We start from the raw sequence: 56566 nt of genomic DNA, 5'->3' as shown, positions 1-56566 counted from the left end.
ACGCGGAACCAGCCGTCGGCGCTGCCGGTGACGATGCGCAGGCGCCGTTCGGGCAGATCCTCCGCCGACATCGCCTCGATGGCGTTCATCACCAGATTGAGGACCAGCTGCTGCAACTGCACCCGGTCGCCATGGACCCAGGGCGGTTCGGCCTGCAGGTCGGTTTCCACGGTGACCCGGGCGCGGCGCAGCTCCGCCCGCACCAGCTCCAGCGTGTCGGCGACCAGCGCGCTGATGTCGACCCAGCCGGGATCGGCCGGAGTGCGGCGGGCCAGCGCGCGGATGCTGCGGACGACGTCGCCGGCCCGCTGGGCGTCGCGCACGATCCGTTCCACCACCACGCGGGTCTTGTCGAGGTCGGGCTGCGGTTGCGACAGGTGCTGCAGACAGGTGCCGGCATTGGTGACGATGGCCATCAGCGGTTGGTTGACCTCATGCGCCACCGCGGCGGCCAGCTCGCCCATCATGGTGAGCCGGCCGATATGGGCAAGGTCGGCCTGGGCCGTCCGCAGCGCCTCGGCGATCCGGCGGCGCTGCGTCAGGTCGCGGAACACCAGGATCGAGCCGACCGGTTCGTTGCGGTCGTCGATGATGGCGGAACATCGCTCCTCGACGACGATTCCGGCCGGCTCCCCGCCGCCGCGGGGAAGCAGCCTGGACTGGCGTTCCGGCGGGGCGAAATCGCCGCTGCGCAGGACGACGGCGGAGAAATCCTCCAGCGGCTCCAGCGTTTCCTCGTCCACCGCGACGAAGACGGCGGACAGCGGCTGCCCGGCGGCTTCCGCGGCGGTCCAGCCGGTCATCGTCTCCGCCGCCCGGTTCATGAAATCGACAAGGCCGTCGCGGTTGCTCAGGATGACGCCGTCGCGGATGCTGGCGAGCGTGGCGGCATAGCGCCGCTCGCTGAGCCGCAGCTTGGTGTCGCTGGCATGCTTGTACAGCGCCATCTGGATGACGGTGCGCATCTGCGGCTCTTCGAAGGGCTTCAGCAGATAGCCGAAGGGCTCCGTCAGGCTGGCGCGATGCACCACCTCGTCATTGGCGTAGGCGGTCAGGAAGACGATGGGTATCCGGTGGGCATCGCGGATCCGGCGCGCCGCCTCGATCCCGTCCATCTCCCCTTCCAGCCGGATGTCCATCAGGACAAGGTCGGGCTGCTGGCTGCACGCCTGCCGGACGGCATCCTCGCCGCTGGCCGACATGCCGACCACCACATGACCCATGCGGGAGAGTTGATGCTGAATATCGCGTGCAACGATGCGGTCGTCTTCGACGATCAGGATGCGTGCCGCGATCATTCACTTCCCCGATTGCGCCCCTTCAAAGGAAAGGTGACGATGAATTCCGCGCCTGTGTTGGAGCTGTATTTCAGAGTTCCGTGCAACTGACTGCTCAAGTCCGATACAAGCTGGAAGCCCACCGAGTCCATCCTATCGGGATCGCAACCTTCGGGCAAGCCCACGCCGTCGTCCCGAACGGATAGCCGGCAGTCCCGGCCGTCCGTCGTCAGCACCACGCGCAGCACCCCGCCCCGCCCGCCCGGATAGGCATGCTTCAGCGCGTTGGAGACCAACTCGTTGACGATCAGCCCGCAGGGCACCGCGCGGTCGAGGTCCAGCTTCAGGTCGTCCATCTCGGTTTCCAGCCGCACCGCCCCGGCCTGGCGGGAATAGGCGCGCAGCAGATGGGCGCAGACCGACTCCAGATGTTCGCGCATCGGCACGCGGGCGAAGTTGCCGAGGCGATAGAGGCTTTCATGGACCAGCGCCATCGACCGCACGCGGTCGCGGCTGTCGGCGAACAGGGCGGCCACCGCCTTGTCCTCGATCCGGCGCGACTGGAGGTTCAGCAGGCTGGTGACGAGCTGCAGGTTGTTCTTCACCCGGTGGTGGATTTCCTTCAGCAGCGCGTCCTTCTCCTCCAGCGTCGCCGTCTCCAGCGACGCCGCCGCCTGGGCGCCCAGCAGGGTCAGCACATTGACCCGCTGCGGGGTGAAGGCATAGGTCGCCAGCGCATTCTCCAGATGCAGCAGCCCGACCACCCGGCGGCGGCGGACCAGCGGCAGGCACAGGATCGACCGCGCCTCCGTCTCGTGGAAATAGGGGTCGGCGGACAACGGGCCGGCGGCGCGGGTGTCGTCGACGATCACCGCCTCCTGGTCGCGGATGGCGCCGTGGATGATGGCATGGGGCAGCGGGAAGCGGTCGGCGTCCTCCTGCACCAGCCGGACCGACACGCCGTAAAGCCCGGTGGTCGCCTCCGCCTCCACCCGCAGGCGCTCGCCGCGGGCGAGGATCAGCAGGCCGCGGCTGGCGCCGGCATGTTCCAGCACCAGGGTCAGCAGGGTGGTGGTCAGCTGCTCCACCCCCGACTGGTCGGAGACGGCGCGCAGCGTCTCCAGCAGGGAGGCCAGATCGACGCCGTCGAAGCCGCGCGGCGCCTCCGGCACCGCCGCCTCGCCCGGCTCCAGGGCAAGCGACGGATAGCGCTGGGCAAGCTGCCGCACCTTGGCCGTCGCCCCCCAGCGGCCATAGCGGTCCGCCGCCTCGCGGATGCAGGCCAGCTCCAGCGTCGGCAACCCCATGCGGCGGTAGAAAGCCGCGGCGCATTCCTGGGCCAGCGCCTCCACATGCGGCAGCGCGGTGCGGCGGGCGGCCTGGACCGCAAGGTCATATCCGCGCATGGCGTCCTCGGTGCGCCCCTGGGTGCGGGCCGCCTCCGCCACCACCAATGCCAGGCGCGCGTCGAAGCTGTCGGGGCTGTGGCCGGCCCATTCGCGCAGCTGGCCCAGATGGCGGGACAGCGCGACGTTGTGACGGGCGCGCTCCTCCGGTTCCGCCCCATCCATTGCGCCTGCCCTGGCGAGGGCGGCATGGAAATGGAACTCCGCCATCTCCCAATGGCCGGACGTGGTCCACAGCAGCCCTTCGGCCCGCTCGGCCGCTACGACCGCCGCCGCCATCTCGCCGGCGATGCAGCGGAGCTGCAGCGTGCGGATCCAGTGCCAGCAGGTGGCGATGTCCAGGCTGGGGTTGGCCAGAAGCCGCGCCTCGAAGGCGGCGTTGTCGAAGCCCGTCCCGTCGAAGGAACCCAATGCGTCCGTCCGCCCGCGCAGGGCGCGCACGAATTGCAGCTGCGTGGTCAGGATGTCGGTGCACAGCCCGAACTTCACCTGCCGCACATAGGCGAGCCGCGCCTCCGCCGTGCGCTGCACCGTCGCCAGCGGATCGCCCGACGCCAGCATGCTGGTGACCAGCGTCACGCTGGTGAAGCCGCCATAGGTGACGTCGCCGGACTCCCGCGCCTCCTCGAACGCGCGCAGAAGCAGGGGGCGCTCGCTGCGGATGTCGCGGGTCCAGGGCACGACATGATAGGCGAAGGTCATCAGCACCCGCGCCCGGTAGCGGTTCCGCCCCTGCCGCTCCGCCAGATCGTAGCCGAGCCGGCCGAACGCGTAGCCGGCGGCGTAATCACCGAAGTAGGGCCCGGCCATCATGCCGAGATAGGCGAATCCCAGGGCGGAGGCGTCGCTGCGCCCGTGCCGGAGCGTCAGGTTCGCCATCCGGCACAGGATCAGGCAGACTAGGTTGCGGTCGCTGAAGAAGGCGGGCGGCAGCGCCGCGGCCAGCACGTCCATGGTCGCCCGGCTGTCCGGGTCGCTCACCGCCGGTAGCCCCGCCAGCGAGGCGACGGGCCGCCCGCCGATGGCCGCGCGCAGGGCCGCATATTCCTCCTGCGCCAGGGCTGCCGGCGGATGGGCCGGCCAGTCGATCCCGGCGCCGCGCAGATAGGCGAGGCAGGCGTCGATGGCGCGGTCGCTGCGGTCGATGGCGGTGTAGACGGTGACCAGCAGCGCGGTGATGGCGGCGCGGTCGACCGGACATTCGGCCCGCCCGACCAGACCCTGAAGCCGCAGCTCCGCCCGCCGCAGGTCGCCGCTCAGGAACTCGCACTCGGCCTGGAGATGCTCCAGCGCGAAGGCCAGCCGGTTCCGCCGCTCCCACTGGCCGCCCTCCAGCAGGCGCAACCCCGCCAGGGCATAGGCCAGCGCGGAGCCGTGGGCGCTGGCCGCCTTGGCCTGATGCCCGGCGGCGAGGTGCAGCGTCGCCACCTCCTCCCGCTCGCGCCCGTCCTGGATCAGGGAGAGGCAGCGGTCATACTGGCCGACCAGGGCGAACAGCCGCTCCCCCGACAGGTCGGCTTTGAATCCGCGGTGCAGGGCGCGGGCGATGTCGAGATGCAGCCTGCCGCGCCCCTCCGCCGGCACCAGGGCATAGGCCCCCTCCTGCACCCGGTCATGGAGGAAGCGATAGCCGTCGTCGGTCCTCAGGATCAGCCCTTCGGCCAAAACCGGCTCCAGGTCCCGTCCGGTCTCCGCCTCCGTCAGGCCGGCGGCCAGCGCCAGGGTGGCCAGCGGCGCGCCGGCGCCGAGTGCGGCGAGCCGGGCCAGCAGGTCGCGCGCCGGGGCGGGAAAGGCGCCCAGCCGCTCGGTCATCAGCGTGGCGATGCCGGCGCCCGACCGTGCCGTCTCCACCGCCGCCGGGTCCCAGTCCCAGCGCCGGGCCTCGCGGTCGAACCACAGCCGGCCGGAGCGCTCCAGCGCGGTCAGCAGCTGGACGGCGAAGAAGGCGTTGCCGCCGGTCCGCTCCTCCAGCAATGCGGCCAGACCCGTCACCTCCTCCGGCTTGCGGTCCAGGCTGTCGGCGACCATCCGGCGCAGATCGTCGGAGGACAGCGGCCCCAGCGCGATCTCGCAAAAGTCGATTTCCGCACCTGCCGGTTCGGACGCCGAGCCCCTGATCCGCTCCAGCAGGGCGCTCAGCGGATGGTCGGCCCCCACCTCGTCGCTGCGGTAGGCGCCGACCAGCAGCAGATGGCCGATGCCGCCGTCGGCGACCAGCCGGTTCAGCAGGTCCAGCGTCGCCCGGTCCAGCCATTGCAGATCGTCGAGGAACAGCACCAGCGGATGGTCGGCGCGGGCGAACAGCTGGAGCACCCGGCGGAACAGCAGGTCGAAGCGGTTCTGCGCCTCCTGCGGCGGCAGCGGCGGCACCGCCGGCTGTTCGCCGACCAGCAGGGCGAGGTTGGGGATCAGCGCGGTCATCAGCGCGCCGCCGTCGCCCACCGCCTCCGCCAGTCCGCGGCACCACTGGTCGCGGTGGGGGACCGGCAGCGCCAGGATGCGGGTGACCAGCCCGCGAAAGGCTTCCGCAAGGCTGGCATAGGGCAGGTCGCGGCGGCCCTGGTCGAACTTGCCGGCGGCGAACAGGCCGCGCGGCGGCACCAGCTGCTCCTCCAGCGCATGGACGACCGCCGACTTCCCCACGCCCGACCGGCCGGAAATCAGGACGATCCCCATCCGGCCGCGGCCGGCGACGCGGTCGAAGGCGGCCTGGAGGGCGGCGACCGGCTCCTCCCGCCCATAGAGCGACGGCGGCGGCTCCAGCCCCTCCGGCAGGTCGCGCCGGCCGGGCGCGAAGGCGGGAATGCCGCCTTGCGCGTCCCACAGCCGAAGGGCATCGGCGAGGTCGCGGCCGAGGCCGTCGGCGCTCTGGTAGCGCTCCTCCGCCGTCTTGGCGAGAAGCCGCAACAGGATGTCGCCGATGGCCGGCGGCAGGTCGGGGGCGTGGCTGGCCGGCGGGATCGGCGCGCGGGCGAGATGGCTGTGCACCCACTCGATCGGGTCGCGGGCGGTGAAGGGCAGCTCCCCGGTGAACAGCTCGTAGAGCGTGACGCCCAGCGCATAGAGGTCGCTGCGGCGGTCGACCGGCCGGTTCATCCGCCCCGACTGTTCCGGCGCCATATAGGGCAGCAGCGCCGCCGGCCGCTCGATCTCCTGGCGCTGCGGGTCCGACAGGTCGGCGGCGCGGCCGAAACCGGTCAGGCGCACCGCTCCGTCCTCCGCCACCAGCAGGTTGAAGGGGCGCAGATCGCCGTGCAGAAGCCCGCGGCGGTGCAGCTGCGCCACCGCCCCGGCGATGCGGATCGCCAGGGCCAGCCGCTGGCGGAAGGTTTCGGCGGACAGCGACGGCGTTGAGACCGCCAGCGCCGACAGCGGCTGCCCGCCGGGATCGGCAAGCGTCAGCACCGGCACGGCGCCGTGGCGCAGCAGGTCGAGCGGCTTGACCGCCCAGGCCGGGTCGAGCCGCCGCGACAGCTCATGCTCCCGCCGGAACCGGGCGAGCACCGCATCGGCCGGCGCAGCGGCATCGGCCATCCGCGCCAGGATGGGAAAGGGTTGCCCCGGCCGCGTCACCCGCAGCAGCCGCGTCTCTCCGTCGCCGCCCAGCGCGTGGGTCCCGGATCCCGCCTCCGTCAGATGGTCCAGACTGGACTCCATGAACCGGCCTTTCCCCAGCGCAGCATCGGTAACATCCCCCTCTCCCGCCCCGGGAGAGGGCGTTTATCACAATGTGCGATAACCCGCCTCCAGGGGGAGAGGGAATCATTTCGCTTCAAAGGGAAAGTTCGGCCGGCGCACAGGGCGATCCGCCCACCGGCATCGGCCTGTCGGCCCCCACGTTGCGCCGCCGCCAGCTGCGCGGCGAAATGCCGACCAGCCGGCTGAAGGTGCGGGTGAAATGGCTCTGGTCGGCGAAACCGCAGGCCAGCGCCACGTCGGCCAGCGTCTGCGACCCGTCGCGCATCAGCGTCTTGGCATGGTCGATCCGCTGGTGCAGCAACCACTGGTAGGGCGTGGTGTTGGCGGTGCGGCGGAAGGCGCGGACGAAATGCCCCACCGACAGCCGGCATTCGGCGGCAAGGTCGGCCAGCCGGATGTCGCCGTCCAGATTGGCGGCGATCATCTCCTTCACCCGCCGTTCCTGCCAGGGCGCCAGCGTGCCTCCCGGCTTGGGTTCGCTGACCCGGCCATAGGCGGTGACGATGTGGGTCGCCAGCGCCGAGCAGACATGGTCCACATACAGCAGGCTGATCCGCTCCGGAAACTCCAGCGTCGGCAGGATGGCCGATGCCAGCGCCCGCACCGTCGGATCGTTCATCGGCGTGCTGGGCGGGATCGACAGGTCGGCCAGCCGACCGCCGCGGGAGTCGGAACAGGCGGCCTCCAGCGCCGCGCGGGGCAGATGGAAGGTCAGCGTGTCGAAGGCCGTGTGCATGTGACAGTCGATCTTGCGGCGGTAATCGTGGATCGAGGTCAGCCCGGTGATGTCGGCGGGCTTGTCCACCAGCCGGCCGTCGACCCAGACGTCGGACTGGAAGTTGGAGAGGTGATGGCTGACCAGGAACGCGTCTTCCGATGCCGGACTGAAATGGCCGACGCCGGCGGACGCGCAGCGGATGCGCGAAACCCCGACCATGCCGCCGCCCGATCCGACGACCAGCACCTCCGGCTCGTCCGGCGTCGGAACATAGTGCAGATGCAGATTGGTCTGATGGGCCGAGGCCATGTCCGTCTCCCCTGGGTTCGCTTGCGGCCCGCCGCCTCCGTCTTCCGGAAGACCGCCCGCCCGACTTGCCCACACAGGGTAAACGCGACCATATGCCGCGAACCACTAGACGCAGATTAAACCTGCCAGTGTTTAGGTCGAACCACCCTAGACCTTGGTTTAGGTTCTGAATGTTCGACGTAAGATTTCTGTAACGCGATCACTAAATTAGCAAATTCAGGAGAGATGGCGGGCAAGCGCGGCGATCACCGTATCGGGAGCCGACAGGTGGGGCAGATGGCCCGACGCGTCGAGGATCTCCAGCACGCTGCCCGCCAGATGGTCGCGCAGAAACTCCGCCGCCTCCAGGGTCACCGCGGCATCCTCACGGGACTGCAGGATGACGGCAGGTACCGTGACACCGCCCAGGCGATTGCGCAGATCGCTGCGCAGCACGGTCAGCAGCAGCGACAGCGCCATGTCCGGACGCATCGCCCGCATGCTGGCGACGAATTCCCGCACCGTCGGATCCTCCGCCGGGCGGGAGACGACCATCTGCCCGAACCGGGCCGTCCACTGCATGTAGTCCTGGGTCGCGCTGTCGATCAGTCCGTCGATGTCGACGCCGTCGAACCCGCCGCGATAGTCGCCGACATTGGCGTAGCAGGCCGACGCCCCCAGCAGGATGAGCTTGCGGAACTGGTAAGGCGACCTGATCGCGGCCAGCGCCGCCACCATCCCCGCCACCGAATGGCCGACGCACACGCAATGCTCGATTCTGAGCGCGTCGAGGACGGACGTCAGGTCGCGGGCATAGGCGTCCAGCGAGCCATAGCGGACATGATCGAAGTGGGACTGGTTTCCGGGCCCGATGCCGGCCAGATCCAGCAGCACGATGCGATGATCGCCCCGGAACGCCTGCACCACATGGCGCCAGGCCGACTGTTCGGTGGCGAAGCCGGGGATCAGGACCAGCGTCTCCGCCCCCGACCCGACCACGCGGACATTGTGGCGTTCCAGAACCGAAGAGCCGCTTTCGATCATTTCAGGCTCCCTATGATGCACACTGGTTGACGCAACCATAGTGTGCAGTGCGGTCGCAAGCGGGATCGGCCGGCCCGAAGGCGGAAATGCAGTGCGCCCGCCCGGAGGGACCGGACGGGCGCGGGTGTCGGTTCAGACTGGGAAACCGGAGAAGCCGGCCTTCACTCGCCGCGCTGCTTTTCGGCAAAGCGCTCCAGCGAGCGGCGGGCGGCGTCGAAGGCGTCGCGGATGGCGGCATCGGCGCTCTCATGGGCATGGCTGCCGGACTTGTCGCTGTGCACGACCAACTCGTCTCCGGGAACGGTCAGCGCGACCTGGACGGTGAAATGCTTGCCCTGATGCTGGTGGCGGTGCGGCACCTCGAAGACCACGCGCTTGGCCATGATGCCGCCGAAGAAGCGGTCGAGCTTGTCGGCATGTTCGCGGATCAGATGCTCCAGGGCGGGAGAGGGGTCGATGTTGCGGAAGGCGATCTGCACCGGTTGACGCATGACCATACTCCTTGTTCTGCGCGGGGGAGTGCGGCACCTGCAAGGCGCCTCCCCCCGCGGGGCCCGCCCCGCTGCCCGGCCGGTTGGTTTGGGGGCCGGCAGGAGGGGTTGGTGATCTCAGGATCGCACAGCGGCGGAATTCCGCATTAATCTGTATCAATGCGCTCCCTGGTTGCCGGATGTAGACTCCCGCCCGTTTTGGAGCCGGACCGGCATCAGGCCAGCCCGATCAGCCGGATCAGCGTCAGGCTGATGGCGCCCAGCACCAGCAGGGAGAGGATCACCGCCGCCGTGACCCGGCCGCCGGCACGCGCCACCGTCCGCACATCGACCCCCAGCCCCAGCGCCGCCATCGACACCACCGTCAGCAGGGTCGCCGCATGCTCCATCGCCGGCAGGGCGGCATGGGGAATGACTCCCAGCGAACGCAGGACGATCATCGCCAGGAAGCCCTGGATGAACCACGGCACCAGATGGTGGACCGGCGGATAGGCCCGGCGCGGACGCTCCGCCATGTCGGCGCCGGCGCCGGCCCCCTCGCCGCCCAGCCGGGGCGCCAGCAGCGACAGCAGCAGGCAGACCGGCCCCAGCATCAGCACCCGCACCAGCTTCACCAGCGTGCCGACCTGCACCGCCGTGGCGCCCAGCGGCGCGGCGGCGGCGATCACCTGCGGCACGGCATAGACGGTCAGCCCGGCCAGCGCGCCATACTGCACGCCGCTCAATTGCAGCCCGATGCCCAGCAGCGGCAGGCCGAGCACGACGGCGACGCCCAGCACGGCGGTGAAGGCGATGGAGGCGGCGACGTCGTCGCTGTGCGCGTCGATCACCGGCGCCACCGCGGCGATGGCCGAGTTGCCGCAGATGGCGTTGCCGCAGGCCACCAGCACCGCCATGCGCACCGGCAGGCCGAGCAGCCGCCCGATGCCGAAGCCGGCCAGCAGCGCCATCGCCACCACCGCCGCGATGCCCAGCAGCAGAGCCGGCCCCGCCGACAGGATGGTGGCGGCGCTGACCGACGCGCCGAGCAGGACGACCGCCACCTCCAGCAGGATCTTGGCGGAAAAGCCGATGCCGGGATGCCAGCGCGCGGACGGCGTCCAGGCGGTGCGGATCACGGTGCCGATCAGGATCGCCAGGACCAGCGCCTCGATCCAGGCCTGACCGAACAGCGCCGCCTCGGCCGATGCCGCAGCGAAGGCCAGAGCGGTGACGGCAACGCACAGGGCAAGGCCGGGCAGAAGGCCGCCGACGCGGGAAAGCACGGGGCGTCCCCGCATCGCTCTGGCCGGCACCGCCTTAGCCGGTGCCGCAGTGTTATGAACCATTGGATGGATCTCCGGAAGCGGTCTGGAGCGGAAAATACCGTCTCGACACGTAAAATATGGCCGCCGCGTTCGATCACATCCAACGCAAAGAAGTGATGCGTTCGATAAACTGGATTTATTGGTTCAGGCCGGCAGGCAGTCGTCGAACTCGGGAACCTGCCACGGCCCGCCGAGATCGGCGTTGCGCAGCAGAAGCACCAGCTCCTCGCGCGAGCGGGTGACGGCGGTGTAGAGCCAGCGCCAGCGGTGCTCGCGGAAGGCGGCCGAATCGTCGACCACGGTGACCGACGGAAATTCCGACCCCTGCGAGGCGTGGCAGGTGATCAGCCACGCCCAATCGTAAAGCTGGATGTCCTTGCCCACCCGCGGCTGCACCATCCCGTCGGTGTAATGGGCCTGGAACATCCATGGATGGACGATCAGCCTGCCGCGCGACCGCACCTCGTCCTCCATCTGCACGCCCAGCGACCACAGGCCGGCCTCGCGGCCCTGCCCTTCGGCGGCCGGGCGGGTCAGCGCGCCGATCATGCCGTTGTACAGCCCCTCGTCCTTCTGGTTGCGCCGGCAGATGACCCGCTCCCCCGCCTGCGGCATCACGGAGTCGTGGCCCAGCAGCTTGCGCATCCGCTTGGTGTAGGTGGTGCGGACGCGGTGGGTGCCGCAGATCGCCTGCGCCGAGGTCCGCATCACCAGCGACTGGGTGCGGTGTTCCAGCGGCAGCACATGCACCTTGCCGACCGATCCGAAGCGGCGCGGCATCTCCTGCCGCCGCAGCAGGTGGGCCAGCCGGATCACCGGGCTTTCGCGGGCGGTGCGGTGCGGCTCGGTCAGGCGGAAATCCGGTTCGCCGCTGGTGAACAGCCCCTGGCCGGAGACCGGCGGCAGCTGGTAATCGTCGGCGATGACCAGGATCTTCTTGCCCGTCCGCATCAGGTCGCGCGCCAGATCGTCGCCGATCATCGACCCCTCGTCGCAGACGATCAGGTCGGCGTCGGCCACCGGCCCGTCGCTGCGGCGGGCGAAGAACAGCTCGCCGGTGTCGCCGTCCTTGCGCGGGGCGTAGAGCAGCGAATGCAGCGTCGCCGCCCCCTCGATCCCCTTCTGGCGCAGCACCTGGGCCGCCTTGCCGGTGGGGGCGCCGACCACGTATTCGGTCAGCCGGCGGCGTTCCAGCAGATGCTCCAGCGCGAAGGCGGTGGTCTTGGTCTTGCCGGTCCCGGCCTCCCCGGCCAGCCAGAAGACCTGCTGGGCGGCATCGTCCTTGTACCAGGCGTCGATCGCCTGGATGGCGCGATGCTGCTCGTCGGTCGGGGTGTCGGACTGCATTGGATCGAACCGGGATCAAACCATGAATGAAGACGGTACAGTAGCGCGAGCACACATCGCCGGTCCATAGAACTTCGCCGCGGCGATACCATCTCCTCCGGGACCATGGACACAAAGGATCCGATGCGCATGCGTAATCCCTATTGGCAGGGTCCCGCCACGTCGAATTTCGACGGGCTGCGCTTCTTCAATCCGGGCGAGCCGGAGACCGACCGCAGCCTGCGCCAGCTTCTCCGCTGGCAATGGGGGCGGAAGGCGGCGAAATGGCCGCGGCAGGTGCCGGTGGCGCCGGTGATGCCGGCCCGCTACGTCGATGGGCTGCGCGTGACGGTGGTCGGCCATGTGACCACCCTGATCCAGGCCGCCGGCTTGAACGTCCTGACCGATCCGGTCTGGTCCGACCGCGCCAGCCCGGTCCGCTTCGCCGGGCCGAGGCGGGTGACGGCGCCGGCCATCCGTTTCCACGACCTGCCGAAGATCGACGCGGTTCTGCTGTCGCACAACCATTACGACCATCTGGATGTGGCGACCCTGAAACGCCTGCACCGGCGCGACGCGCCGCTGATGGTCACGCCGCTCGGCAACGACACCATCCTGCGCAAGCATATCCCGGATGTGCGGACGGCGGCGGGCGACTGGTGGAGCCGGTTCGATCTGGGTGGGCAAGCGGAGGTCCACATCGTGCCGGCCAACCACTGGTCGTCGCGCACCGGGCGTGACCGCCGGATGGCGCTGTGGGGCGGCTTCGTCCTGCGCACTCCGGCCGGTTCGGTCTATTTCGCCGGCGACACCGGCTATGGCACCGGCGCCGCCTTCCGCGCCATCGGCGAGCGCCTGGGGGCCTGCGACCTGGCGCTGATCCCCATCGGCGCCTACGATCCGCGCTGGTTCATGTCCGCCCAGCATTGCGACCCGGAGGAGGCGGTGCGGATCATGCTGGACGTCGGGGCGAAGAAGGCCGTCGGCATCCATTGGGGCACCTTCTCCCTGACCGACGAGGCGCGGGAGGAGCCGCCGCAGCGGCTGCACACGGCGCTGGCCGCCCACGGCATCGCCCCCGCCCGTTTCGAAGCCGGCCATCCCGGAACCGTGGTGGAGGGCTGAGGCTCCTTAAGCCGGCGTCGGCGCCTGTTCCGGCAGGACGCCGGACGCCTTCAGCTCCCGCCAGAAATCGCCGGGGATCGGCTGGCCCATCAGTTCCACATTCTCCCGCACCCGCGCCGGATTCTTGGTGCCGGGAATGACCGAGGCGACGACCGGATGCGCGGCGCAGAACTGCAGGGCGGCGGCGCGCAGATCGACGCCGTGGCGCTTGGCGATCTCCGCCAGCCGGTCGCGCGCCGCCACCTTGTCGGATGGGGCCTCCTGATACTCGAAGGTCTTGCCCCCGGCGATCAGGCCGGAATTGTAGGGGCCGCCGACCACCACATGCACGCCGCGCTCGCCGCAGCGCGGGAACAGTTCGTCCAGCGCCGGCTGGTTCAGCAGGCTGTAGCGCCCGGCCAGCAGGAAGACGTCCGGGTCCGCCCGCTCCAGCGCCATCACGCAGGGCTCCACCCGGTTGACGCCCAGGCCCCAGGCGCGGATCACCCCTTCCTCGCGCAGCTGGGTCAGGGCGACGGCGGCGCCCTTCATTGCGGTGTCGAACACCTCCAGCCAGCGGTCGCCATGCGCATCCTCGGCGCAATCGTGGATATAGGCGATGTCGATGCGGGCCATGCCCAGCCGCTGCAGACTGTCCTCGATGGACCGCCGCACGCCGTCGGCGGTGTAGTCGTAATCGACGCGGAAGGGCAGTCCCTTGACGAAGGGGCCATGCTGGCCGCCCTTGCTGGAATCGGCGCGCAGCAGGCGGCCGACCTTGGTCGACAGCACGAACTCGTCGCGCGGACGGTTGCGCAGGACATGGCCGAAGCGATGCTCCGAAATGCCGGGGCCATATTCGGGTGCCGTGTCGAAATAGCGGATGCCGGCGTCCCAGGCGGCGTCGAGCGTCGCCTCGGCCTTCTCGTCCGACACCTCCTCGAACATGTTGCCAAGCGGCGCGCCGCCGAAGCCGAGCGGGCCGGGCGGGGCGAAATGCTTATTGTTGGACATGGGAATACCTTTCAGTCTCTGACGCCTGATCGTTGCACCCGGTCAACACCGTGCTTCGCCGGGCCGTTCCGGTTCCATACGGCCAGTGCCGACCGTCCAGCCGGCGCTTGATTGCCATTCCGGCCATGCCCAGCTTGCTACGCGAAACGGACGGGGACCAGGGCGCGGATGGCGATGGGAGCGGCGATGGGAGCGGATGACAGCACGGAAATCCTCGGCGAGGCCCGCCGCATCCTCGCCGCCGGGGACCAAAGCGCGCTGGCGCCCCCGGCAATGCTGGCCGATCTGGAAGCGCTGCTCGCCGATACCTTCGACGAGAGCTACACCGCCGAACGGGTCCTCGCCCTGCTGACGCCCGCCCGCCGCCGTGCCCTGAAAAGCCGCTTTGCAGCCGCCAACGACAGCGACGGCGCCGAAATCTGGCTGCCCACCGACATTCTCGACCGGCTGCGCAGCGTCGCCGACACGCCGCTCGACGCCATCCGCGCCCTGCTGGACAGCGGCCGCGGCCTGCCGGAACCCGGCAGCGAGGAGCATTGCCGCAAGCGCCGCTGCGACCCCCATCTGCTGCTGTCCGACCCCGGCGCCTGGCAGTGCCGGACCTGCGGCCTCGCCGGGCGGGCCGATTTGCCGCCGAACCCCATCGTCGCCGCCTATCTGGTCGAGCAGCGCAGCCGTGTCGCCGAGTTGCACGCCCTGGCCGCCGCCATCTACGAGGGCTGGGCGGCCGGCGACCGCTTCACCGTCGCCGACGCCGCGGCCAACCGCCAGCCCGGCATCCCCGCCGACCGCGACCGGCTTAAAACCCTGCTGGCCGACCTCCTGCGCGAGGGCCTGCTGGAAGAGGCCCCCGGCCCACGCGGCGGCGCCGGCTTCCGCGTGCTGGAGGAGCCGCCGGACTGGATCGCCGACGCCATGGCCGACCGCCGCCGCCAGCGCGAGGCGGAAGCACGCATCCGCGAAGAGCGGGCCGCAACCTTGCGCCAAGTCCTGGAAGACGGCCTGACCCACACCACCGCCGCCGGGGAGGTGGTGGAGATCGCCCAAAGCGACCGCGGCCTGGAACTCCGCTTCGCGTCCATCCCGTCCTGGGAGTTGCGGGATGAGATGAAGCGGCAGGGCCGTTGCCGCTGGGACGGCCGCCGCCGCCGCTGGTGCCGCACCTCCCCCGTCACCAGCGTCGAACCCTGGCTGGCCACAGCCCTCGACGCCGGCGCCACGGTCGCCCCGCTGGGCACCGCCGACCCCGATGCCGAGGATTGGGGCTACGAGGACTGGCCGGACTGAACCGCGCCTGCCACCCTACAGGTCCACCTCCAGCGTCACCTTCACCGGGTCGAGCACCACCATGGTCTGGAAGGACTGCACCAGCTCGTTGTCGGCGAACAGGCGGCGCGACAGCACTTCATAGCTCGCCATGTCCGGGACCAGCAGGATCAGGACGAAGCTGGCCTTGCCGGTGATGAAATAGCATTGCTGCACTTCCGCCGCCTCGCGGAACAGGCGCTTGGCGGCGGCGATGGTGGGCGAGCGGTCGTTGACGGTCTGGACCTCCACCACCACCGTCACCCCCTGCCCGACCGCGGCCGGATCGACCACCGCCACGTTGCGGCGGATGATGCCGGCCGCCTCCATCCGGGCGATGCGGCGCTGTACCGCCGGGGCGGAGAGGTGGACCGCCTCGCCGATCTCCCGCTGCGAGGTCTTGTTGTCGCGCTGCAGGATGCGCAGGATCGCGCGGTCCTGGTCGTCGAGTTGATCCGGCAGGCGAGCGATCGTTGAGCGCATGGCGGCTTTCGCGAAAGAACGGTGCGTCGAACTCCCGAAACTTAAGCGCCCGGCGCCCCTTCGTCACAGTATCTTTTCGCCTGACCATTCCTGCCGGGAGCCGGGCGCGTGGCGAACGCATCCATCGAATCCGCAACCGCCGCAAAGACGGAGGCGGCGGCCCTGCCGCTGCTGATCCTGCTGGCGTCGCTGCTGTCGCAATATGTCGGGGCGGCCTCGGCGAAGTCGCTGTTCCCGCTGGTGGGCGCGGAGGGGGTGACCGGCCTGCGCGTCGGGCTGTCGGCGCTGATGCTGCTGGCGCTCCTGCGGCCCTGGCGCCGCCTGCCGGGGCGGGCGGACCTGGGCAACCTGCTGGTCTACGGCGCCACGCTGGGGGCGATGAACCTGTCGATCTACCGGGCGATGGAGCTGATCCCGATCGGCATCGCCATCGCCATCGAGGTGACCGGGCCGCTGGCGGTGGCGCTGCTCGGTTCCCGCCGCCTGAAGGATTTCCTGTGGATCGCCTGCGCCGCCGTCGGCCTTGCCCTGCTGCTGCCGCTGCGGGAGGCGTCGAGCGCGCTGAACCCCGTCGGCATCGCCTATGCCGCGGCGGCGGCCTTCTGCTGGGCGCTCTACATCGTCTTCGGCAAGCGCGCCTCGGCGCTGCCGGGCGGGCAGGCGGTGGCCTGGGGGATGCTGGTGGCGGCCAGCTTCACCGTGCCGCTCGGGATCGCCCATGCCGGCGCCGGTCTGCTGGTCCCGGCGGTGCTGCTCACCGGCCTTGCCGTGGCGGTGCTGTCCAGCATGGTGCCCTACCTGCTGGAGATGATGGCGCTGCGCCGCCTGCCCAGCCACGTCTTCGGCCTCGCCGTCAGCGCCTCCCCCGCCGTGGCGGCGCTGATCGGCTTCCTGATGCTGGGCGAGCGGCTCAGCGCCGTGCAGTGGGCCGCCATCGCCTGCATCATGTGCGCCTCGGCCGGCAGCGCGCTTGGTAACGGTGCGCTGGCCAAGGGCCGGCGCTGACCGGGCGTGACGCCCCTCCACCGTCACACTGGGCGGTCAGGGATGTCGAGGTCGAGCAGCGCCGACGCCAGGCATTTGCCATGGGCGTCGAGCGCCAGCGACCGCGTCACGCCGCCGCCCAGCGCATTGCGCATCACGAAGTTCAGCGCGCCGATGCTGGGGATTTCATACCGCACCACCTCGCCATGGACGGTCTCGCGGAAGAGCGCCTTCACCCGCTCGGCGGTGACATGCGCCTCGATCAGCGGGTAGTCCGCCTCGTCGAAGGCGATGACGGAGATGTTGGAGATGTCGCCCTTGTCGCCGGTGCGGGAATGGGCGATGTCGCGGAGTTTCATCTCAGGCCTCCATGAACGCGATGGCGGGCTTGGCCAGCTCGCGGGGCAGCAGGGCCGACAGCATCGCGACGATGTCTTTCGCCGATTTGGTCGCGCCGCCGCCGCTGGCCGGGCCGTTGGTGTAGAGGGTTTCGACCTCGTTGCCGATGCGCTGCGCCTCCTTCAGGCTGCCGGTGCGCCCGACGACGCGAACCCGCACTTCATAAGGCTCCCGCCCGCCGGCGGTGGACAGCGCGTCGCCATGGATGGAATCGACACCGATCAGGTCGAAGCGCAGCTCGGTCGCCTCGACGCCGGTCAGCGCCAGCCGTTCGCGCACGATCTCCAGCGCCAGCCGGCCGCGCGCGACGGCGCCGGGACCGGCATAGGAGATCTGCCCCTCGCCGATGAAGCTGTCGACATAGCCGACCGAGACCTTCAGCGTTTCCGGGCGCCGACGCCCGGTGGCGCCGGACACCCGCACGCGGTCCGGCCCCTCCTGCACGAACCGCACCTGCGAGAAATCGGCCACCACGTCCGGCGTCAGGTAGGCGGCGGGGTCGTGGATCTCGTAGAGCAGCTGTTCCTTGCAGGTGGCGGTGGTCACCGCGCCGCCCGATCCCGCCACCTTGGTGATGACGGCGCCGCCGTCCTCGGTCACTTCGGCGATGGGGAAGCCGAGCCGGGCCAGCCCGGCCACGTCCTTCACGCTGGGATCGGCGAAATAGCCGCCGGTGATCTGGCCCGCGCATTCCAGCAGATGCCCGACCACCGTCCCCTTGCCCAGACGGTCCCAATCCTCCATCGACCAGCCGAACTCGAAGATCTGCGGGGCGAGGAACAGGGCGGGGTCGGCGACGCGGCCGGTGATGACGATGTCGGCCCCGGCCTTCAGCGCCTCGACGATGGGCGCCGCGCCGAGATAGGCGTTGGCTGAGACCAGCCGGTCGGCCATCGCCGCGACCGGCGCGCCGGTCTCCTCGATCCGGTGGTCGCCGGACCTCAGCGTCTCCAGCACGTCGTCGCCCGACAGCGCGGCGATCTTCAGCCCGCCGAGCCCGAGCGAGCGGGCGATCTCCCGCACCCTGGCCGCCGCGGCGGCCGGGTTGGCCGCCCCCATGTTGGTGATGATGCGGATGCCTTTCTCATGGCAGGGCCGCAGCACCGCCAGCATGCGCTCGGCCAGCAGCGGATCGTAGCCCTGCGCCGGGTCCTTCAGCCTGGCGCCCTGGGCGATGGCGATGGTGCGCTCCGCCAGGCATTCGAAAACGAGGTACTGGATGTCACCCTTTTCGGCCAGTTCCACGGCCGGCTCGATGCGGTCGCCCGAATAGCCGGCGCCCGATCCGATGCGGATGGTTTTCATGACGTGCTCCTGTCTGCGGCTCCATTTTGAACCGCGTCAGAACGGAATGACCCCCAGGACGGCCGCGGCGATGGTCATGACCACCGAAGCGGCGAACAGGTAGGGGATCGAGAATTTCTGGTGCTCGCCCAGCCCGATGCCGCACAGCCCGACGACGAGGAAGGTGGCCGGGGTCAGCGGACTGACCGGGAAGCCGACGGTCATCTGGCCAAGGACGGAGGCCTGGGCGATCTGGATCGGATCGCCGCCCAGCGTCTTATAGACCTCGGCGATCACCGGCATCATGCCGAAATAATAGGAGTCCGGATCGAACAGCAGGCTCAGCGGCATCGACAGGATGCCCAGCGCGAAGGGCACATGCTGCGCCATGTCGGGCGGGACGAAGGCGACGGCGGACTGCGCCATGGCGCTCAGCATCTTGGTGCCGCTCATGATGCCGGTGAAGACGCCGGCCGCCAGCAGGATGCTCGCCATCATCAGCGCCGCCTTGGCATGGGCGTCGACGCGGTCCTTCTGCATCTTGACGTCGGGGTAGTTGATCATCAGCGCCAGCACGGTGCCGACCATGAACATCACCACCGGATCGACCGCCCCCTCGATCATCACCGCCATGATCGACAGCGTCAGGATCAGATTGACCCAGAACAGCTTCGGCCGGCGGATCTTGATCTGCTCCGGCGTCAGCACGCGCGGCGCCGGGCCGGCTGCAACGCCTCCGTCCACGCCCATGGCGCCGACCGACCGCGCCTCTCCGGCGGCGAGCCGTCCGGACGACAGGCCGAGACGCCGCTCCTCGCGCTTGCCCAGCAGGAAGGCGACGGTGAAGATGAACAGCAGGCCGACGCCCTGCACCGCGATCAGCGGGTTGAAGATGTCGGTCACCGGCACCTTCAGCGCGGCGGCCGAGCGGATCATCGGACCCGTCCAGGGCAGGAAGTTGACCCCCGCCGCCATCGACACGCACAGCGCCAGGATGCGCTTGTCCATGCCCAGCCGCTCATAGAGCGGCAGCATCGCCGGAATCGTGATGAGGAAGCAGACCGCGCCCGACCCGTCGAGATGGATCAGCAGCGCCAGCAGCGTGGTGCCGACGGTGATGCGCGCCGGCCGCGTGCCGACGAGGCGCAGGATGCGGTCGATGATCGGGTCCATCATGCCGGCATCGGTGACGACGCCGAAGAAGATGATGGCGAACACGAACATGCCGGCGGTCGGCGCGATGGAGCGGATGCCGGCGATGATGAACTTGCTGGTCTCGAATCCGAAGCCGCCCGCCAGCGCCGCGACGATCGGCACGGCGATCAGCGCGACCAGGGGCGACATCCGGTTCGTCATGATCGCCGTCAGCAGAACGACGATGGTGGCCAAGCCGAGTAGCGCGAGCATGTGACCTCCTCCAAGACCGTAGTTATTGTTGTTCGATTGCGTCTTCGTGACCCTTCTGCCGCGCGCGAAGCACCAGACCGGCCAACCAAGGGCAGCCGGCGCCGATCTCCGAGTAACACCGCGGAGGGGATTTCCTTAAAACTTGCTCTTTTCGCCCGCCGGCCGGCGGCATGGCATAGTCAACGCCCCGCCTTTTTGACGGATCGTGCCGGCCCGGCTTCCTTGATTGACACTGTACGGACCCTCAATCAGATTAGAGAAATGAATTTGTTGTATCACCGCAATCCGATTTGGTTATAAGAGGCGCGCCATGCTCCAGGGCGTCAGACACATCAAGGCCTTCGTCGCCGTCGCCCGCCTCGGCAGCTTCACGAAGGCGGCGGCCGAGGTCAACGTGTCGCAACCGGCGCTGACCGTGCAGATCCGCCAGCTTGAAGAAAGCCTGGGCGTGCGGCTGTTCGACCGCAACAAGCGCCACGTGGTGCTGACCCAGGCCGGGCGGGACCTGCTGCCGGCCCTGCAGCGGGTGCTCGCCGAACTGGATGCGGTGATGAGCGTCAGCCACGATCTGGCCGGGCTGCGGCGCGGATCGGTGTCGGTCGCCACCCTGCCGTCGGTGGCCGCAGGTCTGCTGCCGATCGCCATCCGCCGCTTCGCCGCCGATCACCCCAACATCGACGTGAAGGTCAGCGACGTCGTCGCCGAGCGGATCATCCAGCTGGTCAAGGCGGAGGAGGTCGATTTCGGCATCGGCAGCCGGGTCGGCCCGGATCGCGACGTCGAGGTGATCGATTTCCTCTGCGACCGGATGTGCGCCTTCTTCCCCGCCGACCACCCGCTGAACGGCCGGCGTCCGCTGCTGCTGAAGGACATCGTCGCCTATCCGCTGATCCTGACGGCGCGCGGCACCAGCGTCCGCTCGCTGGTCGAACGCGCGCTGGAAAAGGAGGGGCTGGAGATCAGCCTGTCCTGCGAAGCCAACTACATGTCGACCGCGGTCGGCATGGTGCGGGCCGGGCTGGGCGTCTCGGTGCTGCCGGAATCCGCCGTCGACGCCGCCTCCTGCGAGGGCATCGTCGTCGAACCGATCCGCGCCGCCGGTCTGGTGCGGCGGATCGGCTTCATCCGCAAGGCCGGCCGCTCGCTGTCGCCGGCGGCGGAACGCTTCGCCGCACTGCTGCGGGAGGTCGCCGGTCCGACCCTCGCCCACTTCTCCAGCATGGAGACCGCCGCCACAAAGAAGTAATCCAGGCGGAAGATTTTTTTAATCCTATGGGGTTATTTTATTACTGAAATCAGCCATTCCGATTTCAGCTACCCCCTCTTTCGTAGTATATCAGTTGCCGCCCCCGATGCGCGCGACACGAAGGTCCCCTATGAAAATCCTGGAAAATCTGACGATCCGAGCAAAGCTGACCACCCTGGTCGCCTTGTCGATCCTGGCCCCGGCCGTCGTGATCGCCATCAGCAGCAGCTTCACCCACCAGCGCATGGTCGACGACCGCATCGACACCATCCGCTCCGCGGTGGAACTGGCGGTCGGCATGGCGAAGGGACTGAATGCCGAGGTCGAAGCCGGAACCCTGCCGCGCGAGGAGGCCCTGGCGCGCTTCCGCAACGCCGTGCATGCGATGTCCTACCATGACGGCGCCGACTATCTCTTCGCCTACGACCTCAACGGCATCGCCGTCGCCAACCCCTCCAACCACAAGGCGGTCGGCACCGACCGCATCGGGCTGCAGGACAAGGCCGGCAAGTTCTTCGTCCGCGAGATCGTCGACACGCTGCGCCGCCAGGACAACGCCATCATCCAATATGCCTGGCCGAAGCTGGGGTCGGACGTCCCGCTGCTGAAGACCAACTATGTGAAGCGGTACCAGCCGCTGGGGCTGATCGTCGGCTCCGGCGTCTATACCGACGACATCGACGCCGCCTACTACGACTTCCTGCGCCGGACCGGCACCGCCACCGCCGCGCTGATCGTCGCGCTGGTGCTGATCGGCTTCCTGGTCAACCGCGACATCGTGGGTTCGCTGCACCGGCTGCGGGACAAGATGACTGCGCTCGCCGCCGGCGACCTCGCCGTCACCTTCCCGGAGGCCGCCCGCCGCAACGAGATCGGCGGCATGGCGCAGGCGCTTCAGGTGTTCAAGGAGAACGCGCTCGCCAAGGCCAGCCTGGAGGCGAGCCAGGCCGAACAGGCGGAGCGGGCCGCGGCCGAGAAGCGGGAGGCGATGACGGCGCTCGCCAGCCATTTCGAGCAGACCGTCGGCAACCTGATCCACGACGTCGCCAGCGAGGCCGACGGCATCGAACGGCGCGCCCAGGACATGACGCGTGCCGCCGACGAGACCGGCACGCTGGCCGGCGCCGTCGCCACGGCGACCGAACAGACCTCCGCCAACGTCCAGACCGTCGCCGCGGCGACGGAGGAACTGACCAGCTCGATCAACGAGATCAGCCGGCAGGTCGGCGAGTCGGCGGAGATCGCCCGCGAAGCGGTCGAAAGCGCCGAGCGCGCCAACGGCAAGGTCGAGGGGCTGGCCGGCGCGGTTGAGCGGATCGGCGCGGTGGTCGAACTCATCAACTCGATCGCCAGCCAGACCAACCTGCTGGCGCTGAACGCCACCATCGAGGCCGCCCGCGCCGGAGAGGCCGGCAAGGGCTTCGCCGTGGTGGCGCAGGAGGTCAAGGCGCTCGCCACCCAGACCGCCAGGGCGACCGAGGAAATCGCCGCCCAGGTCTCCGGCATCCAGGCCGAGACCGGCCGGGCGGTTCAGGAGATCAAGGGCGTGGCGCAGGTCATCGGCCGGGTCAACGACGTCGCCACCTCCATCGCCTCGGCGGTCGAACAGCAGGGGGCGGCGACCCGCGAGATCAGCCGCAACATCCAGCAGGCCGCCCGGGGAAGCCACGAGGTATCCTCCAGCATCGGCGGCGTGAACAGTGCCGCCGGCCGCAGCGGCAAGGTCGCCTACGAGGTGCTGGAAAACGTCCGCCAGCTGTCCGTGCAGACCGACAGCCTGCGCGACGAGGTCACCCGCTTCCTGACCCAGGTGCGGGCCGGCTGACCGGCCGGCGGGACGGGACGGGGGCAGGCGGGAGGCGCGTCACCCCCCTGCCCTGCCGTTCCATCGCCGCCCGCAGCAGGGCGGCGAAGCGGAAGGGCGCGTGCAGGAATTTGCTGTAGGGCAGCGTCGCGAACCAGCCGAGGACGAGCCCCAGATGGACCAGCAGCATCGCCCCCATCGCCGCCGTCCCACGCAATGCGAGCAGCCCGAGGCCGCTGGCCGCCACCAGGAACAGCAGCCCCAGCAACGCGCCATCGGCACCGCTCAGGCTCCGCGCCACCGGTCCCGGATCGGCCCGCCGCTTCAACAGTGCCAGCCCCGTGGTGCCGACCACCATCCCGACTCCCCCCAGTCCGCCCAGCAGCACCGGCAGGCTCAGCAACGGATAGGGCGCCTGCCAGCCCAGCCCATGGTCGTAGACGGTCGCCACCCCGGTGGCGGCGAAGCAAAGCGCCACCCCATAGAACAGCGCGTGGTGGAACCGCCGCCGCGCCTGGGAGAAGCGTTCGTCCCGGTCGTTGCAGCCGGCCCCGCCGCCGCCGAGATTGCGCAAGGTCGCCGCATCGCGGAACGCCACGCACAGTGCCGGCCACAGCGCCGCCCCGGCCGGCGCCGGCCCCATGCCGCGCCAGAAGGACGCGACGCTGAAACCAATGGCGAGCAGCGACCACAGCATCACCGCCCCGGCCACCCCGGCAATGGCCCCCCACGGCACCAGCCGGTAGAAGGCGCCCGGCCCGTCGTGCCGCCCGAACAGCAGCTCCGCCGGAAGGCTCAGAACCGCCGGCAGCGCCACCAGCGCCATCGCGGCCAGGGTGACGGCGGCGACGAAGGACCACCCCGCGCCGGGCAGCCGCCCCCTCGCCGCCGGTGGCCAGACATGGTCGCGATAGGTCTGCTGCCGGACCAGACTGAGGCTTTTCGGCAGGTTCAGGTCGAACTCATGCGGCGGCGCGTACTGGCAGGCATGGTAGCAGGACCGGCAGTTGTGGCAGAGGTTGGACAGGAAGGTCAGGTCCGCCGCCGAGACCAGCCTTCGCGATTTCAGCGCGGCGAACACCGCGCAATAGCCGTCGCAGAACTGGCAGGCGTTGCAGATCTCCAGCACCCGCCGCGCATCCGCCGCGATCCGTTCCTGATCGTCAGCGCAGGGCATAAGCCGCGGCCTCCCGTCCGGCGATGCGGCCGAACACGGCGCCCACCGTCATGGCGCTCCCCGCCAGATAACCGCAGCCGAGGATGTTGGGCGCCATGACGACCCCCGCGGCATGGACCCCGTCCAAGGCCGTCCCGTCCCGCCGCAGCACCCGCGCCCGCCCGTCGACCCGCACCCCCAGGCAGGTGGAGGTGACGCCGGCCCGCACCGGATAGGCGCCGAAGGGCGGGACCAGGATCGGCTCGGCAAGCCGCGTCTTCGGCGGATCGCCCCCCGCCGTGCCGCCTCCGCCGGTGATCGCGGCATTGAATCCGGCCACCGTGGCTTCCAGGGCCGGCGGAGAAATTCCCAGCGCCGCCGCCAGTTCGCCGATGCCGTCCGCCCGGATCGCCGGAAAGATGGAAGGCCGGAACCGCGTCTTGATGGCCGCATCGAAGACCGAGAAGGCGACGGCGCCGGGGCAACGGGCCACCATCTCGCCCCAAGCCGTGTAACGCGACGGCCCGACGACCGCGCCCTCGTCGGCGAAGCGGCGGCCGTCGCGGTCCACGACGATGCCGTGGGCGATGCCGTCCAGCCGCGTGACGATTCCGCCGTCGACCCTTGGTGCGCGGCCATCCACCGCGACCATGTGGCAGCGGTCCGCCGCCCCAACCGGCTCCGCCCCCTCCGCCAGCAGCGCCTTCAGCGGAACGCCGGTCGCATGCGGGGTGCCGCGGATCGAGAAGCGGTCGGCGGCCTCGCCCCACTCCCGCCGCAGCCAGCCGGCATCGGCCTGGAACCCGCCGGAGGCGACGACGAGCGCCCGCGCCCGCACCGTGACGCCCGGTTCCCCCACGGTGACGGCGGGCGGCCCGTCGCGCAGGTGCAGCGCCCGCACGTCACTGTCGTACCGGATGGCGACGCCCAGCCGTTCGGCGGTGGCATAGAGCGCATTCACCAGCGCTTTCCCGCCGCCGAGAAAGAAAGCCGTCTTGCGGGAATAGGGCAGAACCTCATCCGCACAGCTCTGGAACCGCACGCCATTGCCGGCCAGCCAATCGACGATGTCGGCGCTGGCGTCGACGAACAGCCGCGCCACCGCGTGATCCGTATCCCCGGCCACACGCCGCAGGTCGGCCAGATAATCGTCGGCCGGATAGCGCCCCCGCACCCACGGGGTCGGTGCGTCGTGCATGACCCGCATGTTGCGGGAATGGCGGGCGTTGCCGCCGCGCAGCGCCTTGGGCGCCGCCTCCAGCAGCAGGACCGCCGCACCGGCCCTGCGGGCGGCGATGGCGGCGCAGAGCGCGGCGTTCCCACCACCCACCACCAGAACGTCGCAGTCGCACGGGTCCCCTGTCATCGCCATGGCTTTAGCCCCGCTCTGCCCGCGCTGGGAAGGGCCATGCCCTGCGACACAAGGCAGCGCCCCCGGCTTTTGCACAAAACTCTCCAGCGCAGGATCGAATTCCCATACCCTCTCCGCAAAGTCCCACCCGCTCGCGGAGCAAAGCCATGCCGCTCGACAGCCGCACCCTGAATGACGACCGTTTCCCCTGCTGGGCGGAGGAGCCGCCGGTGCCGTCCGTAGGCTCGCTGGTCCCCGGATCACAGTTTCATGAAGAGCAATGGATCATGGCCGCCGGCATGCTGGCCCGCGGCAGCAGCTTCCTCCATGTGTCCCGCGCCATGGGCTGCAGCCGCACCACCCTGTGGCGCGCCTATTACGGATCTCAGGACTTCCGTCACAGGGTTTGGTGGGAGCGTCAGGCACTCAACCGCGAGGCCGAGCTGCGCCTGTCCTCTCTCCGCATCCTGGTCGCCGAGCAGATCGAGCGGCTGGTCTCCTCCGGCGATCCGGCGACGGTGCGCTGGCTGGCCGAACGCCTCGGCCTCTTCGCCGGTCTCGACGCCCCGGCCCCCAGGCAGGCTGTCCCGGTCGCCAAACCACCGACCCAGCCGCACCCCCCGCACCCCGAAGCTCCTCCCGCCGTCACCGCCCCCGAACCGGACGACGCCCTCCCCGGCGCCGCGGACGAGCGCATCCCTCCCACCCCCGCCCCGGTGAACCGCCGCGCCGCTGCCCCCGTCTCCAGCCGCCGTCCGATGGAACATCCGCCGGAAACTGTTCCACGCCGTTCCATCCCCGCCCGATGCGATCACCCCCATCAGACACATATCGTCAGTTGACATACTGATGTTTCATGCATCCCATATGGGGTGTCGCTGACCGCGATCCGCACCCGCACTTGCGCCGCCGGTCGACGAAGCGTCGCAATGCAGGAGCCGGCACCCATGACGACCATGGAGTGTGGAGCAGGGCCGCGTGGAGCAGAGATGCCCGATCCGACGATACTGCCCGCCGCGGCACCCGACGCCATGCCCGGCCTCCTGGCCGCCCTCGTCGCCGAACAGGACCGGGAGGCCGCAGCCTGGCTCGAGACGGCCGTGGCCACCCCGCCCCTGCCCGGCACGGCGGAGTTCATGCGGCTGTTCGCGATTGCCGGCCGCAAGCCGGCGGGCACCGCGCCGCCGGGCTGGCCGCCCGCCCGCCTCGCCCGCGCCGCCCTGCTCGCCGCCTCGGTCCATGCCGCGGGCGACGAAGCGCCGGCCCGGCTGGCGACCGCCTTCCGCCGGTCGGACAGCGCGGAGCGGGCGGCGATCCTCCAGTCGCTGATGCTGCTGCCCGACCCCGCCCGCTTCGCCGATCTCGCCGCCGACGCCTGCCGCTCCAGCGTGCAGCCGGTGTTCGAGGCCATCGCCTGCGACAACCGCTATCCCGCCGCCCATTTCGCCGAGCCGGTCTTCAACCAGATGGTGCTGAAGGCGGTGATCACCGGCGCACCGCTGGCCCGCGTGGTCGGGCTGGCGGAACGGACGACCGCCCAGCTGCGCCGCATGGCCGCCGATTTCCGCGACGAACGGCGGGCATCCAACCGGCCGGTGCCGGCGGACCTGGAATTCCTCCTCGAATTGGGAAACTGACGTGATGAAGCTGTTCGATCCGCACATCCACATGACGTCGCGCACCACCGACGATTACGCCGCCATGCGCCGGGCCGGCATCGTCGCGGTGACCGAGCCGGCCTTCTGGCTGGGCCAGCCGCGCACCCATGCCGGCAGTTTCGAGGATTACTTCCTGTCGCTGATCGGCTGGGAACGCTTCCGCGCCAGCCAGTTCGGCATCCGCCACTTCTGCACGCTGGGCCTCAATCCGAAGGAGGCCAACAACCCCGACATCGTCGACGGCGTGCTGGAGCTGGTGGACCTCTATCTGGAGAAGGAGGGCGTCGTCGCGGTGGGCGAGATCGGCTATGACGACATGAGCCCGGCGGAGGACGACATCCTCGCCCGGCAGGTCGAAATGGCCAAGAACCACGGCCTGCCGGTGATGATCCACACGCCCCACCGCGACAAGAAGGCCGGCACCCGCCGCACGCTGGACCTGCTGCGCGAGGCCGGGATGCCGCCGCACCTCACGCTGATCGATCACAACAACGAACTGACGCTGGAGATGGTGCTGGAAAGCGGCTGCTGGGCCGGCCACACCATCTATCCCGGCAGCAAGATGGACGAGCCGCGCATGGTCTCGCTGGTGCAGGCCTTCGGGCCGGAGCGGATCATGGTCAACAGCTCCGCCGACTGGGGGATCAGCGACCCGCTGAAGGTGCCGAAGACCGCGCAGGCCATGCGCGACGCCGGCATCCCTGACGAGGCCATCGAGACCATCGTCTGGCGCAACCCCATCGCTTTCTACGCCCAGAGCGGCCGGCTCGACCCGGCGGAACTGGAAATCCCGCTGCCGGTCGACCAGCGCCTGCTGTTCGAAGGCAACACCGTCCTGCGGGGCCAAACTCCGACGGTGGACTCGCCGCTGACCGCCGAAGCGGACGTCTGACGGCGATGAGGCGCACGCTGGTCCTGAACGTCGTCGGGCTGACCGCCGACCTCCTGCCCCACGCCCCGGCCATCTCCCGGCTGGCGGCGCGGGGGATGCGTCCGCTGGTGCCGGTGCTGCCGGCGGTCACCTGCTCGGTGCAGGCCAGCATGCTGACCGGGCTTCCCCCCGCCGGCCATGGCTGCGTCGCCAACGGCTGGTACGACCGCGACCTGTCGGAAATCCTGTTCTGGAAGCAGAGCAACCGGCTGGTCACCGGCGAGACGCTGTGGGAGGAGGCGCGGCGGCGCGACCCGGCCTTCGTCGGGGCGAAGCTGTTCTGGTGGTACAACATGTATTCCGGCGCCGACATCAGCGTCACGCCGCGCCCGATCTATGCCGCCGACGGCCGCAAGCTGCCGGACATCTACACCCACCCCGACACCCTGCGCGGGGAGCTGACTGAGGCGCTGGGACCGTTCCCGCTGTTCCGCTTCTGGGGACCGGCCGCCGATCTGGTGTCCAGCCGCTGGATCGCGGACTGCGCGGCGGAGGTGGAGCGGCGCTTCCGCCCGACCCTGTCGCTCGTTTATCTGCCGCATCTCGATTACGACCTGCAACGGCTCGGCCCCGACGACCCACGCATTGCCGCCCAGGTCGCCGCCGTCGATGACCTGGCATCCCCGCTGATCGAGGCGGCGGAGCGCGAGGGGACGCGGGTCGTCGTGCTGTCGGAATACGGCATCACCGGCGTCGCCGGCCCCATCGCCATCAACCGCGCCCTGCGCTGGGCCGGGCTGGTCGCGGTGCGGGAGGAACAGGGCGGCGAACTGCTCGACCCCGGCGCCTCCGCCGCCTTCGCCGTCGCCGACCACCAGCTGGCCCATGTCTATGTCCGGAACCCCGAACAGGTGGCGGCGGTGCGCGACCTGCTGCTGGGGCTCGACGGGGTGGAGCGGGTGCTGGACGCCGACGCGCAACAGGCCGCCGGCATCCGCCACCCACGCGCCGGCGAGTTGGTCGCGGTTGCCCGCGCCGACCGCTGGTTCAGCTATCCCTACTGGCTGGACGACGACCGGGCGCCGGACTTCGCCCGCACCGTGGAGATCCACCGCAAGCCCGGCTACGACCCGGCGGAGCTGTTCCTCGACCCCGCCCTGCGCTTTCCCAAGGCGTCCATCGGCTGGCGGCTGGCGAAGAAAGCCCTGGGTTTCCGCACGCTGATGGACGTGATCCCGCTCGACGCCGGGCTGGTGAAGGGATCGCACGGCCGCCCGACCGACCGGCCTGAGGCCGGGCCGCTGCTGATCTCCTCCGACCCCGGCCTGCTGCCCGACGGCCCGGTGCCGGCGGAGGCGGTCAAGTCCCTGCTGCTCGCCCATGTCTTCGATTGAGGTGACCGCCCGATGACCAGCACGCCCTCCCTGGATGTCCGCTCCCCCATCGTCCGCCAGCGCTTCGCCGTCACCTTCGACTACGCCGTCGCCTTCACCCGCGACGCCTTCGATCCGGCCAATCCCACGCTGGCCGAGGCCATAGGAACCGCCGGGGCCGATCCGCGCCCGCGCTGCCTCGCCTTCGTCGACATCGGCGTGCTGGTCGGACACCCGGCCCTGCCGCAGGCCATCGCCGCCCATTTCGCCGCCCGCGACGACCTGCCGACCCTGGTGGCGCCGCCACGCCTGCTGCCGGGTGGGGAGGCGGTGAAGAACGACCCGGCCCTGATCGGGCAGATGCACGACGCCATCCTCGGCCACGGCATCGACCGCCATTCCTATGTGCTGGCGGTCGGCGGCGGCGCCTTCCTCGACGCGGTCGGGCTCGCCGCCTCCACCGCGCACCGCGGCGTGCGGCTGGTGCGCATGCCGACCACGGTGCTGGCGCAGAACGATTCCGGCGTCGGGGTGAAGAGCGCCATCAACCTGAACGGCGCCAAGAACCAGATCGGCACCTTCGCCCCGCCCTGGGCGGTGGTCAACGACGCCGCCTTCCTCGACAGCCTGCCGCAACGCGACCGCATCGCCGGCATGGCGGAGGCGGTGAAGGTGGCGCTGATCCGCGATGGCGCCTTCTTCGAATGGCTGGAGCGCTCGGCCGACGCCCTGACCCTGTTCGAGCCCGACGCAGTGGCCCACCTGATCCGCCGCTGCGCCGAGCTGCACATGTGCCAGATCGCCGAGGGCGGCGACCCGTTCGAGCAGGGCAGCGCCCGCCCGCTCGATTTCGGCCATTGGGCCGCCCACAAGCTGGAAACGCTGAGCCGCAACCATCTGCGCCATGGCGAGGCGGTGGCCATCGGCATCGCGCTCGACACCCGCTATTCGGTGCTGGCCGGTCTGCTGCCGGAGGGCGAGGACCTGCGCGTCGCCGTCCTGCTGGAGCATCTGGGCTTCCGCCTGTGGCACCCGGCGCTGGCCCGCCGCGATGCCGCCGGCCGGCCGCAGGTGCTGGCCGGGCTGGAGGAGTTCCGCGAGCATCTCGGCGGCCGGCTGACCATCACCCTGCTGGCCGGCATCGGCCGGGGGATCGAGGTCAACGCCATGGATTCCGCCCTGGTCGAAAGCGCCATCGGCTGGCTGTCGGGGCGGGAGGCCGCCTGATGCGCCTGTCCGGCGGCGGCACGCTCGGCTACTGCCTGAACGTCCATCCGACCCAGAGCTTCGCCGAGGTGCGGGCGGCCCTGCTGGGACCGGTGCGGGAGATCAAGCGCCGGCTCTGCCCCGACCGCCCCTTCGGCGTCGGGCTGCGCCTGTCCGCCGAGGCGGCGGCGGAAGCGGGCGTGGCGGCGGAACTGGCGGCGATCTTCGACGGCGAAGGGTTCGCGGCCTTCACCATGAACGGCTTCCCCTATGGCCGCTTCCACGGCGCACCGGTCAAGGAAGCCGTCTACGAGCCGGACTGGACGACGGCGGAGCGGGTGGCCTACAGCCTCTCCCTCGCTGAATCCATGGCCGCTCTGGTCCCACCGGGCGGCTTCGCGACGATCAGCACCGTGCCCGGCGGCTACGCCCCACGCGTGACCGGGCGAGAAGCGGCGGTGGCCGACGGGCTGTTGCAGGCGGTGGCCGGGCTGGTCCGGCTGGAGCAAAGCACCGGCCGCACCGTGGCGCTGGCGCTGGAGCCGGAACCCTGGTGCCTGCTGAACAGCACCGCCGACGCCGTCGCCTTCTTCCGGGCGCACCTGTTCACCGATGCGGCGGCGCGGCGTCTCGGCACCCTCGCCGGGCTGACGGCGCACAAGGCGGCGGCGGCACTGCCGCGCCATCTCGGCCTTTGCCTCGATGTCTGCCACATGGCGGTGAATTTCGAGGAGCCGGAGGAGACGCTGGCCGCTCTCGCCGCCGCCGGCATCCCGATCCACAAGGTCCAGCTCAGCGCCGCCCTGCGGATCGCGCGGGCGGATGCAGTCGCGCGCCAGCGCTTGAACGCCTTCCGCGACGCCGTCTATCTCCACCAGACCGTCGCCCGCGCAGCGGACGGCACGGCAAACGGAACGGTGCGGCGCTTCCTCGACCTGCCGCAGGCGCTGGAAAGCCCCGGCGGCGAGGACGAGGAATGGCGGGTCCATTTCCACGTCCCGGTCTTCGCCGAACCCGAACCGCCGCTCGGCTCCACCAGCGGCTCGCTGGACCGGTTGCTGGCGATCCACCGCCACCGGCCGGTGGCGCCGCATCTGGAGGTCGAAACCTACACCTGGGATGTCCTGCCCGCCGAAGCCTGCGGCGCGGGCGCCATCAGCGTCGTCGACGGAATTGAAAGGGAATTGCGATGGGTGTTGGAACGGCTGTCCTGATCCGCCCGCGCGCGGCCCTGATCCTCGGCCGGGTCTCCAACCTGCCGACGGTGCTGAGCAACGCCATGGCCGGGATCGCGCTCGCCGGGATCGGGACATTGGACGGCATGGCGGGCGGCGATGTCGTCGGAGGCGTGGCCCGCGCCGCCATCGTGCTGGCGCTGTTCTATGTCGGCGGCATGTACCTGAACGACGCCTTCGATGCAAAGATCGACGCGCGCGAACGGCCGGGCCGCCCCATCCCCAAGGGCGACGCCTCCCTCGGCGCGGTGTTCGCCGCCGGCCTCATACTGATCGCGCTCGGCATCGCGCTGGCGTCCCTGTCGGGTCTGGAAGCCGGGCTGTGCGGCGGGCTGCTGGCGGGCGCGATCCTGTTCTACGACGCCCTGCACAAGCGCACGGCGGCGGCCCCGGCGATCATGGGGCTGTGCCGGCTGCTGTCCTACGTCACCGCGGCGGCAATCGCCGGCGGCGGCGGCGCGCTGGCGCCCTGGATGCTGCTGGGGGCGGGCGGGCTGTTCTGCCATGTGGTCGGGCTGACCTTCGCCGCCCGGCAGGAGGCCTACGACCGGCTGGACACCGCATGGCCGCTGGGCGTTCTCGCGGTGCCGCTTGCCGGCGCGCTATGGGTCGCGCTCGGCAACCCGGCGGCACTCGTCCTGTGGGCAGCACTGGCGGCGGCGACCGGCTGGGCACTGCATCGCCTGTTCCGCCGCGCGGCGGGCGACGTTCCGCGCGCGGTGGCGGTCCTGATCGCCGCCATCGCGCTCTACGACGCCGTGCTGATCGCCGCCGCCGGGTCGGGCGCCGCCGCCCCGCTCGCCCTTGCCGCCGCGCTGTGCTTCCCGCTGACCCTGGCGCTCCAGAAGGTCATCCCCGGGACATGAGCCGGTCCTTCCGACCCGGTTCTCGACATCATCAGGAACCCGGTGCCCCGTGCCGAGTTGACGCCCGGGGCCGGACGACATCGTGCAGCCCCGCCCACAGTGACGCGGAGGGTGTTTCGATGGTTCCCAGCTGGCTGCATGTGTTGTCCATCGCCGCCCTGGTCTTCGGCGGGCTGTGCGCACTGATCGTGCTGGTCGACGTGCTGCGCCATCCCCAGCACATGTGGATCATGAACGTCGTCTGGCCGGTGACCGCCCTCTTCGGCACGGTCCTCACCCTCTGGGGCTATTTCACCTATGGCCGGCTGGCGACCCACGAGATGATGCGGCAGGCGAAGGAGCGCGGCGAGGAGATGCCGAGCAAGCGCGACACGCCCTTCCCGATGATGGTTGCCAAGGGGGCGGCCCATTGCGGCAGCGGCTGCACGCTGGGCGACATCATCGCAGAATGGCTGGTGGTGTTCGTGCCGACGGTGGCGGTCTGGTTCGGCTGGCGCAGCCTGTTCGCCGAGAAGATGTTCGCGGTGTGGATCGTCGATTTCATCTTCGCCTTCGCCTTCGGCGTCGCCTTTCAATATTTCACCATCAAGCCGATGCGCAACCTGTCCCCCGGCGAAGGGCTGGTGCAGGCGGTGAAGGCCGATGCGGCCTCGCTGACGGCATGGCAGATCGGCATGTACGGCTTCATGGCCTTCGCCAGCTTCCACCTGTTCGGCACCGTGCTGGGCGCAAGGCTGGAACCGGCCTCGGCGGAATTCTGGTTCATGATGCAGATCGCCATGCTCTGCGGCTTCGTCACGTCCTACCCGGTCAACTGGTGGCTGATCTCGACCGGCGTGAAGGAGAGGATGTAGGCTGGAGCCAACCCCTTTTGCCCTGATCTTCCCCGATTTTTCCGTTGTGCCGCGGGACGCCACCTCCGAACTCTGGAGGCATGCTGATGAGTGGAGCGGCTCTGGCCATCGCGCTGGCCTATTTCGGGTTCCTGTTCGCCATCGCCTCCTGGGGGGACCGCCGGGCGCGCCGCCACGGGACGCAATCCGGGACGCAGTCGGGGGCGGGATCGGGCCCGCTGGTCTATGCGCTGTCGCTGGCCGTCTACTGCACCGGCTGGACCTTCTACGGCAGCGTCGGCATGGCGTCGACCGGCGGTTACGCCTTCCTGCCGATCTATATCGGGCCGATCCTGGTCTTCACGCTGGGATGGCCTTTGCTGCACAAGATCCTGCGGATCGCCAAGGCGCAGAACATCACCTCCGTTGCCGATTTCCTCGCCGCGCGCTACGGCAAGAGCCAGGCGGTCGCGGCCATCGTCACGCTGGGCGCCGTCGTCGGCACCGTGCCCTACATGGCGTTGCAGCTGAAGGCCGTCTCGTCCAGCTTCGCCGTCCTGCTGCGCTATCCAGAGATCGTGATGCTGGAACAGCCGGCGGCAGCGCCGGTCTGGGCCGACAGCGCACTGGTCGCCGCCATCATGTTCGCCCTGTTCGCCATCCTCTTCGGCACGCGCCACGTCGACGCCACCGAACGCAACGAGGGCATGATGCTGGCCATCGCGGTGGAGGCGGTGATGAAGCTGGCCGCCTTCCTCGCCGTCGGCGCCTATGCGACCTGGGGACTGTTCGACGGGCCGGCCGACCTGCTGCGGCTGGCATCGGCCGAACCGGACCTGAGGCACCAGTTCGCCAGCGGCGTCGACGGGGCCAGCTGGCTCACCATGACAGTTCTGGCCGGCCTGTCGGTGCTGTGCCTGCCGCGCATGTTCCACGTCACCGTCATCGAGAACCGGGACGAGGAACATATCCGGCTGGCGACATGGCTTTTCCCGGCCTATCTCGCGGCCATCGCCATCTTCGTCGTTCCCATCGCCGCGGCCGGCCTGCTGCTGTTTCCGGAAGGCACGGTGGTCCGCGACATGACGGTTCTGGCCCTGCCGATGTCCGGCCGGCAGGAAATCCTGACGACCATCGCCTTCGTCGGCGGCCTGTCCGCCGCTACCGGCATGGTGATCGTCTCCTCCGTCGCCATCGCCAACATGGTCAGCAACGATCTGGTGGTGCCCATCCTGCTGCGCCGCCGCGGCAACGGCATCGACCGGTTGGACATGCGCCGGCTGATCCTGGGCACCCGCCGGGCGACGATCCTGGTGCTGATGCTGCTGTCCTACGTCTATTACCGGATGGTCGGGACCGGCTTCCCGCTAGCCTCCATCGGACTCGTCAGCCTCGCGGCGGTGGCGCAGTTCGCGCCGGCCCTGATCGGCGGCATGATCTGGCGGGGGGCCACCGGGACCGGCGCCTTCTGGGGCGTCTTCGCCGGCTTCCTGGTGTGGGGCTACACGCTGCTGCTGCCGGCGGTCATCGAGGCCGGCTGGCTGTCCGCCGGCATCCTGACCACGGGCCCGTTCGGAACCGGCCTGCTGGCGCCCCAGCGGCTGCTCGGCCTCCATCTCGACCCCTTCGTCCATGGCGTGACCTGGAGCCTGCTCGCCAATGCCATGGTCTACATCGCCGTGTCATTGCGGACAGTGCCGCGGCCGATCGAGCGGCTGCAGGCCGGCGCCTTCACCGACACCGACCTCCAGTGGAGTCATGTCGGGTCCGAACCGCGCACCGGCTCCGTCACGGCGGAGGAATTGCGGGCGGTCGCCAGCCGCTATCTCGGTGCCGAACGGGCGGCGTACGGCTTCGCCGGCCTCTCCGGTTCCGGCACGGGAGAGGCCGACCTGCGCCTGATCCGGCAGACGGAGAAGCTGCTGGCGAGCGCCATCGGCGCCGCCTCCGCCCGGCTGGTGATGGCGCTGACGCTGGAACGGCACAGCGTCGGCAAGGGCAACGCGCTGAGGCTGCTCGACGACGCGACGGCGGCGATCCAGTACAACCGCGACGTCCTGCAGACGACCATGGAGAATGTCGCGCAAGGGATCGCCGTCTTCGACAAGGACCTGCGGCTGGTCAGCTGGAACCGCCGCTTCCGCCGGCTGCTCGCCATCCCGGCGGATATGGAGCCGGCCGGAATCGCCCTGCCGGAAATCCTGCGCTTCGCCACCCTGCATGGGCTCTACGGCCAGGGCGATCCCGCCGCCCTGGTTGCCCGGCAGCTCGACGTCTTCCTCGCCAGCATCGCCAACCCGGTCGAGCAGCACCGGCCGGACGGCAGCGTCCTGGAGATGCACACCTGCCGGATGCCCGGCGGCGGCTATGTCACGACCTTTTCCGACATGACGGAGCGTGTCCGCGCCGCCGCAGCGCTGGCCGAAGCCAAGGACCGGCTGGAGCAGCGCGTCCGCCAGCGCACCGCCGAACTGGCCCGTGCCAAGGCCGCGGCGGAGGAAGCCAGCCAGGACAAGACGCGCTTCCTCGCCGCGGCGAGCCACGACCTGTTGCAGCCGCTGAACGCCGCGCGGCTCTATGCCTCCAGCCTGGGCGACCGGATGCCGGGGGACGCGCTGGTCCGCAAGCTGGACGGCGCGCTCGCCTCGGTGGAGGAACTGCTGGGGGAACTGCTGGACATCTCCCGCCTCGATGCCGGCGCGGTCAAACCGGAGCGGCAGAGCTTCCCGCTCTCCCGGCTCTTCGCCACGCTGGCGGTGGAGTTCACGCCGCTGGCCGAACGGCGGGGGCTGCAGTTGCGCATCCTGCCCTGCAGTCTCGCCGTCGACAGCGACTGGCGCCTGCTGCACCGGCTGCTGCAGAATCTGCTGGCGAATGCCATCCGCTACACGCCGCAAGGCCGGGTGCTGCTGGGCGCGCGGCGGATCGCCGGTCATGTCGTGGTTCAGGTCTGCGACACCGGCATCGGCATCCCCGAGGACAAGCAGTCCCTGGTCTTCGGCGAGTTCCGGCGCTTCGCCGAGGCGCCGGGCGTGGAGCACGGGCTGGGGCTGGGGCTGTCCATCGTCGAGCGTATCGGCCGCGTGCTCGACCATCCGGTCACGCTGCGCTCCGTCCCCGGGCGGGGAACGGTCTTCGCCGTCCGCATCCCGAGCGGCGTGTCCCAGCCGGATGCGCAGGCAGCGGGCAAGCCGGCGGATGCGCAGGCCGAACCGCACGAGCGGACGAACATCCTGTGCATCGACAACGATCCCACGATCCTGGACGGGATGCGAACGATGCTGGGCGGCTGGGGCTGTCAGGTGCGGACCGCCACCGGCCTTGCCGCCGCCCTGGCCGAAGCGGAGAGCGGACCGCCCGACCTCATCCTCGCCGACGTCCACCTGAACGAGGGAGAGGACGGCTTCGCCTGCGTCCAGGCGGTGCGGCAGCAGCTGCGCCAGCCGGTCCCCGCGGCCCTGATCACCGCCGACCGCTCCGCCGGCGTCAAGGAGCGGGCGGAGAGCCTCGGTCTTCCGGTGCTGAACAAGCCGATCCGCCCGGCCGCCCTGCGCACGCTGATGCGCCGCCTGACCGGCGCGCGGCCGGCGGCCGAATGAGGCTCCCTCAGCCGGCCTGCCGCTCTTCCGCCGCGCGGCGGATCAGCTCCTGCGGGGCGTCGGCGTCTTCGGCCAACTGGCGGACCAGGATCACCGCTTGGGTCCGGCTGGTGACGCCGAGCTTCTGCAGGATCGCCGAGACATGCGCCTTCACCGTGCCTTCGGACACGCCCAACTCATAGGCGATCTGCTTGTTCACCAACCCGTCGTTCAGCATCATCAGGACCCGGACCTGCTGCGGCGTCAGGCTGGCGATGCGGGCAGCCGCATCCTCTTCCCTGCCGGCACAGTCCGGCTCCTGCAGCGCCGGCCGCCACAATTCACCCGCCAGCAGGGCCTGCAGCGCTTCGCCCAGCATGTCGGAAGGGGCGGATTTCGGGATGTAGCCGCAGGCGCCGGCCCCCAACGCGCGGCGGATCACCCGCGGCTCCTCGTTGGCGGAGATCACCGCGATGGGCAGGGCGGGAAAGCGGCTGCACAGATAGACCAGACCGGCGAAGCCCTGCATCCCCGGCATGTTCAGGTCGAGAAGGAGAAGATCGGCGTCCGGACTTCCCTCCAGCGCCGCCGCCGCCGCATCCAGCGTCCCGGCCTCGACGATCTCGGCCTCTGGCAGCGCGCGGGCGATGGCGAGACGCATGGCATCGCGGAACATGGGATGATCGTCGGCGACGACGATATGGGTGGGCATGATCGGGTCCTGTCTGCTTCGCCGCTAAACCAAAGTCACATGGAAGTCACGAGGGGGAGGGCATAGCTTTCTGAACGAGTGAGAAACACTTCGCGCCGCCGGAAACCGCACAGCGCCGATGGGCTAATGCGGAGGACCAGTCCTCGGGCGGTGTCGACAGAGACGGAAGCAGGACCGATGAAGCGGCGCAACCTCCTGACGGCTATGGGCCTCGGGCTGGGCGGAGCCGTGCTCGCCACCCCGGCGATCGCACAAGGGCCGCCTCAGATCCGATGGCCGCTGGCCGCGACCTTTCCGAGGGAGCTGGACATCCTGAACGGCGGGGTGGAGGTCCTCGTCCGCCGGATCGCCGGGCTGACCGGAAACCGGTTCGTCATCGACCGTGACCCCTCTTTGCGGCCGAAGACGGACCAGCCGATGCTCGACTTCGTCGGCAGCGGCGGCGCGCCGATCGGACTGGGCGCCAGCTATCAGGCGATGGACCGCGAACCGGCGCTGGTCTTCGACACCTCGGTCCCCTTCGGATTGAACGCACGGCAGCAGAATGCCTGGATGTACCAGGGCGGCGGACTGGCGCTGATGCGCGAGCTGCTGGCCGACCACGATGTGATCCCTTTCCCGGTCGGCAATACCGGTTCGCAGTTGGGAGGCTGGTTCCGCCGGGAAATCCGCGCCGCACAGGATCTGAACGGGCTGAGGTTCCGCGTGTCCGGCATGGCCGCCGACGTGCTTCGCCGCCTGGGCGCCCAGCCGCAGCGGACCGGCTATACCGGGCTGCGCACCGCACTGGAGGACAAGACGCTCGACGCCGCGGCCTGGGCCGGCCCGCATGACGATCTGCGTCTCGGCCTGCACAAGGCGGCACCCTATTGCTACTATCCCGGCTTCCTGGAGGGGAATGCGCAGCTGTCCTGCTACGTCAATCGCCAGGCCTGGGACCGGCTACCGCCGGAGTACCGGGAGGCGGTGGAGGTCGCCTGCGCCGAAGCGAACCTCTGGATCACCGCAAGGTACGACGCCCTCAACCCCGCCGCCCTGAAGCAGCTGACGGCCGAAGGGGCGATCCTTCGTCCCTTTCCGCTGGAAATCTTGCGAGCCGCTCACCGGGCCACCGAGGAGCAGCTGGAAGCATTGGCCTCTGCGAGCAGCCGCTTCCGCAAAATCTACGCCTCATGGAAGCCGTTCTGCGACGCCCAGCATCTGTGGTTCCGCATCGCCGAGAACAGCTTCGACCGATCCGCCTCCCTGCAGCCGCCGGAAACCTCCCGGAACTAGGGGCGAAATCAGGGAGACCACCCCCCCTGCGCCAACCCAAAAGGAGCGCATGATGACCTATGACTTCCACCGGGACCTGATCCGGTCCATGCCAGCGATGGAGCGCTTCGCGCGCAGCCTGACCCGCAACCCCGCCGAGGCCGACGACCTCGTCCAGGACTGCATGGAACGTGCGCTCCGCCACCGCGAAAAGTTCGAGCAGGGCACGAAACTGGAAGCCTGGCTCTGCACCATCCTGAAGAACGTCCATTACAGCAAATGGACCCGCAAACGCCGCTTTAGCGAAGTGGAGGTGCTGGATGGCGAAATGGCCAGCGGACCATCGCAGGATCATCAGGTGCTGCTGCGGGAGGTGGCGGCGGCCATCGACGGGCTTTCGGAAGAGCATCAGCGGCTGATCCGCATCGTCGCCGTCGATGGCGACAGCTATCTCGAAGCCGCCGACGAGCTGGGGGTATCGGTCGGCACCGTCCGGTCCCGCCTGTCCCGCGCCCGCAACCGGCTGCGGACCGACTGCGAGACGCCGCGCCGTCCACCCCTGGCCCGGCACACCGGACTGCCGATGTCCGCCCGTTCGGCCGGCTATTCCGAGATAGCCCGGCGAACGGCCGGTTAGACTGGTTCCGGGCCGAGACCCTTCAGACGGCGGTCCGGTCCGACAGGCTGTCCCGCGCGCTGCGGCAGCGGAAGCGCAACGCCTCGCGGTCACGATCGAGGAAGTCGCTCCGCTCGCCCGCGGCCTCGATCAGGGCGATCTGCGCCAGCAGCGGCTGCCGGCGCGGCTCATCAATCACATAGGGCGCCAGCGCCTCAAGGGCTTCCGCCACGCGGATAAGGACGCCCGGCATGGTGGCACCCGCCTGCCGGATCTGATCGAAGGCCGCCCGCACCAGCCCGTCATGGTCCGTCACATTGCGGACCACCCGCAAATCGCCCTTGCCATCGCAAAGCACCGGCACCTGCAGCGGCCGTTCGAAGATGCGGGACAGCGCCGAGGACAGCATGTCGATGACGGTCAGCGCGGTGTAGACATCGTTGATCCCCGGCGACAGCGCCCGCAATGCCATTTCCACCAGCTGCCGGATGCCGTATTCGAGATCCTGGGTCGGAGTCCGCTCGGTCCCAACGATGAAGGCCTCCCGGATGGAGCGGCGGAACGCCTCGTCACAGACCTCCGGCGGATGCACGGCAAGGTGACGGCCACGGACAAGGGCGAAATGCCCAGGCCGGAGGTCGAGCCACAGAACCGCGTCGGCCTTGCAGGCCTTGTGCACGAGAACGTCGAAGTCGACCGCCTGGACGTAGCCGTCCTCGCCCAGCCCGAACCACGCCGCATCCTCCGGCACCGGCGGCGGCGTTTTTCCCGCGTCCGCATCCTCCGGCAGCAGCAGATCGATAGAAGCGCGCAATTGGCGCGACACGTCGCGCACGGCGTTGTCGTACATGATCGACCGCGCCAGCTTGTGCACGAAGAACAGCAGCACGAACAGGCATAAGGCCGAAAGCGCGGTGCCGACGGTGATCGCGAAATGAGGTATCGCGTTGTCCGACGGAGCGCCGATGCTGCGGAAGACCACCAGCAGATAGAGAATCGTCGCGACGAACAGCCCCAGCACCGACTGGGTCTGCGGATCGCTGATGAAGTTGCGCACCAGACGGGGACCGAGCTGCCCGGCGGCCAGTGTCAGAACCACGACCGTGATGGAGACCACCAGCGAGGTCATCGTGATGATGCCCGACAACAGGGCGCCCATCAGTTGGCGGGCGCTTTCGGGATCGCCGCTGTAGACCAGCCACAGCTCGGCCGCTCCGTCGGGCAGCACCGGCCCACTGATGACGAGAAGAACCGCCAGTGCCACCGCCGCGATGCTCATCAGCAGCGGCACGAACCACAGGCTCTCGCGCAGAAACATCCAGTAAAGACGCAGGCGGCCCTTCAATCCAATCACCCCAGCGGAAGCGGAACGAACAGCGACTGGCCATCCCGCCGCCGCAGAAGGATAACATGGTCCTTCCCCGACTTGCGGGCCTGATCGACGACATTTGCCACGTCACCGGGATTACCCACTGTCTGCTGCCCCGCCCGGATAATGACGTCGACCGGCTCGAAATCGGCCTTTGCCGCCGGACTGTCCGGAGAAACCTCCACCACCGTGGCACCACTCACGTCGCTGTCGAGCGAAAACTCCTTGCGCAGTTCGGGCGTGATTGGCGCCAGCGTCACCGGCTTGCCGTCGCGCTGGACGACGCGGGCGATATCGCCGGGCTTGGTCTGCGCCATCATCCGCGTCAGCTTATGCGGGCCGGCGACCTGCTTGCCGTACTGATCCTAAATTCGAGCGCGGCGGCGATATCCGGCGTGACCTCATTGCTGCGGACATGTGGATGGGGCGGGGAGACGCCTGTCCCCCCGCGGTTCACGGCAAAGCGGACGGCGCCTTACTGCTTGGTGGCGCCGCTGCCGGTGCTGGTGCTGCCCGTGCTGCTGTTGCCCGAACCGGTATTGCCGGTGGTGGAGGTTCCGGACTGGCCGCCGGTCGTCGCACTGCCGGAGCTGGACGACGAGCTGCCGGACATCTGCGACGGCGGATTGATGGTCATGAACACCTGATTGCCGTCCTGGGTCTGCGCCTGGACCAGATAGGCGGCGTCGATGATCGTCACGTTCTTGAAGCCGGCCTGCTCCAGCTGCTTGCGGAGCTTGTCCTGGGTCATCGCCTGGATCTGCGAATGGGTCTGGGTGGCCGCGGTGCTGCCGCTCTTCTGTCCGCTCTGCTGGCCGGTGGAGGACTGCGCGAAGGCCGGCGTGCCGGCGGTCAGAGCGAGGCCGATGACGGGAATGAGCATTGCGATACGCATGGCATGTCCTTTTGTGTTTGCGTTTCCTGCAGGGCGTGCCTGCGTAGGGCCAACTCCCGCAGCCGGATCTGCTCCCGCCTCTCAGCGCCGCGCATTGGTGTAGGACTGCCTATTTTTGCGGCGGAGCCGGAATCCGGAACTCGTGGTCGCCGGAGGGGTTGGCGGGTCAACGGATGAAAGGACCGACGATGTTCTTCGACAGTTGGGCCGGACTCGGTCGGGTGCTGGTGGTCGGCGTGCTCGCCTATGCGTCGCTCATTCTTCTGCTGCGGATTTCGGGGAAACGGACCCTGACCAAGATGAACGCCTTCGATCTGGTGGTGACGGTGGCGCTCGGCTCGACGCTCGCCACCGTGCTGCTCAGCAAGTCGGTGGCGCTGGCCGAAGGCGTGCTGGCGCTGGCGCTGCTGATCCTGCTGCAATACGTGATCACCTGGGCGTCGGTGCGCTCACCGCGCTTCCAGGCAATCATCAAGGCGCAGCCGACCTTGCTCGTCTACCGGGGAGAGTTCCTGCCAAACGCTCTGAAGCAGCAGCGCGTCACGCGGGAGGAGGTGATGGCCGTCCTGCGCGCCCAGGGGCGCAAGCGGCTGGACGGCGTGCTGGCCGTCGTGCTGGAAACCGACGGCTCCTTCAGTGTCGTGCCGGGGTCGGAAGAGGGAACGGACCCCGATCCGCCGACGCTCGAAGCAGTCGGTCGTCTTTGACGGAGGCGGGTTGTTCAGCCAGGTCCGCCTCGCCGATCAGGCGACGCGGACCTCCGCCGGGCCGTCCGCCAGCCGTCCGATGATGCGGACATCCTCATGGCCGTGCCGGCGGAAGACGGCCAGAACCTCCTCCACCTGCCTGGTGGCGCAGGCGACCAGCAGACCGCCGCTGGTCTGCGGATCGGTCATCAGCTTGCGCCGGAGGTCAGACTCCTCATCCGCCCAGCCGGTGGGCAGGCACACCTCCGCACCATAGCTCGCCCAGTTGCGGGTAGAGGCCCCGGTCGTATGGCCGGCCCGCGCGAGATCGAGCGTGTCGGGAAAGAAGGGCAGATCGGCGAAGCGGATCTCCGCCGACAGGCCGACCCCGCGGCAAATCTCCAACAGATGGCCGAGCAGGCCGAACCCGGTCACGTCGGTGACGGCATGCACCCCGTCCAGCGCTACGAGATCGACACCGGGTGTGTTCAGCCGCGTCGTGCTGTCGATCATCCGGCCATAGGCCTCCTTCCCCAGCACGCCCTTCTTCAGCGCCGCGCTATAGACGCCGATGCCGAGCGGCTTGCCCAACACCAGCAGATCGCCCGGCCGCGCGCTGCTGTTGCGCAGCACACGGTCGGGATGGACCAGCCCCAGTGCCACCAAGCCGTAGATCGGTTCGCGAGAATCGATGGAATGCCCGCCGGCAACCGGGACGCCCACGGCGGCGGAGGCGGACTGCCCGCCTTCCAGAACGCAGCGGATGGCGTCGGGCGGCAGGATGTCGATGGGCATCCCGACGATCGCCAGCGCCAGGATCGGCCGGCCGCCCATGGCGTAGATGTCCGACAGCGCGTTGGTCGCGGCGATGCGGCCGAAGTCGAAGGGATCGTCGACGATGGGCATGAAAAAATCGGTGGTCGCCACCAGCGCCTGATCGTCGTTCAGGCGATAGACCGCGGCGTCGTCGGCGGTGGAGGCATCGACGATCAGCTCCGGCGGCATGATCTGACCCGGCAGGGTGGCGAGCAGCCCTTGCAGAACGCCGGGCGCGATCTTGCAGCCGCATCCGCCGCCATGGGCGAGCGAGGTCAGGCGCGGCCCGTCCGACGGGCCGGTGCCGGCGAGGGCCGGTGACGCGGATGCGGTCATGTCTCGTCCTTCAGCGCACGGGCTTCAATGCATGGAAGGTGCGGGCTCTGCCGTCCGGGTTCGGAAGGTCATCACGGAGATCGGGATCGGGCAACTGATCTGTCGGTGGGGGGCCCGACGGGTCTCTACGTCGAAAGCGGATAGGCCCCCGATGAAGAGGTGTTCCAATGGCTTGGCCGCATCGCGCCGGATGCTCGGAGCAGTCGGGCTAGCCCGACCGAAGCCATGGAACCGGATCGCGAATGGGTGACTTGTAGCGGATGAACGTCACCCCGATGCCGTTCCCCCACCTCCGTCCTTCGCCCCGGTGAAGTCCACGCCCGGTCAAGTCCGCACATTGCCGGGCCGGAAAGTCAGGGAGACGCAGCCATGGATCGACGCCGCTTCCTCAAAGCGGCCGCAGCCGCCGGACTGGTCGCTGCCGCAGCGCCGACACGCATTGCGCAAGCCGCCACCGAGGGCGGCGGCAATCCGGCGGCAGGCGGCCGTCCCTGGCGACGCTTCGAGATCCGCCACGGCATCGAACTGGCCGGGAACGGCGGGAACGGGGGCTCGGCGCGGCTCTTGGTGCCGGTGGCGCAGACCGCCGGCGATTACCAGCGGGCGCACGCTCCCTCCTGGTCCTCTACCGCCGACCGGACGGCCCTGCTGCATGAACCCGTCCATGGCGCCGGGATGCTGCGCGCCGACTGGGACGGCGCGGGTCCGCATACTGTCGAACCGGTGCAGATCGTGGAAACGCGCGACCGGCTACCCGGCGACCGGGAGGCACAGGCCGCCGACCCGGCCGAGTTGCGGCTTTACCACCAGCCGACGCCGAGCATGCCGACCGACGGGATCGTGCGGGAAACGGCGTTGCGCATCGTCGCGGGGATCGACGCGCCGGAAGCGCGGCTGCGGGCCATCTACGACTGGGTGGTCGACAACAGCTTCCTGATGTATCCCTATGTGGTCACCGCCGGCGTGGAGCCGGACTGTCTCGATCCGGCGACCTTCCGCTACGGCATCACCGCGCGGGAACTGCCGGCGTGACGGGGGGCTGAGACGTGCCGGGAGTCTTCAGCCCCACCGCCAACATCGCGACGAAGCTGGTGCTCTACACGCTGCTGGCCGGACTGGTCACGCTGGTCGGCGGCGCGTGGTTCTTCCCCAGCACCACCTATGCGACACGGCAGGGCATCGTGCAGCCGCAGCCGGTGCCCTTCAGCCACGAGCACCATGTTGGCGGTCTGGGGCTGGACTGCCGCTACTGCCACACCTCGGTGGAGGAGTCGCCCACCGCCGGGCTGCCGCCGACCCACACCTGCATGACCTGCCATTCGCAGATCTGGACCAACGCGGATCTGCTGGCCCCGGTTCGCCAGAGCCTCGCCACTGGCAAGCCGATCCGCTGGAACCGCGTCAACACGCTGCCCGACTACGTCTTTTTCAACCACAGCATCCATGTCGCCAAGGGCGTGGCCTGCACCACCTGCCATGGGCCGGTGGACACCATGCCCCTGACCTGGAAGGGAGCGAGCCTGCAGATGAGCTGGTGCCTGGACTGCCACCGCGATCCTGCCCCGAACCTGCGCCCGAAGGAGGAGGTCTTCGACACCGACTGGAAACGCACCGCGGCGACGCCGTCCGGCGAGCAGCTGATGGCGCGCTACCACATCCATCCGGAAACGCTGTCCGACTGCTCGGTGTGCCACCGATGACGGCCGGCAAGGAATTGGGGCGGGAGGAACTGGCCCGGCAGATCGGCGACCGGCTGGCCGGACGAAGCGGCCGGGCGCTGTGGCGCAGCCTGGACGAACTGTCGCGCGAGCCGGCCGTGCTGGAGATGCTGCGTGCTGAATTCCCCGGCCTGCCCGACCTTGCGGAGGCGCGCGTCGGCCGGCGCCGGCTGCTGGAGCTGATGGGCGCCTCCTTCGCGCTGGCCGGCCTGTCGGGCTGCGGTCCCGGCGAGGAGGTGGACCAGGCAATCCCCTATGTAACCACGCCGCTGGGTCTGGTGCCCGGCGTGGCCCGCCATTTCGCCACCGCGGTCACGCGCGGCGGCTATGCCGACGGCGTCCTGACCATCCACCAGATGGGGCGGCCGGTGCAGCTGGAGGGCAATCCGGAGCATCCCGCCAGCCTGGGCGCCCTCGATCCGATCATCCAGGCGAACATCCTCGACCTCTACGATCCCGACCGCTCGCGCACCGTGCTGACCTCCGGCCGGGCGGCCAGCGCCAACGGGATGGTCAAGGCGCTGGTCGACCGCCTGCCCACCCTGGCCGGGCGCGGTGGCGAGGGGCTGCGGCTTCTGACCGGCACCGTCACCTCACCCACGCTGACCGCGCAGATCGCCGCGTTGAAGCAGCGCTTCCCGGCGATGCAATGGCACCGCTGGGAAGCCGACGGGCGCGACGCGGTGCGGGCCGGGGCGACGATGGCCTTCGGCCGGCCGGTGGACACGGTGCTGCATCTCGACCGCGCCAAGACGATCCTGGCGGTGGAGAGCGACTTCCTCGACAGCGCGCCCGGACATCTGCGCTACGCCCGCGACTTCGCCCGCCGCCGCCGCGCGGCCGAAGAGGGGCGGCCGGAGGAGATGAGCCGCCTCTATGCGGTGGAAAGCATGCCGACCCTGGCCGGCGCCCGCGCCGACCATCGCTTCGTGGCCCGCCCGGACGAGGTGGAGGCGGTGGTGCGCGCGCTTGCCGCCGAACTCGGCAGTGGGCCGGCGGACTGGCGCCAGGGCGCCCCTGGCTGGCTCGGCGCCGTCGCCCGCGACCTGTCCGCCAGCCGGGGCGCGGCGCTGGTCCATGCCGGGCCTACGCAGCCGCCTGCCGTCCACGCGCTGGTCCATGCCATCAACAGTGCGCTGGGCGCGCCCGGCCAGACGGTGACCTACATCGAACCGGTGGAGGCCGATCCGGTCGGCCATGGCGGTTCGCTCAAGGGGCTGGTTGCCGACATGGCGGACGGGCGGGTCGATACGCTGCTGATCCTGGGCATCAACCCGGCCTTCACCGCGCCCGCCGATCTCGATTTCGCCGGGGCGTTGGGAAAGGTGCCGTTTTCCATCCATCTCGGCACCGACGTCAACGAAACCGCCATTCTCTGCACATGGCATGTGCCGGAAGCCCATGAGCTTGAACGCTGGGGCGACGCCCGCGCCTTCGACGGTACCGTCACAATCCAGCAGCCGCAGATCAGGCCCTTGTGGGGCGGCTGGTCGCCGCACGAGCTTCTGGCGGTCTTCGACGGAGAGACGCGGCCCGATGGCCATGCCATCCTCCGCGCCGCCTGGATGGAAAACTTCCAGGGCAAAGGCGACCCGGAACGGCTGTGGGCCGACGCCCTGCGCATCGGCGTGGTGCCGGACAGCGCCGCCGCGCCGGCGTCCGCATTGCCTGTTTCCGATCTGGCGAGCAAGTTGCCGCCGGCCACCGCAAGGCCGGATGGCGGCACGCTGACTGCCCTGTTCCGGCCCGACCCGTGGCTGCGCGACGGCCGTTACGCCAATCTCGGCTGGCTGCAGGAGTTGCCGCGCCCCTTCACCACCCTGACCTGGGACAACGCCGTACTGATGGCGCCGGCGACCGCGGAGCGGCTGGGCCTGCAGAACGAGGATGTGGTGGAGGTGCGTACCGCCGCTGGATCTCTCCGCGCGCCGGTCTGGCGGGTGACCGGCCACGCCCCGGACTGCGTCACCCTGCCCTTCGGTTTCGGCCGCAAAATGGTGGGCCGGGTCGGGCACGGCGTCGGCTTCGATGCCTTCCGGCTGCGGCCGCTCGACCATCTCTGGCAATTGCCGGGGGTGGAACTGCGCAAAACCGGGGAGACCTATCGCCTTGCCGCCACGCAGCACCACCAGCTGATCGACTCCCCCGACCTGGTCCGGCAAGCCACGCTGGACGAGTTCCGCCGGAATCCCGATTTCGCCCAACGCAAGGAGCCGGAACACTCGCTCTATCCCGATTACGAGTATCCGCGCAACGCCTGGGGCATGGCGATCAATCTCAACTCCTGCATCGGCTGCAGCGCCTGCACCGCTGCCTGCCAGGGGGAGAACAACATCGCCGTGGTCGGCAAGGAGCAGGTGTTGCGGAACCGCCAACTGCACTGGATCCGCATCGACACCTGGTACGAGGGCGAGGCGGAGGCGCCGGAGCAGACCTTTTTCCAGCCGATGCCTTGCATGCATTGCGAAAACGCGCCCTGCGAGGTGGTCTGCCCGGTCGGCGCGACCATGCATGACGCCGACGGGCTGAACGTGATGGTCTACAACCGCTGCGTCGGCACCCGCTTCTGCTCCAACAACTGTCCCTACAAGGTCCGGCGCTTCAACTATTTCAACTATTCGGCAGACGACAACCGGCTGTCGCAATCCTGGAACCCCGATGTCTCCGTCCGGGCGCGCGGCGTCATGGAGAAATGCACCTATTGCATCCAGCGCATCCGCAACGCCCGCATCACCGCCGACCGCGAAAGCCGGCCGATCCGCGACGGCGAGGTGAAGACCGCCTGCCAGCAGGCCTGCCCGGCCGAGGCCATCGTCTTCGGCGACCTGAACGACAAGGACAGCGCGGTCAACCGCCGCAAGGCGAGCCCGCTCGACTACGGCGTGCTGACCGAGCTGAACACCAAGCCGCGCACCACATACGAGGCGCGGCTGCGCAACCCCAACCCCGAAATCCAGGAGGTGTAAGGCGGTGGGCGCATCTCCCGAACCCAGGCAGGAGCTGAACAGGGTGGTCGAACCGGGTGTGACCGCCCTGTCGGTGACCGTGCATGTCAGCGACCTCGTGCTGGAACGCCGCACGCCCATGTGGTGGTGGATCGGCTTCGGGCTGTCGGTCGGGCTGCTCGGCCTGTTCGTGGTGGCGCTCGGCTGGCTGTTCATCCGCGGCGTCGGCATCTGGGGCATCGATTGGCCGGTCGCCTGGGGGTTCGCCATCGGCAACTATGTCTGGTGGGTCGGCATGGCGAGCGGCGGGACGCTGATCTCCGCGCTGTTCTTCCTGACCCGGTCGGAGTGGCGCAGCGCCACCAGCCGCCTCGCCGAGACGATGACTGTGTTCTGCGTCGCCTGCGCCGGGATCATGCCGGTCATCCATCTCGGGCGATGGTGGTATTTTTACTGGCTGTTCCCCTATCCCAACACGATGGCGCTGTGGCCGCAGTTCCGCAGCCCGCTGCACTGGGATTTCGTCGCCATCCTGGTCTATGTCGCCGGATCGGTGCTGTTCTGGTATGTCGGGCTTCTCCCCGATCTCGCCACCCTGCGCGACCGGGCGCGGCGGCGCTGGCAGCGGGTGCTGTACGGGCTGCTGGCGCTGGGCTGGCAGGGATCGTCGCTGCACTGGCGCCAATTCAAGATCCTGTATGGCCTGTTCGCGGCCTTGATGGCGCCGCTGGTCTGTTCCATCCACAGCATCGTCGGGCTGGATTTTGCCGGCGGCCTGACGCCGGGATGGCACGAGACGCAGTTCCCGCCCTATTTCGTCTTCGGCGCCGCGCTGTCCGGCTTCGCCGTGGTGCTGATGCTTGTCATCCCGCTACGCAGGGCGCTGGATCTCACCGGCGTCATCACGCTGCGCCACGTCGACGTGCTGGCGCGGCTGATGCTGACCACCAGCCTGCTGCTCTCCTACTGCTATCTGATGGAGGTGTTCATGCCCTTCTACCGGGGGGAGGAGCACGAAATCACGGTGGTGATGTCGGAACTGGGCGGCTATTACGCGCCCTGGTACTGGGCGAAGATCATCCTGAACGGCGTTGTGCCGCAATTGCTGTGGATCCGGCCGCTGCGGCTGAACCGCCCGGTGCTGTTCCTGGTGGCGCTGTGCGTGGTGGTCGGCATGTGGATCGAACGCTACGTCATCGTCGTCGGCGGCCTGCACCGGAACTACACGGAATCGAGCTGGTTCGTCTTCATGCCGACCTTCTGGGATTGGGCGACGCTGGCCGGCTCGGTCGGGCTGTTCCTGACCGGCTTCTTCATGGCGCTGCGCTTCATCCCGATCGTATCGATGTTCGAACTGCGCGAACTCCTCCACAAGAAGAAGACGGAGGGCGGGCGATGAGCGCACATCGCGGCACCGGCCACACAGTCCGCGGCACGCTGGCCGCTTTCGACAGCCCCGACGCGATGCTGGAAGCACTGCGGCACCTGCGGCAGGAAGGCTTCACACGGTTGGAGGTCTACAGTCCCTATGCGGTGGAGGAGGTGGACGACCTGCTGGGCCGAAAGCCGCAGGCGCTGCCGCTGATCGTCGTCGCGGCGGGCGTGCTGGGAGCCGTCGGCGGGTTCTTCCTGCAATATTGGGGAATGGTGCTGAGCTATCCCCTGAACATCGGCGGACGGCCGCTGAACAGCTGGCCGGCCTTCAGCACAACGACCTTCGAATTGGCGGCGCTGGCCATCCTGCTGATTGGCTTCCTGGCCTTCTGCACGATCTGCCGGCTGCCGCGCCTCTACGATCCCATCTTCGATGCGCCCGGTTTCGAGCAGGCCTCGCAGGACCGTTTCCTGATCTGGATCGCGGAGCGGGAGGGGCGCGACGACACCGAACTGCTGCGACGGCTGCTGCCCCATGGCGAAGGCGTGCACATCGACGAGGTGCCGGCATGAGCCGCCTGCTTCCCATAGCCCTTCTGTTGGGTGCGGCTGCTCTGCTGGGGGCCTGCGACAACATGGCAAAGCAGCCGAGCGACAAGACCTGGACGCCCGCCGAAGCCAACCCGGCCAATGCCGACCCCGGCAACCGGGCGTGGCCGCCGGAGCCGGAGCCCAACACGGTCGCGCGCGAGGATCGGTCACAACCGCCCCCGCCGCTGACGCCGGCCCTGCTGGCCCGCGGCAAGGAGCGCTACGAGATCTACTGCACCCCCTGCCACGGCTATCTCGGCGACGGAGACGGCATGATCGTCCGGCGCGGCTTCCCGCATCCGCCCTCCTTCCACAGCGAGGTGTTGCGCAACGCACCGACGCGGCATTTCTACGATGTCGCCACCAACGGCTGGGGGGCGATGTATTCCTATGCCGACCGCGTCGCGCCCGACGACCGCTGGGCCATCGCCGCCTATATTCGGGCGCTGCAGACCAGCCAGAATACCGCCGCAGCCGAGTTGCCGGACGATGTGCGGGGGAAGTTGCGATGAGCCGGCGCCCGCTTTCCGCCGCCGTCGGCGCGGCTCTGGCCGGCGGTGCGGTCTGCGCCATCGGCGCGCTGGTCGACCCGCAGGCCGTGCTGCGCGGCTGGCTGGCGTCCTTCGCCTTCTGGATCGGGCTGCCTCTGGGCGCCATGATGCTGCTGTTCGCCCATGACCTGACCGGCGGACGCTGGGGAGCGGCCGCGGTGCCGCCGCTGCGCGCCATGGTCGCCGTTCTGCCGCTGGCGCTCCTGCTTCTGGTGCCGGTGCTGTTCCTTCTGCCGGAGCTGTATCCCTGGGCACGGACGGCGGTGGCCGTGCATCTGAAGAATCGCTTCTACCTGAACGCACCCTTCTTCTACGGGCGGACGGCTGTCTATGCCGTGGTCTGGCTCGGGCTGGCCCTGGTGGCGCTGTTGTGCTCGGGACGGGGCCGCAGCAACCCGCTGGCGGCACCGGGGCTGATCCTGCTGGGGCTGACCGTCACCTTCGCGTCCTTCGACTGGTTCATGTCGGTCGAGCCTGAGTGGGGATCCAGCATCTACGGGATGATGATCGTCAGCGGCCAGCTGCTGGGCGCCCTGGCGCTGGCGACGCTGGCGGCGATCCTGGGCGGACGGACGGACACCGGGCAGCGGCGCGATCTGGGCAGCCTGCTGATCGCCGCCATCCTGCTGTGGTTCTACCTGTCCTTCATGCAGTTCCTGATCGTCTGGCAGGAGAATCTGCCGCACGAGATCCCCTGGTACGTCGCGCGCCTGTCCGGCGGCTGGGGCTGGGTCGCGGTGCTGGGCGCGCTGGCACAGGGGGCGCTGCCCTTCGCCGCCCTGATCTGGTGGCCGGTGAAGCGCAGCCGGGGCGGGTTGGCCGCCGTCTGCCTGCTGCTGCTGGCGGCGCATCTGCTGGAATGCTGGTGGCTGATCATGCCTGGACTGGAGGGCGGCTTCAGCTGGTTCGCGCCTGCAGCGACGTTTGCGATGGGTGGCGCCGGAATGGCGGTGTTCCTTTGGCGCCTCGGCGCCGACCGGCGGCATTCCGGCCGGAGCGAACAGACCACCCGGACCGCCGGCCTGATGGCGGAGGGGATCCGCCATGGATAAGGCCACGCGCATCAATCGGACCGGCATCGCCGGGACCGCGGCGGCGCTGCTGCTCGGCTGGGCGCGGCTGGGGCGCGGCCGTTCGCCGAAGCGGCCGGACCAGGAGGGCCGCAATCCCGACACGCGCTTCGAAAAGCGGGACACGCCGCCCTGGCTGTTCGTCCTGCTCGGCGCACTGGCGGCCGGCCTGATCGGGACGGTCGTGGTCTCGCTGATGCTGATCTTCCCCGATGCTACCGCCGACCGGAACCGTGGCCTGACGACGCCGATGCCGGAACCACGCCTGCAGACCGATCCGCCCGCAGACTTCAAGCGCTACAAGGCGGACTCCCTGGAGCGGTTGACCGGCTACGGCTGGGCCGACCGGGAGCGCGGCATCGCCCACATTCCCATCGACGAGGCGATGCGCCGCGTCGCCGAGCACGGCATTTCCGACTGGCCGGTTGACGCAAGGCAGGAGGGGCAGCGATGAGACGGCTCGCCATCGCCGCCCTGATCGGCCTTCTGCTGGCACTGCCCATGACAGGCGCACACGCCTCGCCGACGGCCCTGCTGCCGTCCGGCTTCAAGGACTTCGCCTTCGACCAGCATCCGGGGGTGCAGTTGCCGCGCGACGTCCGGCTGCGCGACGAGGCCGGCAATGCCGTCACCACCGCAACTCTGTTCGATGCGGGCAAGCCACTGGTTCTGGTCTTTGACTATTTCCGCTGCACGACGCTGTGCGGCGTGGTTCTGGGCGATCTGGCGGCGGCCCTCAAACACGTGCCGCTCACGCCCAGCAAGGACTACGCGGTGATGGCGGTCAGCATCGATCCCAACGACAGCCCGGCCGACGCCGCAGCGATGAAGGCGCGGCATTTCGAACGCGACCCGGCACTGGCCGCCGCCATCCATCCGCTGGTCACCGATCCGGCCGGCAATAGCCGGGAGGTCCGCCGCCTCGCCACCGCCGCCGGCTTCACTTACAAGCTGGACGAGGCCACCGGACAGTATGCGCATCCCGCCGGGGTGGTGCTGGTGTCGCCGGGCGGGACGGTGTCCCGCTACATACTGGGGATCGGCTACGATCCCACCGACCTGCGGCTCGGGCTGGTCGATGCCTCCAAGGGCACGGTCGGTTCGGTGGCCGACCATCTGCTGCTGCTCTGCTACGGCTACGATCCGGCGCAGGGCAAATACAATTCGCAGGTGGGCCGTCTGATGCAGGCGACCGGCGCCGTCTCGGTCCTGGGCGTCGGGCTGCTGGTGTGGCGGGCCACCCGCCGGCCGGGGAAGGGGTGAGCACGGCCATGGGAAGCATGCAACTCCTCCCCCCCACCGCGTCGGCCCATGCCGCCGACATGGATTGGCTGTTCGCCGCCCTGGTCGGCACCAGCGCCTTCATCCTGCTGCTGGTCTTCGGGCTGATGATCCTCTTCTGCGTCCGCTACCGGAAAAGCAGCAAGGTGGAGCGCGGCGACCGGCTCGGCCGCACCTGGAGGGTTGAGACCGCCTGGACGGTCGCCACCTTCGTCGCCTTCCTCGGCCTCTATTTCTGGGGGGCGGACCTTTATGTCGGCATCCACAGCCCGCCCAAGGACGCCACCGACATCTATGTCGTCGGCAAGCAGTGGATGTGGAAGATCGAGCATCCCGGCGGCCAGCGCGAGATCGACACGCTGCATGTCCCGGTCGGCAAGCCGGTGCGGCTGGTGCTGACCTCGCAGGACGTGATCCACGACTTCGCCATCCCCGCCTTCCGGGTCCGCCAGGACGCGCTGCCCGGCCGGTACGAGACGCTGTGGTTCACCCCGACGAAGGTCGGCGAATACCGCCTGTTCTGCGCGGAGCTCTGCGGCACTTGGCATGCCCGGATGGGCGGCAGCGTCGTCGTCATGGAGCCGTCCGACTTCCAGCGCTGGCTGGACAGCCAGGACCCCGGCCCCAGTCTCGCGCAGGAGGGGGAGGCGCTGTTCCGCAGCTATGGCTGCAGCGGCTGCCACGGCACCGCCAGCACCGTCCACGCGCCGAAGCTGGAGGGGCTGTTCAGCCGCCCGGTGCCGCTGCAGGACGGCCGCACCGTCGTCGCCGACGACCGCTACATCCGCGATTCGATCCTGAAGCCGAAGTCGGAGATCGCCGCCGGCTATCCGCCGGTCATGCCCTCCTTCGCCGGTCAGATCGGCGAGGACGACCTGCTGAAGCTGGTCGCCTACATCAAATCGCTGGCCGACAGGACGGCTGAAAACTCCCAAACCGGCCGCAAAGCCGGCAGCGCGGAAAGGCCCACCCAATGACCACCGCGACCGTGACCGGAAAGTCCGACGAACCCGTCGTCGCCACCAAAAACTACCTGACGGAGGAAGGCGTCACCCTGCGCTCCTGGCTGCTGACCAAGGACCACAAGCGGATCGCCATCCTCTATACCCTGTCGATCACCTTCTTCTTCTTCGTCGGCGGGCTGGCGGCGACGCTGATCCGGCTGAATCTGGTGACGCCAGCCGGCATCTTCACGCCGGACATCTACAACCGGCTGTTCACGCTGCACGGCATCGTGATGGTCTGGTTCTTCCTGATCCCGTCGATCCCCAACACCATGGGCAATTTTCTGATCCCGCTGATGATCGGCGCCAAGGATCTGGCCTTCCCGCGCCTGAACCTGCTGAGCTGGTATCTTTATGTCGGAGCCGGCTTCCTGGCGCTGTTCGCCATCCTGATCGGCGGGGTCGACACCGGCTGGACCTTCTACACGCCCTTCTCCTCGCTCTATTCCAACGGCTATGTCGTGTTGGCGCTGGCCGCCGTGTTCGCCGTCGGCTTCTCCTCCATCCTGACCGGGCTGAACTTCATCGTCACAACCCACCGGATGCGGGCGCCGGGGATGACATGGTACCGGCTGCCGGTGTTCGTCTGGTCGAACTACGCCACCTCCGTCATCATGGTGCTGGCGACGCCGGTGCTGGCGATCACCCTGATGCTGGTGGCGGTGGAACGGCTGCTGCGGGTCGGCATCTTCGACCCGGCGCTGGGCGGCGATCCGCTGCTGTTCCAGCACCTGTTCTGGTTCTACTCCCACCCCGCGGTCTACATCATGATCCTGCCGGGCTTCGGCGTAATCAGCGAGATCGTGCCCTGCTTCGCCCGCAAGCCGCTGTTCGGCTACAAGTTCGTGGTGTGGTCCAGCATCACCATCGCGATCGTCGGCTTCTTCGTGTGGGCGCACCACATGTTCGTCGCCGGCATCTCGCTCTATGCCGGGCTGGTTTTTTCGCTGCTCAGCTACGTCATCGCGGTGCCGTCGGCGATCAAGGTGTTCAACTGGACCGCCACGCTGCACAAGGGCTGGATCAGCTTCGACGCGCCGATGCTCTACGCCCTGGGCTTCATCGGGCTTTTCACCATCGGCGGGCTGACCGGGCTGTTCGTCGCCAACCTCGCCTTCGACGTCCATGTCACCGACACTTATTTCGTCGTGGCGCATTTCCACTACATCATGGTCGGCGGCATGGTCAGCGCCTATTTCGGCGGGCTGCATTACTGGTGGCCCAAGGTGACGGGACGGCTTTATCCCGAATGGTGGGCGCGCATCGCAGCGCTGCTGATCTTCTTCGGCTTCAACCTGACCTTCTTCCCGCAATTCATCCTGGGCTATCTGGGGATGGAACGGCGCTACTATTCCTATCCGCCGGAATTCCAGGTCTGGAACATCTTCTCGTCAGCCGGCGCGTCGGTGCTGGCGATCGGCTATGCGCTGCCCTTCTTCTATCTCGGCTGGTCGCTGTTCCGCGGCAAGCGGGCAGGATCCAACCCGTGGGCGGCAACCGGGCTGGAATGGCAGACCTCCTCCCCTCCACCCGCCCACAATTTCGACAAGACGCCCACCGTCACCCGACCGCCCTACCAGTACCGGCCGGAACCGGAGCCGCAGGATGTCTGACGCACCTGTCATCCCACGGCCCGAACCGCAATACGCGACGGCGGAGCAGCAGGCGGAGACCGCGTCCTTCGGCATGTGGGTGTTCCTGGCGACGGAGGTCCTGTTCTTCGGCGGGATGCTGCTGGCCTACACATGGCTGCGCGCCACCTACCCGGATGGCGTGGCGGAGGCCGGGCGTCACACCAAGATCGTCATCGGCTCCGTCAACACGCTGGTGCTGCTGACCAGCAGCTTCACCATGGCCTGGGCCGTCCATGCGGCGGAGCATGGCCGGCGCAAGGCTCTGACCCGGCTCCTGGCGGTCACCGCGTTTCTGGGGCTGCTGTTCCTCGGGCTGAAGGGCTACGAGTACCACAAGGAATGGACCGAGCATCTGGTACCGGGACTGAATTTCCACGAGGACAGCGTGCATGCCCAGACGATCGAGCTGTTCTATTTCCTCTATTTTCTGCTGACGGGCATCCACGGCATCCACGTCACCATCGGCATCGGGCTGATCGCGGTGATGGCAGTTCGGGCGCGGCGCGGCGCCTTCAATTCCCACTATTACACGCCGGTGGAAGTGACGGGGCTGTACTGGCACTTCGTCGACATCGTCTGGATCTTCCTCTACCCGCTGATCTATCTGGTCGGACGGAGCGGACCATGAAGGCACCTCCCCTCCCCCTGCTGTTGACCTGGGCGGCTCTGCTGGCGTTGCTGGCGATGACGCTGGGCCTTGCCTATGTGCCGATGCCGGGGCCGATGAATGTCGTGCTGGCGCTGGGCATCTCGGTGGCGAAGGCGCTTTTGGTGCTGGCACTGTTCATGAAGCTGTTCCGGGCGCCGACGCTGACCCGGGCCGCAGCGGCGGCTGGCCTGTTCTGGCTGGCGATTCTGTTCGCACTGTCGGCCACCGACTATTTGACCCGCAAGGTGGAGCATGTGGGCGACCTGCCAGCCCCCACGGGCAGCGAACACCAGCCGGGCAACCGCTGATCCGACAGAGGAGGAGACAGACGCGATGCATTCGGACGCCACCA

General features: G+C 69.2%; 50 protein-coding genes (2 of these 50 only partly in view). 31 read left to right on the top strand and 19 right to left on the bottom strand.

The features are described from left to right. The 7 genes from B9N97_RS03045 to B9N97_RS03015 all read right to left on the bottom strand — a co-directional run. Nucleotides 1-1298: the 5' portion of a response regulator gene (locus B9N97_RS03045; protein WP_085083143.1), read on the bottom strand. The gene continues 214 nt to the left of window position 1, outside the view; only the first 1298 of its 1512 coding nucleotides appear in the window; it begins with the start codon at nt 1296-1298; its stop codon lies beyond the left edge, outside the window. Then, nucleotides 1295-6340: an AAA family ATPase gene (locus B9N97_RS03040; protein WP_085083141.1), complete on the bottom strand. Its 5046-nt coding sequence runs from the start codon at nt 6338-6340 to the stop codon at nt 1295-1297. Before B9N97_RS03040 ends, B9N97_RS03045 begins: the two co-directional genes overlap by 4 nt. Nucleotides 6341-6455: 115 nt before the next feature. Then, nucleotides 6456-7409 carry an AraC family transcriptional regulator gene (locus B9N97_RS03035; RefSeq protein WP_085083139.1) on the bottom strand — a complete coding sequence of 318 codons (954 nt, stop codon included), beginning with the start codon at nt 7407-7409 and terminating at the stop codon, nt 6456-6458. A gap of 216 nt (nt 7410-7625) precedes the next feature. Next, nucleotides 7626-8432 (bottom strand): alpha/beta fold hydrolase, encoded by an 807-nt coding sequence (locus B9N97_RS03030; RefSeq protein ID WP_167393174.1) that lies wholly within the window; start codon nt 8430-8432, stop codon nt 7626-7628. 161 nt (nt 8433-8593) lie between these two features. Beyond that, the gene (locus tag B9N97_RS03025) at nt 8594-8923 is read right to left on the bottom strand and encodes an HPF/RaiA family ribosome-associated protein (RefSeq protein ID WP_085083332.1); all 330 of its coding nucleotides are present in this window, start codon (nt 8921-8923) and stop codon (nt 8594-8596) included. Nucleotides 8924-9138: 215 nt separating this feature from the next. Next, nucleotides 9139-10188: a YeiH family protein gene (locus B9N97_RS03020; RefSeq protein WP_432264181.1), complete on the bottom strand. Its 1050-nt coding sequence runs from the start codon at nt 10186-10188 to the stop codon at nt 9139-9141. A 186-nt stretch (nt 10189-10374) separates the two neighbouring features. Beyond that, nucleotides 10375-11577, bottom strand: coding sequence for an ATP-dependent DNA helicase (locus tag B9N97_RS03015; protein WP_085083133.1), 1203 nt, complete (start codon nt 11575-11577; stop codon nt 10375-10377). A gap of 129 nt (nt 11578-11706) precedes the next feature. Here B9N97_RS03015 and B9N97_RS03010 point away from each other — a divergent pair, with 129 nt between their 5' ends. Further along, on the top strand, nt 11707-12681 hold the full coding sequence (locus B9N97_RS03010) for an MBL fold metallo-hydrolase (RefSeq protein WP_085083330.1): 975 nt from the start codon (nt 11707-11709) through the stop codon (nt 12679-12681). A 6-nt stretch (nt 12682-12687) separates the two neighbouring features. Here the strand turns inward: B9N97_RS03010 and B9N97_RS03005 are convergent, their stop codons facing one another. Next, nucleotides 12688-13674 carry an aldo/keto reductase gene (locus tag B9N97_RS03005; protein ID WP_085083131.1) on the bottom strand — a complete coding sequence of 329 codons (987 nt, stop codon included), beginning with the start codon at nt 13672-13674 and terminating at the stop codon, nt 12688-12690. A gap of 186 nt (nt 13675-13860) precedes the next feature. On the opposite strand from B9N97_RS03005, the gene B9N97_RS03000 reads away from it, so the two are divergent. Continuing rightward, on the top strand, nt 13861-14961 hold the full coding sequence (locus tag B9N97_RS03000; RefSeq protein ID WP_085083129.1) for a hypothetical protein: 1101 nt from the start codon (nt 13861-13863) through the stop codon (nt 14959-14961). Nucleotides 14962-14976: 15 nt separating this feature from the next. Here the strand turns inward: B9N97_RS03000 and B9N97_RS02995 are convergent, their stop codons facing one another. After that, nucleotides 14977-15462, bottom strand: coding sequence for an Lrp/AsnC family transcriptional regulator (locus tag B9N97_RS02995; RefSeq protein WP_085083128.1), 486 nt, complete (start codon nt 15460-15462; stop codon nt 14977-14979). Nucleotides 15463-15570: 108 nt separating this feature from the next. Here B9N97_RS02995 and B9N97_RS02990 point away from each other — a divergent pair, with 108 nt between their 5' ends. Continuing rightward, entirely contained in the window at nt 15571-16467 is an 897-nt protein-coding gene (locus B9N97_RS02990; protein ID WP_085083126.1) for an EamA family transporter, read from the top strand. A gap of 23 nt (nt 16468-16490) precedes the next feature. Here the strand turns inward: B9N97_RS02990 and B9N97_RS02985 are convergent, their stop codons facing one another. From B9N97_RS02985 to B9N97_RS02975, 3 genes are read right to left on the bottom strand one after another with little or no spacing between them, the layout of a single operon-like run. Continuing rightward, entirely contained in the window at nt 16491-16805 is a 315-nt protein-coding gene (locus tag B9N97_RS02985) for an AtuA-related protein (protein ID WP_085083124.1), read from the bottom strand. Nucleotide 16806: 1 nt separating this feature from the next. Next, complete coding sequence (locus B9N97_RS02980; RefSeq protein WP_085083122.1) at nt 16807-18150, bottom strand: acyclic terpene utilization AtuA family protein; 1344 nt, start codon at nt 18148-18150, stop codon at nt 16807-16809. Between the two features lie 36 nt (nt 18151-18186). Beyond that, nucleotides 18187-19536 carry a CitMHS family transporter gene (locus B9N97_RS02975; protein ID WP_085083120.1) on the bottom strand — a complete coding sequence of 450 codons (1350 nt, stop codon included), beginning with the start codon at nt 19534-19536 and terminating at the stop codon, nt 18187-18189. A 310-nt stretch (nt 19537-19846) separates the two neighbouring features. Here B9N97_RS02975 and B9N97_RS02970 point away from each other — a divergent pair, with 310 nt between their 5' ends. Both B9N97_RS02970 and B9N97_RS02965 read left to right on the top strand, forming a co-directional pair. Further along, entirely contained in the window at nt 19847-20782 is a 936-nt protein-coding gene (locus B9N97_RS02970; RefSeq protein ID WP_085083118.1) for a LysR family transcriptional regulator, read from the top strand. Between the two features lie 130 nt (nt 20783-20912). Then, nucleotides 20913-22607, top strand: coding sequence for a methyl-accepting chemotaxis protein (locus B9N97_RS02965; protein ID WP_085083116.1), 1695 nt, complete (start codon nt 20913-20915; stop codon nt 22605-22607). On the opposite strand, the gene tcuB is transcribed toward B9N97_RS02965, so the two are convergent. Next, nucleotides 22573-23763: a tricarballylate utilization 4Fe-4S protein TcuB gene (gene tcuB / locus B9N97_RS02960; protein ID WP_085083114.1), complete on the bottom strand. Its 1191-nt coding sequence runs from the start codon at nt 23761-23763 to the stop codon at nt 22573-22575. The genes B9N97_RS02965 and tcuB overlap by 35 nt on opposite strands. Then, nucleotides 23750-25114, bottom strand: a complete 1365-nt coding sequence (gene tcuA / locus B9N97_RS02955; protein ID WP_348520070.1) for an FAD-dependent tricarballylate dehydrogenase TcuA — start codon at nt 25112-25114, stop codon at nt 23750-23752. The genes tcuB and tcuA overlap by 14 nt, the downstream gene beginning before the upstream one ends. Before the next feature lie 146 nt (nt 25115-25260). Here tcuA and B9N97_RS36055 point away from each other — a divergent pair, with 146 nt between their 5' ends. The 9 genes from B9N97_RS36055 to B9N97_RS02910 all read left to right on the top strand — a co-directional run bounded on the left by B9N97_RS36055 (nt 25261) and on the right by B9N97_RS02910 (nt 36734). Beyond that, nucleotides 25261-25935 (top strand): hypothetical protein, encoded by a 675-nt coding sequence (locus B9N97_RS36055; protein ID WP_244560519.1) that lies wholly within the window; start codon nt 25261-25263, stop codon nt 25933-25935. A 147-nt stretch (nt 25936-26082) separates the two neighbouring features. Beyond that, entirely contained in the window at nt 26083-26730 is a 648-nt protein-coding gene (locus tag B9N97_RS02945; RefSeq protein ID WP_085083112.1) for an EboA domain-containing protein, read from the top strand. A 4-nt stretch (nt 26731-26734) separates the two neighbouring features. Further along, entirely contained in the window at nt 26735-27643 is a 909-nt protein-coding gene (locus tag B9N97_RS02940; protein ID WP_085083109.1) for a TatD family hydrolase, read from the top strand. A gap of 5 nt (nt 27644-27648) precedes the next feature. Next, entirely contained in the window at nt 27649-29016 is a 1368-nt protein-coding gene (locus tag B9N97_RS02935; RefSeq protein WP_085083107.1) for an alkaline phosphatase family protein, read from the top strand. A 12-nt stretch (nt 29017-29028) separates the two neighbouring features. Next, on the top strand, nt 29029-30222 hold the full coding sequence (locus B9N97_RS02930; RefSeq protein WP_085083105.1) for a 3-dehydroquinate synthase: 1194 nt from the start codon (nt 29029-29031) through the stop codon (nt 30220-30222). Then, complete coding sequence (eboE, locus tag B9N97_RS02925; RefSeq protein ID WP_085083103.1) at nt 30222-31415, top strand: metabolite traffic protein EboE; 1194 nt, start codon at nt 30222-30224, stop codon at nt 31413-31415. Before B9N97_RS02930 ends, eboE begins: the two co-directional genes overlap by 1 nt. Next, nucleotides 31391-32302 carry a UbiA family prenyltransferase gene (locus B9N97_RS02920; protein ID WP_085083101.1) on the top strand — a complete coding sequence of 304 codons (912 nt, stop codon included), beginning with the start codon at nt 31391-31393 and terminating at the stop codon, nt 32300-32302. Before eboE ends, B9N97_RS02920 begins: the two co-directional genes overlap by 25 nt. Before the next feature lie 119 nt (nt 32303-32421). Continuing rightward, a complete protein-coding gene (locus B9N97_RS02915; protein WP_085083099.1) occupies nt 32422-33156 on the top strand; it encodes a DUF4396 domain-containing protein in 735 nt (244 codons plus the stop codon). Between the two features lie 86 nt (nt 33157-33242). Further along, complete coding sequence (locus tag B9N97_RS02910) at nt 33243-36734, top strand: PAS domain-containing hybrid sensor histidine kinase/response regulator (RefSeq protein WP_208621123.1); 3492 nt, start codon at nt 33243-33245, stop codon at nt 36732-36734. 7 nt (nt 36735-36741) lie between these two features. Here the strand turns inward: B9N97_RS02910 and B9N97_RS02905 are convergent, their stop codons facing one another. After that, complete coding sequence (locus B9N97_RS02905; protein WP_085083094.1) at nt 36742-37425, bottom strand: LuxR C-terminal-related transcriptional regulator; 684 nt, start codon at nt 37423-37425, stop codon at nt 36742-36744. Nucleotides 37426-37602: 177 nt separating this feature from the next. Between B9N97_RS02905 and B9N97_RS02900 the strand changes: the two genes are divergently transcribed. After that, complete coding sequence (locus tag B9N97_RS02900; RefSeq protein WP_167393173.1) at nt 37603-38700, top strand: TRAP transporter substrate-binding protein; 1098 nt, start codon at nt 37603-37605, stop codon at nt 38698-38700. Between the two features lie 49 nt (nt 38701-38749). Beyond that, nucleotides 38750-39316: a sigma-70 family RNA polymerase sigma factor gene (locus B9N97_RS02895; protein WP_085083090.1), complete on the top strand. Its 567-nt coding sequence runs from the start codon at nt 38750-38752 to the stop codon at nt 39314-39316. Nucleotides 39317-39338: 22 nt separating this feature from the next. Here B9N97_RS02895 and B9N97_RS02890 read toward each other — a convergent pair whose 3' ends face one another. From B9N97_RS02890 to B9N97_RS02880, 3 genes are all read right to left on the bottom strand, one after another. Then, nucleotides 39339-40640, bottom strand: a complete 1302-nt coding sequence (locus tag B9N97_RS02890; RefSeq protein WP_085083326.1) for a DUF2254 domain-containing protein — start codon at nt 40638-40640, stop codon at nt 39339-39341. Between the two features lie 5 nt (nt 40641-40645). Further along, nucleotides 40646-40984 carry a PDZ domain-containing protein gene (locus tag B9N97_RS02885; RefSeq protein WP_085083088.1) on the bottom strand — a complete coding sequence of 113 codons (339 nt, stop codon included), beginning with the start codon at nt 40982-40984 and terminating at the stop codon, nt 40646-40648. Nucleotides 40985-41139: 155 nt separating this feature from the next. Continuing rightward, nucleotides 41140-41559: a hypothetical protein gene (locus tag B9N97_RS02880; RefSeq protein WP_085083086.1), complete on the bottom strand. Its 420-nt coding sequence runs from the start codon at nt 41557-41559 to the stop codon at nt 41140-41142. 188 nt (nt 41560-41747) lie between these two features. Between B9N97_RS02880 and B9N97_RS02875 the strand changes: the two genes are divergently transcribed. After that, complete coding sequence (locus tag B9N97_RS02875) at nt 41748-42266, top strand: DUF421 domain-containing protein (protein WP_085083084.1); 519 nt, start codon at nt 41748-41750, stop codon at nt 42264-42266. Nucleotides 42267-42302: 36 nt separating this feature from the next. Here B9N97_RS02875 and selD read toward each other — a convergent pair whose 3' ends face one another. Then, entirely contained in the window at nt 42303-43397 is a 1095-nt protein-coding gene (gene selD, locus B9N97_RS02870) for a selenide, water dikinase SelD (protein ID WP_085083082.1), read from the bottom strand. Nucleotides 43398-43766: 369 nt separating this feature from the next. Here selD and B9N97_RS02865 point away from each other — a divergent pair, with 369 nt between their 5' ends. The 14 genes in view from B9N97_RS02865 to B9N97_RS02800 are tightly spaced (at most 43 nt apart) and all read left to right on the top strand, a layout consistent with a single transcriptional unit that may run on beyond the window. Further along, nucleotides 43767-44429 carry a twin-arginine translocation signal domain-containing protein gene (locus tag B9N97_RS02865; RefSeq protein WP_085083080.1) on the top strand — a complete coding sequence of 221 codons (663 nt, stop codon included), beginning with the start codon at nt 43767-43769 and terminating at the stop codon, nt 44427-44429. A 14-nt stretch (nt 44430-44443) separates the two neighbouring features. Beyond that, nucleotides 44444-45097 (top strand): cytochrome c3 family protein, encoded by a 654-nt coding sequence (locus B9N97_RS02860; RefSeq protein WP_085083078.1) that lies wholly within the window; start codon nt 44444-44446, stop codon nt 45095-45097. After that, nucleotides 45094-48081, top strand: coding sequence for a TAT-variant-translocated molybdopterin oxidoreductase (locus B9N97_RS02855; protein ID WP_085083076.1), 2988 nt, complete (start codon nt 45094-45096; stop codon nt 48079-48081). Before B9N97_RS02860 ends, B9N97_RS02855 begins: the two co-directional genes overlap by 4 nt. A gap of 43 nt (nt 48082-48124) precedes the next feature. Further along, nucleotides 48125-49459 carry an NrfD/PsrC family molybdoenzyme membrane anchor subunit gene (gene nrfD / locus B9N97_RS02850; protein ID WP_208621122.1) on the top strand — a complete coding sequence of 445 codons (1335 nt, stop codon included), beginning with the start codon at nt 48125-48127 and terminating at the stop codon, nt 49457-49459. Next, nucleotides 49456-50007 (top strand): DUF3341 domain-containing protein, encoded by a 552-nt coding sequence (locus tag B9N97_RS02845; protein ID WP_085083075.1) that lies wholly within the window; start codon nt 49456-49458, stop codon nt 50005-50007. The genes nrfD and B9N97_RS02845 overlap by 4 nt, the downstream gene beginning before the upstream one ends. Continuing rightward, nucleotides 50004-50537, top strand: a complete 534-nt coding sequence (locus tag B9N97_RS02840) for a c-type cytochrome (protein WP_085083073.1) — start codon at nt 50004-50006, stop codon at nt 50535-50537. Before B9N97_RS02845 ends, B9N97_RS02840 begins: the two co-directional genes overlap by 4 nt. Further along, nucleotides 50534-51628: a hypothetical protein gene (locus tag B9N97_RS02835; RefSeq protein WP_085083071.1), complete on the top strand. Its 1095-nt coding sequence runs from the start codon at nt 50534-50536 to the stop codon at nt 51626-51628. Before B9N97_RS02840 ends, B9N97_RS02835 begins: the two co-directional genes overlap by 4 nt. Beyond that, on the top strand, nt 51621-52100 hold the full coding sequence (locus B9N97_RS34695) for a hypothetical protein (protein ID WP_143266323.1): 480 nt from the start codon (nt 51621-51623) through the stop codon (nt 52098-52100). Before B9N97_RS02835 ends, B9N97_RS34695 begins: the two co-directional genes overlap by 8 nt. Further along, nucleotides 52097-52909: an SCO family protein gene (locus B9N97_RS02825; RefSeq protein ID WP_085083069.1), complete on the top strand. Its 813-nt coding sequence runs from the start codon at nt 52097-52099 to the stop codon at nt 52907-52909. The genes B9N97_RS34695 and B9N97_RS02825 overlap by 4 nt, the downstream gene beginning before the upstream one ends. Before the next feature lie 17 nt (nt 52910-52926). After that, on the top strand, nt 52927-53904 hold the full coding sequence (gene coxB, locus B9N97_RS02820; RefSeq protein WP_085083320.1) for a cytochrome c oxidase subunit II: 978 nt from the start codon (nt 52927-52929) through the stop codon (nt 53902-53904). Next, nucleotides 53901-55544: a cytochrome c oxidase subunit I gene (gene ctaD / locus B9N97_RS02815; protein ID WP_085083067.1), complete on the top strand. Its 1644-nt coding sequence runs from the start codon at nt 53901-53903 to the stop codon at nt 55542-55544. Before coxB ends, ctaD begins: the two co-directional genes overlap by 4 nt. Beyond that, nucleotides 55537-56193, top strand: a complete 657-nt coding sequence (locus B9N97_RS02810; protein WP_085083065.1) for a cytochrome c oxidase subunit 3 family protein — start codon at nt 55537-55539, stop codon at nt 56191-56193. The genes ctaD and B9N97_RS02810 overlap by 8 nt, the downstream gene beginning before the upstream one ends. Further along, complete coding sequence (locus B9N97_RS02805) at nt 56190-56522, top strand: cytochrome C oxidase subunit IV family protein (RefSeq protein WP_085083063.1); 333 nt, start codon at nt 56190-56192, stop codon at nt 56520-56522. Before B9N97_RS02810 ends, B9N97_RS02805 begins: the two co-directional genes overlap by 4 nt. A 25-nt stretch (nt 56523-56547) precedes the next feature. Beyond that, nucleotides 56548-56566, top strand: partial view of a hypothetical protein gene (locus B9N97_RS02800; protein WP_085083061.1) — the 5' portion only. The gene runs 455 nt beyond the window's last position; the window shows 19 of its 474 coding nt (coding positions 1-19); it begins with the start codon at nt 56548-56550; the stop codon falls past the right edge of the window.

It is taken from the genome of Azospirillum oryzae (assembly GCF_900177515.1).
In the GTDB taxonomy this organism is placed as follows: Bacteria; Pseudomonadota; Alphaproteobacteria; order Azospirillales; family Azospirillaceae; genus Azospirillum; species Azospirillum oryzae_A.
Note: the sequence above shows the minus strand (reverse complement) of the source record. Positions and strands in the feature narration are given on the sequence as shown.

What these genes read in the sequence shown, in the direction of transcription:
- B9N97_RS03040 (WP_085083141.1), bottom strand. Translation starts at nt 6,340, where the DNA reads ATGGAGTCCAGTCTGGACCATCTGACGGAGGCGGGATCCGGGACCCAC.
- B9N97_RS03035 (WP_085083139.1), bottom strand. Translation starts at nt 7,409, where the DNA reads ATGGCCTCGGCCCATCAGACCAATCTGCATCTGCACTATGTTCCGACG.
- B9N97_RS03030 (WP_167393174.1), bottom strand. Translation starts at nt 8,432, where the DNA reads ATGATCGAAAGCGGCTCTTCGGTTCTGGAACGCCACAATGTCCGCGTG.
- B9N97_RS03025 (WP_085083332.1), bottom strand. Translation starts at nt 8,923, where the DNA reads ATGCGTCAACCGGTGCAGATCGCCTTCCGCAACATCGACCCCTCTCCC.
- B9N97_RS03015 (WP_085083133.1), bottom strand. Translation starts at nt 11,577, where the DNA reads ATGCAGTCCGACACCCCGACCGACGAGCAGCATCGCGCCATCCAGGCG.
- B9N97_RS03010 (WP_085083330.1), top strand. Translation starts at nt 11,707, where the DNA reads ATGCGTAATCCCTATTGGCAGGGTCCCGCCACGTCGAATTTCGACGGG.
- B9N97_RS03005 (WP_085083131.1), bottom strand. Translation starts at nt 13,674, where the DNA reads ATGTCCAACAATAAGCATTTCGCCCCGCCCGGCCCGCTCGGCTTCGGC.
- B9N97_RS03000 (WP_085083129.1), top strand. Translation starts at nt 13,861, where the DNA reads ATGGGAGCGGATGACAGCACGGAAATCCTCGGCGAGGCCCGCCGCATC.
- B9N97_RS02995 (WP_085083128.1), bottom strand. Translation starts at nt 15,462, where the DNA reads ATGCGCTCAACGATCGCTCGCCTGCCGGATCAACTCGACGACCAGGAC.
- B9N97_RS02985 (WP_085083124.1), bottom strand. Translation starts at nt 16,805, where the DNA reads ATGAAACTCCGCGACATCGCCCATTCCCGCACCGGCGACAAGGGCGAC.
- B9N97_RS02980 (WP_085083122.1), bottom strand. Translation starts at nt 18,150, where the DNA reads ATGAAAACCATCCGCATCGGATCGGGCGCCGGCTATTCGGGCGACCGC.
- B9N97_RS02975 (WP_085083120.1), bottom strand. Translation starts at nt 19,536, where the DNA reads ATGCTCGCGCTACTCGGCTTGGCCACCATCGTCGTTCTGCTGACGGCG.
- B9N97_RS02970 (WP_085083118.1), top strand. Translation starts at nt 19,847, where the DNA reads ATGCTCCAGGGCGTCAGACACATCAAGGCCTTCGTCGCCGTCGCCCGC.
- B9N97_RS02965 (WP_085083116.1), top strand. Translation starts at nt 20,913, where the DNA reads ATGAAAATCCTGGAAAATCTGACGATCCGAGCAAAGCTGACCACCCTG.
- tcuB (WP_085083114.1), bottom strand. Translation starts at nt 23,763, where the DNA reads ATGCCCTGCGCTGACGATCAGGAACGGATCGCGGCGGATGCGCGGCGG.
- tcuA (WP_348520070.1), bottom strand. Translation starts at nt 25,114, where the DNA reads ATGGCGATGACAGGGGACCCGTGCGACTGCGACGTTCTGGTGGTGGGT.
- B9N97_RS36055 (WP_244560519.1), top strand. Translation starts at nt 25,261, where the DNA reads ATGCCGCTCGACAGCCGCACCCTGAATGACGACCGTTTCCCCTGCTGG.
- B9N97_RS02945 (WP_085083112.1), top strand. Translation starts at nt 26,083, where the DNA reads ATGCCCGATCCGACGATACTGCCCGCCGCGGCACCCGACGCCATGCCC.
- B9N97_RS02940 (WP_085083109.1), top strand. Translation starts at nt 26,735, where the DNA reads ATGAAGCTGTTCGATCCGCACATCCACATGACGTCGCGCACCACCGAC.
- B9N97_RS02935 (WP_085083107.1), top strand. Translation starts at nt 27,649, where the DNA reads ATGAGGCGCACGCTGGTCCTGAACGTCGTCGGGCTGACCGCCGACCTC.
- B9N97_RS02930 (WP_085083105.1), top strand. Translation starts at nt 29,029, where the DNA reads ATGACCAGCACGCCCTCCCTGGATGTCCGCTCCCCCATCGTCCGCCAG.
- eboE (WP_085083103.1), top strand. Translation starts at nt 30,222, where the DNA reads ATGCGCCTGTCCGGCGGCGGCACGCTCGGCTACTGCCTGAACGTCCAT.
- B9N97_RS02920 (WP_085083101.1), top strand. Translation starts at nt 31,391, where the DNA reads ATGGGTGTTGGAACGGCTGTCCTGATCCGCCCGCGCGCGGCCCTGATC.
- B9N97_RS02915 (WP_085083099.1), top strand. Translation starts at nt 32,422, where the DNA reads ATGGTTCCCAGCTGGCTGCATGTGTTGTCCATCGCCGCCCTGGTCTTC.
- B9N97_RS02910 (WP_208621123.1), top strand. Translation starts at nt 33,243, where the DNA reads ATGAGTGGAGCGGCTCTGGCCATCGCGCTGGCCTATTTCGGGTTCCTG.
- B9N97_RS02905 (WP_085083094.1), bottom strand. Translation starts at nt 37,425, where the DNA reads ATGCCCACCCATATCGTCGTCGCCGACGATCATCCCATGTTCCGCGAT.
- B9N97_RS02900 (WP_167393173.1), top strand. Translation starts at nt 37,603, where the DNA reads ATGAAGCGGCGCAACCTCCTGACGGCTATGGGCCTCGGGCTGGGCGGA.
- B9N97_RS02895 (WP_085083090.1), top strand. Translation starts at nt 38,750, where the DNA reads ATGATGACCTATGACTTCCACCGGGACCTGATCCGGTCCATGCCAGCG.
- B9N97_RS02885 (WP_085083088.1), bottom strand. Translation starts at nt 40,984, where the DNA reads ATGATGGCGCAGACCAAGCCCGGCGATATCGCCCGCGTCGTCCAGCGC.
- B9N97_RS02880 (WP_085083086.1), bottom strand. Translation starts at nt 41,559, where the DNA reads ATGCGTATCGCAATGCTCATTCCCGTCATCGGCCTCGCTCTGACCGCC.
- B9N97_RS02875 (WP_085083084.1), top strand. Translation starts at nt 41,748, where the DNA reads ATGTTCTTCGACAGTTGGGCCGGACTCGGTCGGGTGCTGGTGGTCGGC.
- selD (WP_085083082.1), bottom strand. Translation starts at nt 43,397, where the DNA reads ATGACCGCATCCGCGTCACCGGCCCTCGCCGGCACCGGCCCGTCGGAC.
- B9N97_RS02865 (WP_085083080.1), top strand. Translation starts at nt 43,767, where the DNA reads ATGGATCGACGCCGCTTCCTCAAAGCGGCCGCAGCCGCCGGACTGGTC.
- B9N97_RS02855 (WP_085083076.1), top strand. Translation starts at nt 45,094, where the DNA reads ATGACGGCCGGCAAGGAATTGGGGCGGGAGGAACTGGCCCGGCAGATC.
- B9N97_RS02845 (WP_085083075.1), top strand. Translation starts at nt 49,456, where the DNA reads ATGAGCGCACATCGCGGCACCGGCCACACAGTCCGCGGCACGCTGGCC.
- B9N97_RS02840 (WP_085083073.1), top strand. Translation starts at nt 50,004, where the DNA reads ATGAGCCGCCTGCTTCCCATAGCCCTTCTGTTGGGTGCGGCTGCTCTG.
- B9N97_RS02835 (WP_085083071.1), top strand. Translation starts at nt 50,534, where the DNA reads ATGAGCCGGCGCCCGCTTTCCGCCGCCGTCGGCGCGGCTCTGGCCGGC.
- B9N97_RS34695 (WP_143266323.1), top strand. Translation starts at nt 51,621, where the DNA reads ATGGATAAGGCCACGCGCATCAATCGGACCGGCATCGCCGGGACCGCG.
- B9N97_RS02825 (WP_085083069.1), top strand. Translation starts at nt 52,097, where the DNA reads ATGAGACGGCTCGCCATCGCCGCCCTGATCGGCCTTCTGCTGGCACTG.
- coxB (WP_085083320.1), top strand. Translation starts at nt 52,927, where the DNA reads ATGCAACTCCTCCCCCCCACCGCGTCGGCCCATGCCGCCGACATGGAT.
- ctaD (WP_085083067.1), top strand. Translation starts at nt 53,901, where the DNA reads ATGACCACCGCGACCGTGACCGGAAAGTCCGACGAACCCGTCGTCGCC.
- B9N97_RS02810 (WP_085083065.1), top strand. Translation starts at nt 55,537, where the DNA reads ATGTCTGACGCACCTGTCATCCCACGGCCCGAACCGCAATACGCGACG.
- B9N97_RS02805 (WP_085083063.1), top strand. Translation starts at nt 56,190, where the DNA reads ATGAAGGCACCTCCCCTCCCCCTGCTGTTGACCTGGGCGGCTCTGCTG.